Origin of the sequence: Klebsiella sp. 54 (genome assembly GCF_018223875.1) — a bacterium.
Lineage (GTDB): Bacteria > Pseudomonadota > Gammaproteobacteria > Enterobacterales > Enterobacteriaceae > Klebsiella > Klebsiella quasipneumoniae.
Window position 1 is genome coordinate 1 of record NZ_JAGRRA010000011.1, and the last position, 57,671, is coordinate 57,671.

At 55.9% G+C, this 57,671-nt stretch carries 52 protein-coding genes (1 of these 52 running past the window's edge); 33 read left to right on the forward strand and 19 right to left on the reverse strand.

Features of this window, described 5'->3' with window-relative positions; genetic code table 11:
• Positions 1-155 precede the first annotated feature (155 nt).
• Positions 156-857, forward strand: coding sequence for a FadR/GntR family transcriptional regulator (locus KHQ24_RS20600; RefSeq protein WP_004202329.1), 702 nt, complete (start codon positions 156-158; stop codon positions 855-857).
• A gap of 12 nt (positions 858-869) precedes the next feature.
• Positions 870-2,267 (forward strand): multidrug transporter subunit MdtD, encoded by a 1,398-nt coding sequence (gene mdtD, locus KHQ24_RS20605; RefSeq protein ID WP_004202328.1) that lies wholly within the window; start codon positions 870-872, stop codon positions 2,265-2,267.
• Here mdtD and rbsR read toward each other — a convergent pair.
• The 7 genes from rbsR to kup form a co-directional block, all read right to left on the reverse strand.
• Positions 2,264-3,256 carry a ribose operon transcriptional repressor RbsR gene (rbsR, locus tag KHQ24_RS20610; RefSeq protein ID WP_004202326.1) on the reverse strand — a complete coding sequence of 331 codons (993 nt, stop codon included), beginning with the start codon at positions 3,254-3,256 and terminating at the stop codon, positions 2,264-2,266. The two genes, mdtD and rbsR, sit on opposite strands and share 4 nt — an antisense overlap.
• Before the next feature lie 3 nt (positions 3,257-3,259).
• The gene (gene rbsK, locus KHQ24_RS20615) at positions 3,260-4,189 is read right to left on the reverse strand and encodes a ribokinase (protein WP_004202324.1); all 930 of its coding nucleotides are present in this window, start codon (positions 4,187-4,189) and stop codon (positions 3,260-3,262) included.
• Positions 4,190-4,291: 102 nt separating this feature from the next.
• Positions 4,292-5,182, reverse strand: coding sequence for a ribose ABC transporter substrate-binding protein RbsB (gene rbsB / locus KHQ24_RS20620; protein ID WP_004202323.1), 891 nt, complete (start codon positions 5,180-5,182; stop codon positions 4,292-4,294).
• Positions 5,183-5,209: 27 nt separating this feature from the next.
• Complete coding sequence (gene rbsC, locus KHQ24_RS20625; protein ID WP_004202322.1) at positions 5,210-6,175, reverse strand: ribose ABC transporter permease; 966 nt, start codon at positions 6,173-6,175, stop codon at positions 5,210-5,212.
• Positions 6,176-6,180: 5 nt separating this feature from the next.
• Positions 6,181-7,686, reverse strand: coding sequence for a ribose ABC transporter ATP-binding protein RbsA (gene rbsA / locus KHQ24_RS20630; protein WP_004202321.1), 1,506 nt, complete (start codon positions 7,684-7,686; stop codon positions 6,181-6,183).
• Positions 7,687-7,696: 10 nt separating this feature from the next.
• Complete coding sequence (rbsD, locus tag KHQ24_RS20635; protein ID WP_004202320.1) at positions 7,697-8,116, reverse strand: D-ribose pyranase; 420 nt, start codon at positions 8,114-8,116, stop codon at positions 7,697-7,699.
• 185 nt (positions 8,117-8,301) lie between these two features.
• On the reverse strand, positions 8,302-10,170 hold the full coding sequence (gene kup / locus KHQ24_RS20640) for a low affinity potassium transporter Kup (protein WP_004202319.1): 1,869 nt from the start codon (positions 10,168-10,170) through the stop codon (positions 8,302-8,304).
• Positions 10,171-10,387: 217 nt separating this feature from the next.
• Here kup and ravA point away from each other — a divergent pair, with 217 nt between their 5' ends.
• The gene (gene ravA / locus KHQ24_RS20645; protein ID WP_004202318.1) at positions 10,388-11,887 is read left to right on the forward strand and encodes an ATPase RavA; all 1,500 of its coding nucleotides are present in this window, start codon (positions 10,388-10,390) and stop codon (positions 11,885-11,887) included.
• Entirely contained in the window at positions 11,884-13,332 is a 1,449-nt protein-coding gene (viaA, locus tag KHQ24_RS20650; RefSeq protein WP_043522904.1) for an ATPase RavA stimulator ViaA, read from the forward strand. The genes ravA and viaA overlap by 4 nt, the downstream gene beginning before the upstream one ends.
• 3 nt (positions 13,333-13,335) lie before the next feature.
• Here viaA and asnA read toward each other — a convergent pair whose 3' ends face one another.
• Positions 13,336-14,328, reverse strand: coding sequence for an aspartate--ammonia ligase (gene asnA / locus KHQ24_RS20655; RefSeq protein WP_004202316.1), 993 nt, complete (start codon positions 14,326-14,328; stop codon positions 13,336-13,338).
• A gap of 151 nt (positions 14,329-14,479) precedes the next feature.
• Here asnA and asnC point away from each other — a divergent pair, with 151 nt between their 5' ends.
• The 22 genes from asnC (at position 14,480) to KHQ24_RS20765 (ending at position 38,329) form a co-directional block, all read left to right on the forward strand.
• Complete coding sequence (gene asnC / locus KHQ24_RS20660; protein ID WP_002882510.1) at positions 14,480-14,938, forward strand: transcriptional regulator AsnC; 459 nt, start codon at positions 14,480-14,482, stop codon at positions 14,936-14,938.
• 99 nt (positions 14,939-15,037) lie between these two features.
• Positions 15,038-15,478, forward strand: coding sequence for an FMN-binding protein MioC (gene mioC, locus KHQ24_RS20665; RefSeq protein WP_017899651.1), 441 nt, complete (start codon positions 15,038-15,040; stop codon positions 15,476-15,478).
• A gap of 381 nt (positions 15,479-15,859) precedes the next feature.
• Positions 15,860-17,749: a tRNA uridine-5-carboxymethylaminomethyl(34) synthesis enzyme MnmG gene (mnmG, locus tag KHQ24_RS20670; protein ID WP_004202313.1), complete on the forward strand. Its 1,890-nt coding sequence runs from the start codon at positions 15,860-15,862 to the stop codon at positions 17,747-17,749.
• A gap of 114 nt (positions 17,750-17,863) precedes the next feature.
• Entirely contained in the window at positions 17,864-18,487 is a 624-nt protein-coding gene (gene rsmG, locus KHQ24_RS20675) for a 16S rRNA (guanine(527)-N(7))-methyltransferase RsmG (RefSeq protein ID WP_004202311.1), read from the forward strand.
• 616 nt (positions 18,488-19,103) lie between these two features.
• Positions 19,104-19,484, forward strand: a complete 381-nt coding sequence (gene atpI, locus KHQ24_RS20680; protein ID WP_004202310.1) for a F0F1 ATP synthase subunit I — start codon at positions 19,104-19,106, stop codon at positions 19,482-19,484.
• 8 nt (positions 19,485-19,492) lie between these two features.
• Positions 19,493-20,308 (forward strand): F0F1 ATP synthase subunit A, encoded by an 816-nt coding sequence (gene atpB, locus KHQ24_RS20685; RefSeq protein ID WP_004202309.1) that lies wholly within the window; start codon positions 19,493-19,495, stop codon positions 20,306-20,308.
• A gap of 48 nt (positions 20,309-20,356) precedes the next feature.
• Positions 20,357-20,596: a F0F1 ATP synthase subunit C gene (gene atpE, locus KHQ24_RS20690; RefSeq protein ID WP_000429386.1), complete on the forward strand. Its 240-nt coding sequence runs from the start codon at positions 20,357-20,359 to the stop codon at positions 20,594-20,596.
• Positions 20,597-20,646: 50 nt separating this feature from the next.
• On the forward strand, positions 20,647-21,117 hold the full coding sequence (atpF, locus tag KHQ24_RS20695; RefSeq protein ID WP_004107293.1) for a F0F1 ATP synthase subunit B: 471 nt from the start codon (positions 20,647-20,649) through the stop codon (positions 21,115-21,117).
• Positions 21,118-21,131: 14 nt separating this feature from the next.
• Positions 21,132-21,665 carry a F0F1 ATP synthase subunit delta gene (gene atpH / locus KHQ24_RS20700; RefSeq protein ID WP_004202307.1) on the forward strand — a complete coding sequence of 178 codons (534 nt, stop codon included), beginning with the start codon at positions 21,132-21,134 and terminating at the stop codon, positions 21,663-21,665.
• A 12-nt stretch (positions 21,666-21,677) separates the two neighbouring features.
• On the forward strand, positions 21,678-23,219 hold the full coding sequence (gene atpA / locus KHQ24_RS20705; protein WP_004144995.1) for a F0F1 ATP synthase subunit alpha: 1,542 nt from the start codon (positions 21,678-21,680) through the stop codon (positions 23,217-23,219).
• A 50-nt stretch (positions 23,220-23,269) separates the two neighbouring features.
• The gene (gene atpG / locus KHQ24_RS20710; protein ID WP_004144996.1) at positions 23,270-24,133 is read left to right on the forward strand and encodes a F0F1 ATP synthase subunit gamma; all 864 of its coding nucleotides are present in this window, start codon (positions 23,270-23,272) and stop codon (positions 24,131-24,133) included.
• Between the two features lie 26 nt (positions 24,134-24,159).
• A complete protein-coding gene (atpD, locus tag KHQ24_RS20715; protein WP_004144997.1) occupies positions 24,160-25,542 on the forward strand; it encodes a F0F1 ATP synthase subunit beta in 1,383 nt (460 codons plus the stop codon).
• Positions 25,543-25,562: 20 nt separating this feature from the next.
• Positions 25,563-25,982, forward strand: a complete 420-nt coding sequence (locus KHQ24_RS20720; RefSeq protein ID WP_001251971.1) for a F0F1 ATP synthase subunit epsilon — start codon at positions 25,563-25,565, stop codon at positions 25,980-25,982.
• A gap of 695 nt (positions 25,983-26,677) precedes the next feature.
• Entirely contained in the window at positions 26,678-28,048 is a 1,371-nt protein-coding gene (gene glmU, locus KHQ24_RS20725; RefSeq protein WP_023319401.1) for a bifunctional UDP-N-acetylglucosamine diphosphorylase/glucosamine-1-phosphate N-acetyltransferase GlmU, read from the forward strand.
• 186 nt (positions 28,049-28,234) lie between these two features.
• On the forward strand, positions 28,235-30,064 hold the full coding sequence (gene glmS / locus KHQ24_RS20730; protein WP_004202303.1) for a glutamine--fructose-6-phosphate transaminase (isomerizing): 1,830 nt from the start codon (positions 28,235-28,237) through the stop codon (positions 30,062-30,064).
• A gap of 339 nt (positions 30,065-30,403) precedes the next feature.
• A complete protein-coding gene (gene pstS / locus KHQ24_RS20735; RefSeq protein WP_004150308.1) occupies positions 30,404-31,444 on the forward strand; it encodes a phosphate ABC transporter substrate-binding protein PstS in 1,041 nt (346 codons plus the stop codon).
• A gap of 128 nt (positions 31,445-31,572) precedes the next feature.
• A complete protein-coding gene (pstC, locus tag KHQ24_RS20740) occupies positions 31,573-32,532 on the forward strand; it encodes a phosphate ABC transporter permease PstC (RefSeq protein ID WP_004202302.1) in 960 nt (319 codons plus the stop codon).
• The gene (gene pstA, locus KHQ24_RS20745; RefSeq protein WP_004202301.1) at positions 32,532-33,422 is read left to right on the forward strand and encodes a phosphate ABC transporter permease PstA; all 891 of its coding nucleotides are present in this window, start codon (positions 32,532-32,534) and stop codon (positions 33,420-33,422) included. The genes pstC and pstA overlap by 1 nt, the downstream gene beginning before the upstream one ends.
• Before the next feature lie 47 nt (positions 33,423-33,469).
• Complete coding sequence (gene pstB, locus KHQ24_RS20750; RefSeq protein ID WP_004145006.1) at positions 33,470-34,243, forward strand: phosphate ABC transporter ATP-binding protein PstB; 774 nt, start codon at positions 33,470-33,472, stop codon at positions 34,241-34,243.
• Between the two features lie 50 nt (positions 34,244-34,293).
• Positions 34,294-35,019, forward strand: a complete 726-nt coding sequence (phoU, locus tag KHQ24_RS20755) for a phosphate signaling complex protein PhoU (protein ID WP_004107251.1) — start codon at positions 34,294-34,296, stop codon at positions 35,017-35,019.
• Between the two features lie 473 nt (positions 35,020-35,492).
• Positions 35,493-37,124 carry a carbohydrate porin gene (locus tag KHQ24_RS20760; RefSeq protein ID WP_017899655.1) on the forward strand — a complete coding sequence of 544 codons (1,632 nt, stop codon included), beginning with the start codon at positions 35,493-35,495 and terminating at the stop codon, positions 37,122-37,124.
• 38 nt (positions 37,125-37,162) lie between these two features.
• Positions 37,163-38,329, forward strand: coding sequence for an alpha/beta hydrolase-fold protein (locus tag KHQ24_RS20765; RefSeq protein ID WP_122543546.1), 1,167 nt, complete (start codon positions 37,163-37,165; stop codon positions 38,327-38,329).
• Between the two features lie 174 nt (positions 38,330-38,503).
• Here the strand turns inward: KHQ24_RS20765 and yieH are convergent, their stop codons facing one another.
• Positions 38,504-39,169: a 6-phosphogluconate phosphatase gene (yieH, locus tag KHQ24_RS20770; protein WP_048293941.1), complete on the reverse strand. Its 666-nt coding sequence runs from the start codon at positions 39,167-39,169 to the stop codon at positions 38,504-38,506.
• A 169-nt stretch (positions 39,170-39,338) separates the two neighbouring features.
• On the opposite strand from yieH, the gene KHQ24_RS20775 reads away from it, so the two are divergent.
• Positions 39,339-40,676: an NCS2 family permease gene (locus tag KHQ24_RS20775; RefSeq protein ID WP_211777443.1), complete on the forward strand. Its 1,338-nt coding sequence runs from the start codon at positions 39,339-39,341 to the stop codon at positions 40,674-40,676.
• 45 nt (positions 40,677-40,721) lie between these two features.
• On the opposite strand, the gene KHQ24_RS20780 is transcribed toward KHQ24_RS20775, so the two are convergent.
• The 10 genes from KHQ24_RS20780 to rpmH form a co-directional block, all read right to left on the reverse strand.
• Entirely contained in the window at positions 40,722-41,288 is a 567-nt protein-coding gene (locus KHQ24_RS20780; protein ID WP_004202293.1) for an NADPH-dependent FMN reductase, read from the reverse strand.
• Between the two features lie 36 nt (positions 41,289-41,324).
• Positions 41,325-41,900: a 4'-phosphopantetheinyl transferase family protein gene (locus KHQ24_RS20785; protein WP_072140520.1), complete on the reverse strand. Its 576-nt coding sequence runs from the start codon at positions 41,898-41,900 to the stop codon at positions 41,325-41,327.
• Between the two features lie 310 nt (positions 41,901-42,210).
• Positions 42,211-43,170: an HTH-type transcriptional regulator YidZ gene (gene yidZ, locus KHQ24_RS20790; RefSeq protein WP_004202291.1), complete on the reverse strand. Its 960-nt coding sequence runs from the start codon at positions 43,168-43,170 to the stop codon at positions 42,211-42,213.
• Entirely contained in the window at positions 43,139-44,323 is a 1,185-nt protein-coding gene (locus KHQ24_RS20795) for an MFS transporter (RefSeq protein ID WP_032456771.1), read from the reverse strand. Before KHQ24_RS20795 ends, yidZ begins: the two co-directional genes overlap by 32 nt.
• A 99-nt stretch (positions 44,324-44,422) precedes the next feature.
• Complete coding sequence (locus KHQ24_RS20800; RefSeq protein ID WP_062913771.1) at positions 44,423-44,842, reverse strand: GNAT family N-acetyltransferase; 420 nt, start codon at positions 44,840-44,842, stop codon at positions 44,423-44,425.
• Between the two features lie 118 nt (positions 44,843-44,960).
• The gene (gene mnmE / locus KHQ24_RS20805; RefSeq protein WP_004202288.1) at positions 44,961-46,325 is read right to left on the reverse strand and encodes a tRNA uridine-5-carboxymethylaminomethyl(34) synthesis GTPase MnmE; all 1,365 of its coding nucleotides are present in this window, start codon (positions 46,323-46,325) and stop codon (positions 44,961-44,963) included.
• A gap of 122 nt (positions 46,326-46,447) precedes the next feature.
• Positions 46,448-48,094, reverse strand: coding sequence for a membrane protein insertase YidC (gene yidC, locus KHQ24_RS20810; RefSeq protein ID WP_017899657.1), 1,647 nt, complete (start codon positions 48,092-48,094; stop codon positions 46,448-46,450).
• 2 nt (positions 48,095-48,096) lie between these two features.
• Complete coding sequence (gene yidD / locus KHQ24_RS20815; protein ID WP_004151536.1) at positions 48,097-48,354, reverse strand: membrane protein insertion efficiency factor YidD; 258 nt, start codon at positions 48,352-48,354, stop codon at positions 48,097-48,099.
• On the reverse strand, positions 48,318-48,677 hold the full coding sequence (rnpA, locus tag KHQ24_RS20820) for a ribonuclease P protein component (RefSeq protein WP_004151535.1): 360 nt from the start codon (positions 48,675-48,677) through the stop codon (positions 48,318-48,320). The genes yidD and rnpA overlap by 37 nt, the downstream gene beginning before the upstream one ends.
• A gap of 15 nt (positions 48,678-48,692) precedes the next feature.
• Entirely contained in the window at positions 48,693-48,833 is a 141-nt protein-coding gene (gene rpmH, locus KHQ24_RS20825) for a 50S ribosomal protein L34 (RefSeq protein ID WP_000831330.1), read from the reverse strand.
• Between the two features lie 621 nt (positions 48,834-49,454).
• Here rpmH and dnaA point away from each other — a divergent pair.
• From dnaA to KHQ24_RS20855, 6 genes are all read left to right on the forward strand, one after another.
• The gene (gene dnaA / locus KHQ24_RS20830) at positions 49,455-50,858 is read left to right on the forward strand and encodes a chromosomal replication initiator protein DnaA (RefSeq protein WP_017899658.1); all 1,404 of its coding nucleotides are present in this window, start codon (positions 49,455-49,457) and stop codon (positions 50,856-50,858) included.
• Positions 50,859-50,862: 4 nt separating this feature from the next.
• Positions 50,863-51,963, forward strand: a complete 1,101-nt coding sequence (dnaN, locus tag KHQ24_RS20835; protein WP_004145090.1) for a DNA polymerase III subunit beta — start codon at positions 50,863-50,865, stop codon at positions 51,961-51,963.
• A 148-nt stretch (positions 51,964-52,111) separates the two neighbouring features.
• The gene (gene recF, locus KHQ24_RS20840; protein WP_032454434.1) at positions 52,112-53,185 is read left to right on the forward strand and encodes a DNA replication/repair protein RecF; all 1,074 of its coding nucleotides are present in this window, start codon (positions 52,112-52,114) and stop codon (positions 53,183-53,185) included.
• A 28-nt stretch (positions 53,186-53,213) separates the two neighbouring features.
• Positions 53,214-55,628, forward strand: coding sequence for a DNA topoisomerase (ATP-hydrolyzing) subunit B (gene gyrB / locus KHQ24_RS20845; protein ID WP_004202281.1), 2,415 nt, complete (start codon positions 53,214-53,216; stop codon positions 55,626-55,628).
• 198 nt (positions 55,629-55,826) lie between these two features.
• On the forward strand, positions 55,827-56,639 hold the full coding sequence (gene yidA / locus KHQ24_RS20850) for a sugar-phosphatase (RefSeq protein ID WP_004202280.1): 813 nt from the start codon (positions 55,827-55,829) through the stop codon (positions 56,637-56,639).
• Positions 56,640-56,789: 150 nt separating this feature from the next.
• Positions 56,790-57,671: the 5' portion of a hypothetical protein gene (locus tag KHQ24_RS20855; RefSeq protein ID WP_075205507.1), read on the forward strand. The gene runs 201 nt beyond the window's last position; only the first 882 of its 1,083 coding nucleotides appear in the window; it begins with the start codon at positions 56,790-56,792; the stop codon falls past the right edge of the window.

Here is a 57,671-nt window from a genome sequence, read left to right on the forward strand (position 1 = left end):
GACAAGGGGAAATGCAAAAAAACTTTTCAACCGTCTCTTTTTTCAACAATGCGGCGAGGAATGTCGCAAAAAACCGCCGTTTTGCTGTTTTAACCGACGAAACGGGGCGCCTGGTGGCATACTGTTAGAGTAGAGAAAAGAAAGGAACGGCATTTATGTCTTTAAGCGCACAGCAACTGGCGGCACAAAAGAACATCTCCTGGGTACTAGCCGAGAAGCTCGCCCAAAAAATACTGACTGGCGAATATCAGCCGGAAAGCATTCTTCCCGGCGAAATGGAGTTAGGGGAGCAGTTCGGCGTGAGTCGTACCGCCGTCCGCGAAGCGGTGAAGACACTCACTGCAAAAGGCATGCTGCTGCCCCGCCCTCGCATTGGCACCCGGGTCATGCCGCGCAGCAGCTGGAACTTCCTTGATAAAGAGCTCCTCTCCTGGTGGCTAACAGAAGATAACTTCGAAGAGGTGGTGAGCCACTTTCTCGTCATGCGCAGCAGCCTGGAGCCACAGGCCTGTTTTCTCGCCGCCGCCCACGGCACCGCAGAGCAGAAAGCGCAGCTCAATACCCTAATGGAAGAGATGATTGCCCTGAAACGCCATTTTCAGCGCGATCGCTGGATAGCAGTCGATATGGCCTGGCATGAACATATCTATGAAATGAGCGGTAATCCTTTCCTCAGCTCATTCGCTTCTTTATTTCATTCGGTCTACCACACTTACTTCACATCAATTACGCAAAATGAAGTGGTGAAGCTCGATCTCCACCAGGCGATTGTCGATGCCATTCTCAACAGTGATGCGCCGGGTGCCTTACTTGCCTGCCAGGCGCTGCTAAACGCCCCCCACCACGTAAATCAATAACAAGGATTTGGCATGAGCGGAAAAAAAGGGCGCAGCATGGCCGGCCTGCCGTGGATTGCGGCGATGGCCTTCTTTATGCAGGCGCTGGATGCCACCATTCTTAACACTGCCCTCCCGGCTATCGCCCACAGCCTGAATCGTTCCCCGTTAGCAATGCAGTCGGCCATCATCAGCTATACGCTGACGGTGGCGATGCTGATCCCGGTCAGCGGCTGGCTGGCCGATCGCTTCGGCACGCGTCGGGTCTTTATCATCGCCGTTAGCCTGTTTACTCTCGGCTCCCTCGCCTGCGCGCTCTCCAGTTCATTAACGGAACTGGTCATTTTTCGCGTCATTCAGGGGATCGGCGGGGCGATGATGATGCCGGTGGCGAGGCTGGCCCTCCTGCGCGCCTATCCGCGCAGCGAACTGCTGCCGGTTCTGAACTTTGTCACCATGCCAGGACTGGTGGGACCGATTCTGGGTCCGGTGCTCGGCGGGGTATTTGTTACCTGGGCCAGCTGGCATTGGATTTTCCTGATAAACATACCCATCGGCGTGATCGGCATTCTGTACGCCCGTAAATACATGCCAAATTTCACAACGCCGCGCCGACGCTTCGATATAACCGGTTTTCTGTTATTTGGCTTAAGCCTGGTGTTATTTTCCAGCGGTATTGAACTGTTTGGCGAAAAAATTGTGGCGACATGGCTGGCGCTGGCGGTGATCGCAGTCAGTCTGATATTGCTCCTGGCCTATGTCCGTCACGCGCGCCGCCATCCTGCGCCGCTTATCTCGCTCTCTTTATTTAAGACCCATACGTTCTCGGTTGGCATTGCCGGCAACCTTGCCACGCGGTTGGGTACCGGTTGCGTGCCGTTTCTGATGCCGCTCATGCTACAGGTTGGCTTCGGCTATCCGGCTATTATCGCCGGCTGTATGATCGCCCCCACCGCTATCGGCTCGATTATTGCGAAATCTACCGTTACCCAGGTGCTGCGCTGGTTTGGCTATCGTAAGACCCTGGTGGGGATCACCGTGTTTATTGGCCTTATGATTGCCCAGTTCTCGCTGCAGTCGCCAGAAATGCCGCTGTGGATGCTTCTTCTGCCGCTGTTCGTGCTGGGGATGGCGATGTCCACGCAGTTTACCGCCATGAATACCATTACCCTGGCCGATCTGACGGATGACAATGCCAGCAGCGGCAACAGCCTGCTGGCCGTCACCCAGCAGCTTTCCATCAGTCTCGGGGTGGCCATCAGCGCTGCGGTGCTGCGCTTCTATGAAGGTTTTGACAGCGCCAGCACCGTAGAGCAGTTTCACTACACCTTTATTACCATGGGCGTGATAACCATCGTGTCGGCGCTGATGTTTATGCTGTTAAGAGCGAAGGATGGCCGCAACCTGATTAGCGAGCGGCACAAACGCTAAGCGGAACCGCGGACCACCAGCTCCGGGGTTAACTGTACGCGCTGCTGTTTTTGCTGCGGGTCGGCCATGCGATGGATCAGCACGTCGATGGCCAGTTCCCCCAGCTCATCTTTCGGTTGATGAATGGTGGTCAACGGCGGCGTCATATAGCGAGCCAGTTCAATATCATCGTAACCCACCAGCGCCATATCCTGCGGGATCTGCAGCCCGGCCTGGTATAACGCCTGATAAGCGCCAACCGCCATGGCATCGTTACCGACAAACACCGCCTGCGGCCGCTGCGGCAACGCCAGCAGCCGCTGCATCGCGCTAAACCCGCCGCCAAACTCAAAATCGCTGGTCACCACGTATCCCTCGGCTACGGGCAGACCGCAGCGCGCCATCGCGGCATGGTAACCTTCAAGGCGCAGACGCGCCGGGGTTTTATCCAGCGGGCCGGCAATGCAGGCGATGTGTGAATACCCTTGATCGATCAGGTACTGGGTCGCCATATCACCACCGAGCAGCGAGTTATCCTGAATCAGATCGCTATCGCCATCAAACGGCGCCCAGTCCATCATGACCGTCGGAACCGACGGATAGCGCTGCATAATTTCCGGAGAGGGTTGGTGGGTCTCAGTGCACAGCAGCAGTAATCCATCGACGCGTTTTTGCATTAACGTCTCCAGATTACGATTCATTCGCTGCTCATCACCTTCCGTATTACAGAGTACGAGACTATAACCCCGCTCAAAGCAGCTGCGCTCCACGCCCCGCACCAGCTCCGAATAAAACGGATTGGTACTGGCGGTGATCAGCATGCCGATGGTGCGGGTTTGATTAAGCTTGAGGCTACGCGCCAGCGCAGAGGGGGCGTAGTTAAGGCTTTTGATCGCGGCGTCGACTTTGGCGGTGATCGCCTCGCTGACAAAGCGGTCCTTATTGATGACGTGTGACACCGTCGATGTGGAAACGCCCGCTACGCGGGCCACATCTTTCATCGTAGCCAAGCATTACCCCTGTTGCGCTAAAAATTCATCGATCTCTGTGCGCCACGGCACGGAAGGCTGCGCGCCTTTGCGGGTTACGGCAATCGCCGCCGCGGCATGCGCAAAGCGGATCGCCTCCGGCAGGTCGGTCCCTTCCAGCAGCGCGGTTACCAGCGCGCCGTTGAAGGTGTCGCCGGCGGCGATAGTATCAATAGCCTGCACACGAAACCCTGGGATCCGGCGGCTTTCGCCTTCGGCACTGAGCCAGACGCCGCGGCTGCCGAGGGTGATCATCACGGTACCAATGCCTTTGGCATGCAGCACGTCGGCGGCTTTTGCCGCATCCTCGTCACTCTCAACGCGAATACCCGTCAGCTTTTCCGCTTCGGTTTCGTTGGGGGTAATGATATCCACCAGCGCCAGCAGTTCATCGGACAGTTCACGCGCTGGCGCGGGATTAAGCACCACGGTGGTCTGATGGTGATGGGCGATTTTCGCCGCCGCCAGCACGCTCTCCAGCGGTGACTCGAGCTGCATCAACAACGCCTGCGCGCTGGCGATCCGCGCTTTTTCCGCCTCTACCTGAGCGACGGATAATGCCGCATTGGCGCCGGCATGAATACCGATGACATTCTCACCTTCGGCGTTAACGAAGATTAACGCCACGCCGGTTGCTTCCCCGGCGACCGCGCGCACAGGCGCCACATCGATTTTATCGCTTGCCAGCTGGCGGCGGATGCGTTCACCGATGTCGTCATCGCCGGTGCAGGCGATAAACGCGATATCCGCCCCGCTGCGCCCGGCGGCCACCGCCTGGTTGGCCCCTTTCCCCCCGAACGCCAGCTGGTAGTGGTTGCCGGTGACGGTTTCACCCGGTGTCGGGAAAGCGTCAAGGTTGAGAATGTGATCGGCATTGATGCTGCCAAGGACGACAAGTTTGCCTGCAGTTTTCATCGTTTCTGTTCCCGGGAAAGCGCGCCACCGGCATCCGGTGGCGCATGCCCTGCTTTTCTTTTTTATATTGTCCCTCGGACCGTTGCCAGTCCGAATCGCATATTACTGCTTAACGACCAGCTTCAGCTCAACCGGGTAGTTAGCCTCCACTTTTTCGCCCTTCAGTACCTTATCAGCAGTCTCAACGCCTTTCGCGCCGATCTGCTCCGGCAACTGTGCGACGGTCGCCGCCAGTTTGCCACTGTTTACTGCTTTTTCGCCATCCGGAGTGCCGTCAAATCCAACCACCATCACATCGGACTTGCCTGCGGTCTGCAGCGCGCGCAGGGCGCCGAGCGCCATTTCATCATTCTGCGCGAACACCGCCTGGACGTCAGGATGGGCGGTCAGCAGGTTCTGCATCACGTTCAGCCCTTTGGTACGGTCGAAATCGGCCGGCTGGCTGGCCAGAACATTGAACTTGTGCGCCGCCACAGCCTGTTTGAAGCCTTCGCCACGCTCGCGCGCCGCGGAAGTCCCGGCAATGCCCTGCAGCTCAATAACTTTCGCACTTTCACCCAGCTTTTTCGCGATGTAATCGCCCGCCATTTTTCCGCCCTGCACGTTGTCAGAGGCGATGTGGCTCACGACATCGCCTTTTGTCGCCTGACGGTCAAGGGTGATGACCGGGATTTTCGCCTGGTTCGCCATCTTCACAGCATTGCCGACGGCATCAGAGTCGGTGGGGTTGATCAGCAACAGCTTCGCGCCGCGCACCGTTAAATCCTGAACGTTAGCCAGCTCTTTCGCCGGGTTGTTCTGGGAATCGAGCACCACCAGGTTGTAGCCCAGTTTGTCAGCTTCTTTTTGCGCGCCGTCTTTCAGAGACACGAAAAACGGGTTGTTGAGAGTAGAGATAACCAGAGCGATGGTGTCTTTGGCCATCGCGTTCGCGCTAACGGTCGCACTTAGCGCAACAGCAGAGACCAGGGTCGCCAGTTTTTTCATATTCATAGTTAAGATGTCCTGTAGAGTTCTCAGTTACTGCTTTTTGTTATCTACCAGTACCGCCAGCAAAATCACCACCGCTTTAACGATCATCTGGTAATAGGAAGAAACGCCTAAAAGGTTCAAACCATTATTCAGGAAGCCAAGGATCAGCGCGCCAATCAGCGTGCCGACAATGCGTCCTTTGCCGCCCGCCAGGCTGGTGCCACCGAGCACGACTGCCGCAATGGCGTCCAGCTCATAGCCTGTCCCGGCCGTTGGCTGTGCGGAGGAGAGGCGCGCCACTTCGATAATCCCGGCCAGCGACGCCAGCATCCCGCACAACGCGTAAACGATAATTTTGACTTTATTGACGCTAATCCCGGACAGACGCGTCGCTGCCTCATTACCGCCAAGGGCATAGATATAACGGCCCAGGCGAGTATGGTGCAGCATGTACCAGGCCGCCAGGAAGACAATCGCCATGATCCATACCGGCGTCGGGATCCCCAGCGGACGCCCGATACCAAACCAGCCGAACAGATCGGCATTATCGCTAAAGCCGGTATTGATCGGGCTGCCGTTGGTGTACACCATGGTCACGCCGCGCAGCAGCAGCATCATCACCAGGGTGGCGATGAAAGCCTGCACGCGGCCTTTCGCCACAATCACCCCGGTGACTGCGCCGATCGCCGCACCTAATGCGAGGGCAGCAGCGACCGCCACCAGCGCATTCACCTCAATGCCAACGATCGACGCCGCCACCGCGCCGGTGAGCGCCAGCAGGGAACCGACGGACAGGTCGATCCCCGAGGTCAGTATGACCAGCGTCATCCCTACCGCCATAATGGCGTTAACGGAGGTCTGCTGCAGAATATTGAACAGGTTATTGACGGTAAAAAAGTTGGGGCTCATGGTCGATACCACCGCGATCAGCACCAGCAGGGCAATCAGCGATTTTTGCTCCATCAGCCACGCTTTCGTGAAATAACGGCGACCAGAAACAGCCTGGGTTGTCATCTTTCTTACTCCTGATTCACACGGTTAAGCTTGCCCACAGCGGCAGCCATCAATACTTCCTGGGTGGCCTGCTCGCGTGTGAATTCACCGCCGAGATGCCCTTCATGCATCACTATGATGCGATCGCTCATGCCCAACACTTCCGGCATCTCGGAGGAGACCAGAATGATGCTCAGGCCATCGGCTTTGAACTGATTGATGAGCTGGTAGATCTCTTTCTTCGCCCCGACGTCGACGCCACGGGTCGGCTCATCGAGGATCAGGACCTTCGGCCGGGTCATCAGCCCGCGGGCGATGGCGACCTTTTGCTGGTTGCCGCCGGAGAGCAGGCCGATCGCCTGCTCCATGGACGGCGTTTTCACGTTAAACAGCCGGATGAAATCACTGACCGCCTGCTGTTCATCTTTATGCTTGAGGCTCCCTCCCGTCCGGCTAAAGTAGCGCAAGGCGGTCAGGGACATATTTTCTTTTACCGACATCCCGAGCACTAAGCCGTCGCGCTTACGGTCTTCGGAGATATAGACAATGCCGTTCGCCAGACCATCCTGCGGCGAACGGGTCACCACTTCGTGACCGTCGAGCGTCACAGAGCCGCTGCTGCGCGGCAGTGCGCCATACAACACTTTCATCAGCTCGGTCCGCCCGGCGCCCATCAGCCCGGCGACGCCGAGGATTTCCCCCTGGCGCAGGGTAAAGGTCACGTTTTCCACGCCCGGGCCGCAGAGATTATCGACTTTCAGACGCACCGCGCCCGGCGCCTTAGCCAGATGCGGATACTGATCTTCCAGCTTCCGGCCAACCATCATTTCGATCAGACGGTCTTCATCCAGCGAGGAGACCTCGCGTTCGGCGATAAACTGCCCGTCGCGGAACACGGTCACGTCGTCGCAAATCTCGAAGATCTCTTTCATGCGGTGGGAGATGTAGACGATGCCGCGCCCCTGCGATTTTAGTTCGCGGATCACGCGGAACAGCGATTCGGTTTCGGTATCGGTCAGCGCGTCGGTCGGTTCATCCATAATGATGACCTTCGACTCGAAGCTCAGCACTTTGGCGATCTCCACCATTTGCTGATCGCCAATCGACAAATCGCCCACCAGCTTCTGGCTGGTAAAACGGAGATTCAGCTTCGCCAGCAGCTTGTCGGCTTCGGCATACATCCGCTTCCAGTCGATTTTGCCAAAGCGGTTAACGAACTCGCGGCCAAGGAAGATGTTCTCGGCGATCGTCAACTGCGGGATCAGGTTCAGTTCCTGATGGATAATGCCGATCCCGGCTTCCTGGGAAGATTTTGGGCCGTTAAAGGTGGTCTCTTTACCGAGCCATAATAAAGCGCCGGCGTCACGGGTGTAGATCCCGGTCAGCACTTTCATCATGGTGGATTTACCGGCGCCGTTCTCACCCACCAGCGCCATCACCCGGCCAGGATAGACATTCAGCGAGGCGCCGGAGAGCGCCTTGACGCCAGGGAACGCTTTATCGATCCCTTTCAGTTGCAATAAGGCTTCCATGACGGCGACCTCAGAACGTAACGCCGGCACAGAGAATGATATTCGCGAACGGGGAACACTCCCCGCTGCGAATTACCGCCTGACTGTCTGCGGTTTGTTTTTTGAACTGCTCATGACTGGTGTAACGAATTTCAATGGTATTTCCCTGGTGCTGCTGCAGCTGCTCAAGATGGTTGAGCAACGTCGCGTGGAGCTGCGGATTATGCGTCTTAATTTCCTCCGCGATGACAGCCGCTTCAACCTGCATTTCCGTCGTCACCACTTCCAGAACCTGCATAAATGAAGGTACGCCCTGGGTTAACGCCATATCGATGCGCGCGCTGCTGCGGGGAACCGGCAATCCGGCATCGCAGACCACCAGCGTATCGGTGTGACCCAGGCGGGAGATGACCGCGGAAATATCAGCGTTAAGTACGGTGCCTTTTTTCATTTTTTCTCTTTTGCTCCACTAGCGAAACGTTTCGCTACAATAATTATTATCAATGTGTGAGCAGAAAACCATCACCAGAAGAGAGAAATGTGATCGCCATCGAAACGTTTCGCGAGACAGCGACAGGACATGACAAACGGAGTGAGAAACAAAAAGCCCTTCGCAACGGAAGGGCTTTTTTGACATCAGATTTCGACCTGAGTACCGAGCTCGATAACCCGGTTTGGCGGGATTTCAAACTGATCCGGCGCGCGCAGGGCGTTACGCTGCAACAGCAGATAAAGCTTGCCGCGCAGACGCAGATACCACGGCCGTTTGCCGATAATCAACGACTCATGGGACATAAAGAACGAGGTCTCCATCATCCGGCAGCTGAGTCCTTCCAGGCCACAGCGATGGAACACCTCTTCGACATTTGGCGTTTCCCGCCAGCCGTAGCTGGCCACCACCCGCCAGAACGAGGGCGACAGCTGCTCAATCTGCACCCGGCGAACGTTATGCACGTAAGGCGCGTCCTCGGTGCGCAGGGTCAGGAGGATCACTCGCTCATGCAGCACCTTGTTGTGCTTCAGGTTATGCAGCAGGGCAAACGGGATCACGTTCAGGGCGCGGGACATATACACCGCGGTACCCGGGACGCGTACCGGCGGCGATTTCTCCAGTGAAGAGATCATCGCTTCCAGCGAGTTGCCGTGCTCGTGCATCCGACGCAGCAGGCGGAAGCGCTCGCTCTTCCAGGTGGTCATCACCGTAAACATCACCAGACCCAGGGATAACGGCAGCCAGCCGCCGGAGACAATCTTATCGAGGTTCGCCGAGAACAGCGGAACATCAATGCACAGGAAGGCCACCAGCATCAGCCCAACGAACAGCTTATTCCAGTGCCAGTTTTTGCGCGCCACCGTTGCCGAAAGGATGGAGGTCAGCACCATGGTGCCCGTTACCGCGATACCGTACGCCGCCGCCAGGTTAGAGGAGTGCTCGAAGCTGACGATGACGATCACTACCGAGACATACAGCAGCCAGTTAATAAACGGGATATAGATCTGCCCGGACTCCATTTCCGAGGTGTGGATGATGCGCATCGGCGACAGATAGCCCAGACGCACCGCCTGACGGGTTAAGGAGAAGACCCCGGAGATCACCGCCTGCGAGGCGATAACCGTCGCCAGCGTGGCGATAATCAGCATCGGGATCAGCGCCCACTCCGGCGCCAGCAGGAAGAACGGGTTTTTAATCGCTTCCGGATGCTTAAGCAGCAATGCCCCCTGGCCAAAATAGTTCAGCACCAGCGAAGGCAGTACGACGGAGAACCAGGCGACGCGGATGGGCAGTTTGCCGAAGTGCCCCATATCGGCGTACAGCGCTTCCACCCCGGTAATCGACAGCACCACCGCGCCAAGCGCAATAAAGGAAACGGTCTTGTACTGTAGGAAGAAGTGCACCGCCCAGTAGGGGTTCAGCGCCTGCAGAACTTCCGGGTTAGCGTAAATGCTTCGCGCGCCAAGCACCGCCAGCAACAGGAACCAGATCAGCATAATCGGCGCAAACAGCTTGCCGACCATCCCGGTCCCGTGCTTCTGGATCATAAACAGCAGGGTAAGCACGATAATGGAGATCGGCACAATCCAGCTATCGAGCTGCGGGGCGATAATTTCTAACCCCTCTATCGCCGACATGACCGAAATCGCCGGGGTTATCACCACTTCGCCATAGAAGAAACTGCCGCCGATCAGGCCGAGGATCACCAGCACAGAGGTCATCCGCGCCGAGGTATTGCGTCCGGCCAGTGACATCAGCGTTAAGATCCCGCCTTCCCCGGCGTTATCCGCCCGCATCACGAAGGTGATGTATTTAATCGATACGGTAAAGATTAACAGCCAGAAAATCAGCGACAAAAAGCCAAAAACGGCATCGCGCTCAACGCCAAAGCCAAACTGACCTGACAGGCATTCACGCAGGGTATACAGTGGACTGGTACCGATATCACCGTACACCACGCCGATGGCCGCCAGCGTTAACGCCGGCAACGATTGTTTATTATCAGTGCTCATAGACTAGTCTTTTCGTTTATAAAACAAATGTGTGCCTAGTCCCTTGGCCCACAAAAAGCGCACAGTATGCACGATTATTTGTGAAATCGTACCCCTAACAGACACCATATTAACCTGGCTCAAAAAAAATAAATCGATTCTTCAGGCTATTACCGCCCCTGCTCTAACATCTATACTCGTCCCAATAACGATACATGACAAAGCACGCAACTCAATTATGGCTCAAACACATTTACTGGCTGAAAGAATTTCCCGACTCAGCGCGGCACTCGAAAAAGGACTCTTTGAACGCAGCCACGCGATACGCCTGTGCCTGCTGGCGGCGCTCAGCGGCGAGAGCGTATTTTTGCTCGGTCCGCCGGGGATCGCCAAAAGCCTGATTGCCCGCCGCCTCAAGTTCGCCTTCCAGCAGGCGCGCGCTTTTGAATACCTGATGACCCGCTTTTCCACCCCGGAAGAGGTTTTTGGCCCACTGTCCATTCAGGCGCTGAAAGATGAAGGGCGCTACGAGCGTTTAACCGCCGGCTACCTGCCGGAAGCAGAAATCGTGTTCCTCGATGAAATATGGAAAGCGGGTCCGGCTATCCTCAACACCCTGCTGACGGCGATTAACGAACGTCACTTCCGCAATGGCGCTCACGAAGAGAAAATCCCAATGCGCCTGCTGGTGGCCGCCTCGAACGAACTCCCCGAAGCCGACAGCAGCCTGGAAGCGCTGTATGACCGAATGCTGATCCGTCTGTGGCTTGATAAAGTGCAGGATAAAGGAAATTTCCGTTCGATGCTGGTCAGCCAGCAGGATGAAAACAGCAATCCGGTGCCCAGCGCGCTGCAGGTAAGCGACGAGGAGTTTACGCAATGGCAGCAGCAGATCGGCAATATCAAACTACCGGACGCGGTGTTTGAGCTGATATTCCAGCTGCGCCAGCAGTTGGATGCCCTGCCAAACGCGCCGTACGTTTCAGATCGCCGCTGGAAAAAGGCCATTCGCCTGCTGCAGGCCAGCGCCTTCTTCAGCGGCCGCGACAGCATCGCGCCGATAGATCTTATCCTGCTGAAAGATTGTCTGTGGCACAACGTCGAGAGCATGCACCTGATGTCGCAGCAGCTGGAAACGCTGATGACCTGCCACGCCTGGCAGCAGCAGGCAATGCTGACGCGGCTCGGGGCGATTGTGCAGCGACGCATTCAAATCCAACAGCAGCAAAGTGACAAAACGGCGCTAAAGGTCACCCGCCTTGGCGGCATGTTTAGCCGCAAGCCGCACTATGAGCTGCCGGCGGAGATCCAGGGATCCACCCTGACCCTGCTGCTGCAGCAGCCGCTCAAACTTCACGATATGGAAGTGATCCACATTACTTTTGAGCGCGAGGCGTTAGCCAGCTGGCTGGAAAAAGGCGGCGAGATCCGCGGCAAGCTCAACGGGATCGGCTTTGCCCAACTGCTCAATATGGATGTCGACACCAGCCAGCATCTGGTCGTTCGCGACGTCAGCCTGCAGGGCTCACGCCTCGCGCTGCCCGGCAGCGCGTCGCAGGAGAACATGCCGGCGGAAATTCGCCAGCAGCTGGAGGCGCTGGACGATGAGTGGCACCAGCAACATAACCGCTTCAGCGAGCAGCAGAAGTGCCTGTTTATCCCGGTCGAGTGGCTGGGAAGAATCGAAGCCAGCCTGCAGGACGTCGGCGCGCAGATTAAACAGGCGAAGCAGCCATGACGCTGGATATGCTGAATGTCATGCTGGCAGTCAGCGAAGAGGGAATGATCGAGGAGATGCTGCTGGCGCTGCTGGCCTCTCCGCAGCTGGCGGTTTTCTTTGAGAAATTTCCCCGCCTGAAAAACATCATCGCGGCGGATATTCCGCGCTGGCGGGAAGCCGTTCGCGCCCGCTTAAAAGAGGTTAACATCCCGCCGGATCTGGACGCCGAAGTACAAACCTATCAGCAGGCTCAACTGCTCTCTACCTCACAGTTTATCGTCCAGCTACCGCAGATCCTCGGCAAGCTGCACCAGCTCCAGTCCCCTTTTGCCGCCCAGGCGCAGAAGCTGGTGGACGACAATGCTACCTTTACCCCGGCGCTGCATACGCTGTTTTTACAGCGCTGGCGCCTGAGCCTGGTGGTGCAAGCCACCAGCCTTAACCAGCAGTTGCTGGATGAGGAGCGCGATCAGTTGCTTAGTGAGGTCCAGGAACGAATGACACTCAGCGGTCAGCTCGATCCGGTGCTGGCGGAGAATGACACCGCCGCCGGACGCCTGTGGGATATGAGTGCCGGCGAACTGAAACGTGGCGACTATCAGCTGATCGTGCGCTATGGCGAATTTCTTAACCAGCAGCCGGAGCTGCTGCAGCTGGCGGAACAGCTGGGGCGTTCACGGGAAGCGAAATCCGTGCCGAAGAAAGACGCGCCGATGGAGACCTTCCGTAGCCTGGTGCGCGAGCCAGCGACGGTGCCGGAACAGGTCGACGGCCTCCAGCAGAGCGATGACATTCTGCGCCTGCTGCCGCCGGAGCTGGCGACGCTCGGCATCACGGAGCTGGAGTTTGAATTTTATCGCAAGCTGGTGGAGAAACAGCTCCTGACTTACCGGCTGCACGGAGACGCCTGGCGCGAAAAAATCACCGAACGCCCGGTGACGCGGCAGGATTTTGATGAACAGCCTCGCGGGCCCTTTATTGTCTGCGTCGATACGTCAGGATCGATGGGCGGTTTTAACGAGCAGTGCGCCAAAGCCTTTTGTCTGGCCCTGATGCGCGTCGCGCTGGCGGATAACCGCCGCTGCTTTATTATGCTGTTCTCCAGCGAAGTGGTGCACTACGAACTGACCTGCGAGGGCGGCCTGGAGCAGGCGATCCGCTTTCTGAGCCAGCGCTTTCGCGGCGGCACCGATCTGGCCAGCTGTTTTCGCGCCATTATTGAACGTCTGCAAAACCCGCAGTGGGTGGATGCGGATGCCGTGGTGATCTCAGACTTTATTGCCCAGCGGTTGCCGGATGAGGTGATTGCGCAGGTGGGGGAGCTACAGCGAAAGCATCAGCACCGTTTTCACGCGGTGGCGATGTCGGTACACGGCAAACCCGGCATCATGCGCATCTTCGATCATATCTGGCGCTTTGATACCGGGTTGCGTAGCCGCCTGCTGCGACGCTGGCGGCGCTAATCGTTACAGCAGCGCGGGAACGCTTTCGCGAACCTGTGCCGGCCATACGCCGCACTGCACCTGGCCGATATGGTCGAGCTGCAGCAGCAGCATCGTCAGGCGAGACTGGCCAATGCCGCCGCCGATAGTCTGCGGCATCTCGCCGCGCAGCAGCGCCTGGTGCCACTCCAGTTGCAGGCGATCTTCGTCGCCAGTCAGCGCCAGCTGGCGTTTTAGCGCCGCGGCGTCAACGCGGATCCCCATTGATGAGATCTCGAACGCATCTTCCAGCACCGGGTTCCACACCAGGATATCGCCGTTCAGTCCGGCAAAGCCTTCAGAAACCTCAGTGCTCCAGTCATCATAATCCGGGGCACGTACATCATGGCGCTTGCCATCAGAGAGTTTGCCGCCGATGCCGATTAAGAAGACGGCGCCCAGCTCTTTGGCAATCGCTCGCTCGCGGCCTTTGGCATCAAGATCCGGATAGCGACTCAGCAGCGCCTGGCTGTGAACAAAGTGGATCTGTTCCGGCAGGAACGGTGTCAGGCCAAATTCCTGGCTGACCGCCAGCTCGGTGGCTTTGATCCCGGCGTAGATCGCTTCGACGGTCGCCTTCAGCGTGCCGACGTGGCGCTCTTCATCCCCCATCACCCGCTCCCAGTCCCACTGGTCGACATAGACGGAGTGGATCGGCGTAAGACGGTCTTCATCGGGGCGAAGGGCCTTCATGTGCGTGTACAGCCCTTCGCCCGCGCTGAAGTCGTGTTGTCCCAGGGTTTGACGCTTCCATTTCGCCAGCGAATGAACCACTTCGAACTGGGCGTCGGGCAGTGTTTTCACTTTCACCTGAACCGCTTTCTCGCAGCCGGACAAGTTATCCTGCGTCCCATCGCCCACGCGGCTTAAGATTGGCGCCTGGACTTCAATCAGGCCAAGCTTCTCTTCCAGCTGACGGGAAAAATGGGATTTAACGAAACTGATCTGGCGTTGTTTTGCGATATAAGCGGTTTTCATTTTTATGACTCCTGCGTCCTGTTGCCATTGATTAAGCAACAAAACAGGCCGCCAATACAATAATCAATCAATAAAAAGGCTCGTCAACTTTTAATTCAACAAAATATAGAGCTAAAATAGTAAGAACCGTCAAACTTCATAAGAAAAAGATATGGAAAATTATCAGATCGACAATCTGGACCGCGGCATTCTCGATGCGCTCATGGCCAACGCCCGTACCGCCTATGCCGAACTGGCCAAACAATTCAGCGTCAGCCCGGGTACTATTCATGTGCGCGTCGAAAAGATGAAACAGGCGGGCATCATTACTGGCGCGCGCATTGACGTCAGCCCCAAACAGCTGGGCTATGACGTCGGCTGCTTCATCGGCATTATTCTCAAGAGCGCCAAAGACTATCCCTCCGCCCTCGCCCGCCTGGAAAGCCTGGAGGAGGTGACCGAGGCTTACTACACCACCGGTCACTACAGCATCTTTATTAAGGTGATGTGTAAATCCATCGATGCCCTGCAGCAGGTACTTATCAACAAGATCCAAACAATTGATGAAATTCAGTCCACTGAAACCCTGATCGTGCTGCAGAACCCGATCATGCGCACCATTAAGCCCTGATCGTTTTTTTTAATCCCACATTTTTCCACAGGTAGATCCCAGCTCGCTCACAGCGTACAATACGCCACTCTGAACAGTTGAGCGGGCGATCGGCGATCTATGGCAGACATTACACTTATCAGCGGCAGCACCCTGGGCAGTGCGGAATACGTAGCGGAGCATCTGGCAGAAAAGCTGGAAGAAGCAGGCTACAGCACTGAAATCCAGCACGGCCCGCTGGTGGACGATCTGCAGGCGCAAGGGATCTGGTTAGTTATCTCTTCCACCCATGGCGCCGGCGACATTCCCGACAACCTGGTTCCCTTCTATGACGCACTGCTGGCGCAGCAGGCCGATCTTTCCGCCGTGCGCTTTGGCGCCATCGGGATCGGCAGCCGTGAATACGACACTTTTTGCGGCGCGATCGATAAATTAGAAGCGGCGCTGAAGGCCTGCGGGGCAAAACAGATCGGCGAGACCCTGAAGATCAACGTGCTGGAACATGAAATTCCGGAGGATCCGGCGGAAATCTGGCTGGGATCCTGGAAAAATTTGCTCTGAGAATTGTAAAGATCGTCCGTTCTTCTGTGGATAACCATGCTTAAAAGCTTGGATCAACCGGTAGTTATCCAAAGAATAACCGGAGTATGGTTTTTGAGCTGTGCATAACCCTTCATTCTGATCCCAGCTTATACGGACCAGGATCACCGATCATTCACAGATAGTGATCCTTCTTAAGCTTTTGATCTTACTTCGTGGATCCGACTTATCCACAAAGAGAGTCGATCCTAATAAGAGATCACAATAGAACAGATCTCTATATAAAGATCTTCTTTTTAATACTCAGGATCCCGGAGTCTTTCTCAAAAGACCAAAGCCGAGTAGAATCCACGGCCCGGGCTTCAATCCATTTTCAAACCGCGTTATGCGAGGCAGACCACCATGTTTTATCAGGATCCTTTTGACGTCATTATCATTGGCGGGGGTCACGCAGGCACTGAGGCCGCAATGGCCGCAGCGCGTATGGGTCAACAGACCCTGCTTTTGACACACAATATCGACACGCTGGGGCAGATGAGCTGCAACCCGGCGATTGGCGGCATTGGGAAAGGACACCTGGTAAAAGAAGTGGACGCGCTCGGCGGTCTGATGGCCAAAGCGATCGATCAGGCAGGCATTCAGTTTAGGATACTAAACGCCAGCAAAGGCCCCGCGGTGCGCGCCACTCGCGCCCAGGCTGACCGCGTGCTGTACCGTCAGGCGGTACGCACTGCGCTGGAGAACCAGCCGAACCTGATGATCTTCCAGCAGGCAGTGGAAGATCTGATTGTCGAAAACGATCGTGTCGTAGGCGCGGTCACCCAGATGGGCCTCAAATTCCGAGCCAAAGCGGTGGTACTGACCGTCGGGACCTTCCTTGACGGCAAAATCCATATTGGTCTGGATAACTACAGCGGCGGACGCGCCGGCGATCCGCCGTCGATCCCGCTGTCTCGTCGCCTGCGTGAACTGCCGCTGCGCGTCAGCCGGCTGAAAACCGGAACCCCGCCGCGCATTGACGCGCGCACCATCGATTTCAGCGTGCTGGCGCAACAGCATGGCGATAACCCAATGCCGGTCTTCTCGTTTATGGGATCTGCCGATCAGCATCCGCGTCAGGTGCCGTGCTATATCACCCACACTAACGAGAAAACCCATGACGTGATCCGCAATAACCTCGATCGCAGCCCCATGTACGCTGGGGTGATCGAAGGGATCGGTCCACGCTACTGCCCGTCGATCGAAGACAAAGTCATGCGTTTTGCCGATCGCAACCAACATCAGATCTTCCTCGAACCGGAAGGCCTGACCTCAAACGAAATTTATCCGAACGGCATCTCCACCAGCCTGCCGTTCGATGTGCAAATGCAAATCGTCCGCTCAATGCAGGGGATGGAGAATGCGCGGATCGTCCGTCCTGGCTACGCTATTGAGTACGATTTCTTCGACCCGCGCGATCTGAAGCCGACGCTCGAGAGCAAATTCATTCAGGGTCTGTTCTTCGCCGGTCAGATCAACGGCACCACCGGTTATGAAGAAGCTGCGGCTCAGGGTCTGCTGGCCGGTCTTAACGCTGCTCGTTTCTCGGCGGAAAAAGAGGGCTGGGCACCGCGTCGCGATCAGGCCTACCTCGGCGTGCTGGTGGATGACCTGTGTACTCTGGGTACCAAAGAACCGTACCGCATGTTTACCTCTCGTGCAGAATATCGTCTGATGCTGCGCGAAGACAACGCCGACCTGCGTCTGACTGAGCAGGGGCGTGAGCTGGGTCTGGTGGATGATGAACGCTGGGCGCGTTACAACGAGAAGCTGGAAAGCATTGAGCGTGAACGCCAGCGCCTGAAATCGACCTGGGTGAACCCTCAGGCTGAGAGCGCTAACGAAGTGAACGCTCACCTGACCGCGCCGCTGTCGCGCGAAGCCAGCGGTGAAGATCTGCTGCGTCGTCCGGAAATGACCTACGAGCAGCTGGTTCAGCTCTCGCCGTTCGCGCCGGGGCTGGAAGATCGGCAGGCGGCTGAGCAGGTTGAGATCCAGGTGAAGTATGAAGGCTATATCGCGCGCCAGCAGGATGAGATCGAGAAACAGCAGCGCAACGAGAATACCTTGTTACCGGCGACACTCGACTACCGTCAGGTCACCGGACTGTCTAATGAAGTGATCGCTAAACTAAATGACCATAAACCGTCGTCGATAGGGCAGGCGTCACGTATTTCCGGGATCACCCCGGCGGCGATCTCTATTTTGCTGGTTTGGTTGAAAAAGCAGGGGATGCTGCGTCGCAGCGCCTGATTGCGGCAGCCTGCCGCGCTGATTTCCCAGTTGCATAATCAGCGTTCGCCTTTATCATTCCTGGCCCGGTAAGCGTTAGCGCCTCCGGGCTCATTATTTTTGAAGGTACTTACCGTGCTCAACAAACTTTCTCGTCTGCTGGATGAAGCGGGTATTTTGCTCACCGATCACCAGAAAAATCAGCTGGTGGCTTACGTCGGGCTGCTCGATAAGTGGAACAAAGCCTATAACCTGACCTCCGTTCGCGATCCAAATGAGATGCTGGTGCGTCATATCCTGGACAGCATCGTCGTCGCGCCTTATCTGCAGGGCTCGCGCTTTATCGATGTCGGTACGGGACCGGGGCTGCCTGGGATCCCGTTGGCTATCGTGCGCCCGGAGTCGCATTTCACCCTGCTGGACAGCCTTGGCAAACGCGTGCGCTTCCTGCGTCAGGTGCAGCATGAGCTGAAGCTGGATAACGTTACCCCGGTGCAGAGCCGCGTGGAAGCTTTCCCGGCTGAGCCGCCGTTTGATGGCGTGATAAGCCGCGCCTTCGCATCGCTTAATGATATGGTGAGCTGGTGCCATCATTTGCCGGCCGCGAACGGTCACTTCTATGCGCTCAAAGGGTTAGCGCAAAAAGACGAAATGGAAAACCTGCCGGAAGGGTATGCCATAGCCGAGGTCATTGAGCTACATGTTCCTCAGCTGGAAGGGGAGCGGCACCTGGTGGTGATTACGCCAAAATCGAGTTAATTTTTATCAAAAAATGTGGAAAAAATGTGGCCCGTGAATGTTACAAAAATAAAGGACACCTCCCGTTCTTATCGGGCTGCATTTAACCATGTTTTTACTATGGTTTTTCTTGCGGTTAACTTAGCGTAACTGATTCACTGACAAAATAGTCAACTTTGAAAATATCAGGGTGCTAAAAATCGACAACGATAAACAGCATAGCGATGTTAAATTTTTATTATAAATGTCAATAAAAGGTTTTTATTGTATGTGGGGTTGTTTTAGATAATGTCCTCACTTTTTATCTTGAATATCAAAAGCATGAAAAATAGTGTTTTATGTCCTTGATTCATTAAAGGGCGCTTGAAATGTTTATTATGTGATCTAATGCACGCTTTAATTGCCGTGTTTCCACGTTATTTGCAGTTTTGTATGACCGCTCACAGAACGCTGAAATGCGCGGAAAGTTGTCCGTTGGAAAATAATTAAACATTTATTCACTATTTTGCTACTTATTGTTTGAAATCACGGGGCGTCACCGTATAATTTGTCCGCTTTTTGATGCTTGACTCTTCGTCTTAAAGGACGTTTTATACGACACGCGACATACCTCAAAGGGAGCAGGAGTAAAAACGTGATGTCAGTGTCGCTCTTGAGTCGAAACGTTGCTCGCAAGCTTCTGTTTATTCAGTTACTGGCAGTAATGGCAAGTGGACTGCTGTTCAGCCTCAAAGACCCCTTCTGGGGCATTTCCGCGGTATGCGGCGGTTTGGCAGTGGTTTTGCCAAATCTGATGTTTATGATTTTTGCCTGGCGTCATCAGGCGCATACACCAGCAAAAGGCCGTGTGGCCTGGACCTTCGCCTTCGGTGAAGCCTTCAAGGTGTTGCTGACCTTCGCCCTCCTGGCGGTGGCGCTGGCCGTTTTAAAAGTGGTATTTTTGCCACTGATCGTGACGTGGGTTTTGGTGCTGGTGGTACAAGTTCTGGCGCCAGCTGTAATCAACAACAAAGGGTAAAAGGCATCATGGCTTCAGAAAATATGACGCCGCAGGAATACATAGGTCACCATCTGAACAACCTTCAGATTGACCTGCGTACTTTCTCGCTGGTGGATCCGCACAACCCCCCGGCCACCTTCTGGACGCTCAACATTGACTCCATGTTCTTCTCGGTGGTTCTCGGTCTGCTGTTCCTGGCCATGTTCCGTAGCGTTGCTAAGAAAGCGACCAGCGGCGTACCAGGGAAATTCCAGACCTTCATCGAAATGATCATCGGCTTCGTCCATGGTAGCGTCAAAGACATGTACCATGGCAAGAGCAAGGTTATCGCGCCGCTGGCGCTGACCGTGTTCGTCTGGGTCTTCCTGATGAACCTGATGGACCTGCTGCCAATCGACCTGCTTCCTTATATCGGCGAACACATTTTCGGCCTGCCTGCACTGCGCGTGGTTCCGTCTGCTGACGTGAACATCACCCTGTCGATGGCGCTTGGCGTGTTCATCCTGATTCTTTTCTACAGCATCAAAATGAAAGGCGTGGGTGGGTTCGTTAAAGAACTGACCATGCAGCCGTTCAATCACTGGGCGTTCATTCCTGTCAACTTAATCCTTGAAGGGGTAAGCCTGCTGTCCAAACCGGTCTCTCTCGGTCTGCGACTGTTCGGCAACATGTATGCCGGTGAGCTGATTTTCATTCTGATTGCTGGTCTGTTGCCGTGGTGGTCACAGTGGGTTCTGAATGTGCCTTGGGCCATTTTCCACATCCTGATTATTACGCTGCAAGCCTTCATCTTCATGGTTCTGACGATTGTCTATCTGTCGATGGCGTCTGAAGAGCATTGATTTTTACCAACACTACTACGTTTTAACTGAAACAAACTGGAGACTGTCATGGAAAACCTGAATATGGATCTGCTGTACATGGCTGCCGCTGTGATGATGGGTCTGGCGGCAATCGGTGCTGCGATCGGTATCGGCATCCTCGGAGGTAAATTCCTGGAAGGCGCAGCGCGTCAGCCGGATCTGATCCCTCTGCTGCGTACTCAGTTCTTTATCGTTATGGGTCTGGTGGATGCTATCCCGATGATCGCTGTAGGTCTGGGTCTGTACGTGATGTTCGCCGTCGCGTAGTAAGTTGTTAGAAACCTAAGCCACAGAGTTAATTAAAGAGGTATTGTGCTGTGAACATGAACGCAACAATCCTCGGCCAGGCCATCGCGTTTGTTATCTTCGTATGGTTCTGCATGAAGTACGTATGGCCGCCTTTAATGGCTGCCATCGAAAAACGCCAGAAAGAGATTTCTGACGGTTTAGCTTCTGCAGAACGCGCTAAGAAAGATTTGGACCTTGCACAGGCCAACGCGACCGACCAGCTGAAAAAAGCGAAAGCGGAAGCCCAGGTAATCATTGAGCAGGCGAACAAGCGTCGCTCTCAGATTCTGGACGAAGCTAAAGCTGAAGCAGAACAGGAACGCACCAAAATCGTTGCACAAGCGCAGGCTGAAATTGATGCTGAGCGTAAACGTGCACGCGAGGAGCTGCGTAAGCAGGTCGCTATCCTGGCTGTTGCTGGCGCCGAGAAGATCATCGAACGTTCCGTGGATGAAGCTGCTAACAGCGACATCGTGGATAAACTTGTCGCTGAACTGTAAGGAGGGAGGGGCTGATGTCTGAATTTGTAACGGTAGCTCGCCCCTACGCCAAAGCAGCTTTTGACTTTGCCGTCGAACACAACAGTGTTGAACGCTGGCAGGATATGCTGGCGTTTGCCGCCGAAGTGACCAAAAACGATCAAATGGCAGAGCTTCTCTCCGGTGCTTTGGCGCCGGAAACGCTCTCAGAAGCGTTTATCGCTATCTGCGGCGAGCAACTTGACGAAAACGGCCAGAACCTGATTAAGGTGATGGCGGAAAATAATCGTCTGAAGGTGCTCCCGGACGTTCTTGAGCAATTCATTCACCTGCGCGCGGCCAGTGAGGCCATCGCAGAGGTAGAAGTCATATCTGCCAACCAACTGAGTGATGAACAGCTTGCCAGGATCGTCAGCGCGATGGAAAAACGTCTGTCACGCAAAGTTAAGCTGAATTGCAAAATCGATAAGTCTGTTATGGCAGGTATTATCATCCGTGCGGGTGATATGGTCATTGATGGCAGCGTACGCGGCCGTCTTGATCGCCTTGCAGACGTCTTGCAGTCTTAAGGGGACTGGAGCATGCAACTGAATTCCACCGAAATCAGCGAACTGATCAAGCAGCGCATTGCTCAGTTCAATGTTGTGAGCGAAGCTCATAACGAAGGTACTATTGTTTCTGTAAGTGACGGTGTTATCCGCATCCACGGCCTTGCCGAATGTATGCAGGGTGAGATGATCTCCCTGCCGGGTAACCGTTACGCTATCGCACTGAACCTGGAGCGCGACTCCGTCGGTGCGGTGGTGATGGGTCCGTACGCTGACCTCGCCGAAGGCATGAAGGTGAAATGTACTGGCCGTATCCTGGAAGTTCCGGTTGGTCGTGGCCTGCTGGGCCGCGTGGTTAACACCCTGGGCGCGCCAATTGATGGTAAAGGTCCGCTGGAAAACGACGGTTTCTCCGCCGTTGAAGCGATCGCGCCGGGCGTAATCGAACGTCAGTCCGTTGATCAGCCGGTACAGACCGGTTATAAATCCGTTGACGCCATGATCCCAATCGGTCGTGGTCAGCGTGAACTGATCATCGGCGACCGTCAGACCGGTAAAACTGCGCTGGCTATCGATGCCATCATCAACCAGCGTGATTCCGGCATCAAGTGCGTCTATGTTGCTATCGGCCAGAAAGCGTCCACCATCTCTAACGTGGTGCGTAAACTGGAAGAGCACGGCGCGCTGGCTAACACCATCGTGGTGGTAGCGACTGCATCCGAATCTGCTGCACTGCAATACCTGGCGCCATACGCCGGTTGCGCAATGGGCGAATACTTCCGCGACCGCGGTGAAGATGCGCTGATCGTTTACGATGACCTGTCTAAACAGGCTGTTGCTTATCGTCAGATCTCCCTGCTGCTCCGTCGTCCGCCAGGACGTGAAGCGTTCCCGGGCGACGTATTCTACCTCCACTCTCGTCTGCTGGAGCGTGCTGCGCGTGTTAACGCCGAATACGTTGAAGCCTTCACCAAAGGTGAAGTGAAAGGGAAAACCGGTTCTCTGACCGCGCTGCCGATTATCGAAACCCAGGCGGGTGACGTTTCCGCGTTCGTTCCGACCAACGTAATCTCCATTACCGATGGTCAGATCTTCCTGGAAACCAACCTGTTCAACGCCGGTATTCGTCCTGCGGTTAACCCGGGTATCTCGGTATCCCGTGTGGGTGGTGCAGCGCAGACCAAGATCATGAAGAAACTGTCCGGTGGTATCCGTACCGCGCTGGCGCAGTATCGTGAACTGGCGGCGTTCTCCCAGTTTGCATCTGACCTTGACGATGCAACCCGTAAACAGCTGGACCACGGTCAGAAAGTGACCGAACTGCTGAAACAGAAACAGTATGCGCCGATGTCCGTCGCGCAGCAGTCTCTGGTTCTGTTCGCAGCAGAACGTGGTTATCTGGCTGATGTAGAACTGGCGAAAATCGGTAGCTTCGAAGCCGCACTGCTGGCTTACGTCGACCGTGATCACGCTCCGCTGATGCAAGAGATTAACCAGTCCGGTGGCTATAACGACGAAATCGAAGGCAAGCTGAAAGGCATCCTCGATTCCTTCAAAGCAACCCAGTCCTGGTAACGTCTGGCGGTCTGTCTTAGGGCAGGCCGCAAGGCATTGAGGAGAAGCTCATGGCCGGCGCAAAAGAGATACGTAGTAAGATCGCAAGCGTCCAGAACACGCAAAAGATCACTAAAGCGATGGAGATGGTCGCCGCTTCCAAAATGCGTAAATCGCAGGAGCGCATGGCGGCCAGCCGTCCTTACGCAGATACTATGCGCAAAGTGATTGGTCACCTTGCGAACGGTAATCTGGAATATAAGCACCCTTACCTGGAAGAACGCGACGTTAAGCGCGTGGGCTACCTGGTGGTGTCGACCGACCGTGGTTTGTGCGGCGGCTTGAACATTAACCTGTTCAAGAAACTGCTGGCGGAAATGAAAGCATGGTCCGATAAAGGCGTTCAGTGCGACCTCGCAATGATCGGCTCTAAGGGCGTCTCTTTCTTTAACTCCGTTGGCGGCAACGTTGTTGCACAGGTGACCGGTATGGGGGATAACCCATCCCTGTCCGAACTGATCGGCCCGGTAAAAGTGATGTTGCAGGCCTATGATGAAGGCCGTCTGGACAAGCTGTACGTTGTCAGCAACAAATTTATTAACACCATGTCTCAGGTTCCGACGATCACTCAGCTGCTGCCGTTACCGGCATCAGAAGACGCTGATCTGAAACGTAAATCCTGGGATTACCTGTATGAGCCCGATCCGAAAGCGCTGCTGGATACCCTCCTGCGCCGCTACGTCGAGTCTCAGGTTTATCAGGGCGTGGTTGAAAACCTGGCCAGCGAGCAGGCCGCCCGTATGGTGGCGATGAAAGCCGCGACCGATAATGGCGGCAGCCTGATTAAAGAGCTGCAGTTGGTATACAACAAAGCTCGTCAGGCCAGCATTACTCAGGAACTCACCGAGATCGTCTCGGGGGCCGCCGCGGTTTAACCAGGTTATTTCGTAGAGGATTTAAGATGGCTACTGGAAAGATTGTCCAGGTAATCGGCGCCGTGGTCGACGTCGAGTTCCCTCAGGATGCCGTACCACGCGTGTACGAAGCCCTTGAGGTACAGAATGGTAATGAAGTTCTGGTGCTGGAAGTTCAGCAGCAGCTGGGCGGCGGTATCGTGCGTACCATCGCCATGGGTTCTTCCGATGGTCTGCGCCGCGGTCTGGATGTAAAAGACCTCGAGCACCCGATCGAAGTCCCGGTTGGTAAAGCTACGCTGGGTCGTATCATGAACGTACTGGGTCAACCGGTCGACATGAAAGGCGACATCGGCGAAGAAGAGCGTTGGGCTATCCACCGCGCAGCACCGTCCTATGAAGAGCTGTCCAGCTCTCAGGAACTGCTGGAAACCGGCATCAAAGTTATCGACCTGATGTGTCCGTTCGCGAAGGGCGGTAAAGTCGGTCTGTTCGGTGGTGCGGGTGTCGGTAAAACCGTAAACATGATGGAGCTGATCCGTAACATCGCGATCGAGCACTCCGGTTACTCCGTGTTTGCGGGCGTAGGTGAGCGTACTCGTGAGGGTAACGACTTCTACCACGAAATGACCGACTCCAACGTTATCGATAAAGTATCCCTGGTGTACGGCCAGATGAACGAGCCGCCGGGAAACCGTCTGCGCGTTGCGCTGACCGGCCTGACCATGGCTGAGAAATTCCGTGATGAAGGTCGTGACGTACTGCTGTTCGTCGATAACATCTATCGTTACACCCTGGCCGGTACGGAAGTATCCGCACTGCTGGGTCGTATGCCTTCAGCGGTAGGTTATCAGCCGACCCTGGCGGAAGAGATGGGCGTTCTGCAGGAACGTATCACCTCCACCAAAACCGGTTCTATCACCTCCGTACAGGCGGTATACGTACCGGCGGATGACTTAACTGACCCATCCCCAGCCACTACCTTTGCTCACTTAGATGCAACCGTAGTACTGAGCCGTCAGATCGCTTCCCTGGGTATCTACCCGGCTGTTGACCCGCTGGACTCCACCAGCCGTCAGCTGGATCCGCTGGTTGTTGGTCAGGAACACTACGACACCGCGCGTGGCGTTCAGTCCATCCTGCAGCGTTATCAGGAACTGAAAGACATCATCGCCATCCTCGGTATGGACGAACTGTCTGAAGAAGACAAACTGGTGGTAGCTCGCGCACGTAAGATCCAGCGCTTCCTGTCCCAGCCGTTCTTCGTGGCTGAAGTCTTTACCGGTTCTCCGGGCAAATACGTGGCGCTGAAAGACACCATCCGTGGCTTTAAAGGCATCATGGAAGGCGAATACGATCACCTGCCAGAGCAGGCGTTCTACATGGTCGGTTCCATCGACGAAGCCGTGGAAAAAGCCAAAAAACTTTAACGCCTTAATCGGAGGGTGATATGGCAATGACTTACCACCTGGACGTCGTCAGCGCAGAGCAACAAATGTTCTCTGGTCTGGTCGAAAAAATCCAAGTAACGGGTAGCGAAGGTGAACTGGGTATTTACCCGGGACACGCACCGCTGCTCACCGCCATTAAGCCTGGTATGATTCGCATCGTTAAACAGCACGGTCATGAAGAGTTTATCTATCTGTCCGGCGGCATTCTTGAAGTGCAGCCTGGCAGCGTGACCGTCCTGGCGGATACCGCAATTCGTGGTCAGGACCTCGACGAAGCGCGAGCGCTGGAAGCGAAACGCAAAGCGGAAGAGCACATTAAGAGCTCTCACGGCGATGTGGATTACGCTCAGGCGTCTGCGGAACTGGCCAAAGCGATCGCTAAACTGCGCGTTATCGAGTTGACCAAAAAAGCGATGTAACACCGGCTTGAACGTAAAAAGCCAGTCTGGTTTCCAGGCTGGCTTTTTTTATGCCCAACTGCTGACGAGCGGATGAAGTGAAAACAGAATTCACCCTTAATTGTTATTGATTAGTTAAATGATGAAGCGTAGACTCCGTTTTATGTGATGTATATCACATAAAATAGCGTTATCAAACTGCACCTGCGTCAGGAAATCATCATGAAACTGTTCCATAAAATCATCGCTAAATTTAGCGTCCTGAGCTTCTAAGCTCCGCGCTATCTTCCCCGCTGACACGACGTATCGCCCATCAAAACGACAACACTGGCGATGTGAAACCGGGCAAAGAAGGTCACCTGACGGTGGCCTTTCGTTTTTTATCGCTACATCAATCACTTTGCCGCCCTCCCCCGCCAGCGACTGGCGACGATTATCCTGGTTCTTCCCGCTGTGGGTACTGAAAATCGCTTTCCGCAGCGGCTTTATTCAGGTGGCGAAAAAACAGCAAAAGCAGTGACATAGTCAATGATTATCCTCCCCGCCCTCCTTTTTCAGCGTTAAACTGATTTGCAGTGGTTAAAAATAGCGTCATAAAATGGTGTATAGCAGTGAGCCTGGACGTTTTCTCCACGTCTCGTTTTATGATGAAAAATATGTAGAAATTTCAACGTGAAAGGCTTTTACTTTTCGTTCAAACTACCGTCAGGATGAGTATGTCAAATAGTGCGATGAGCGTGGTTATCCTTGCCGCAGGCAAAGGGACCCGCATGTATTCCGATCTTCCTAAGGTGCTGCATACCCTGGCCGGGAAGCCAATGGTGCAGCATGTCATTGATGCCGCTAACGATTTAGGCGCATGTGCGGTACACCTGGTGTATGGCCACGGTGGCGATCTGCTGCGTCAGACGCTGCATGAAGACAACCTGAACTGGGTGCTGCAGGCCGAACAGCTCGGAACCGGACACGCCATGCAGCAGGCGGCGCCGTTCTTCAATGATGATGAAGACATCCTGATGCTCTACGGCGATGTGCCGCTGATCTCCGTCGAGACGCTACAGCGCCTGCGCGCCGCGAAGCCGCAGGGCGGGATTGGTCTGCTGACCGTGAAGCTGGATGATCCAACCGGCTACGGCCGCATTACCCGTGAAAATGGCCAGGTGACGGGCATCGTTGAGCACAAAGATGCCAGCGAGGCGCAGCGCCAGATTCAGGAAATTAACACTGGGATCCTGATAGCCGGCGGAGCGGACCTCAAGCGCTGGCTGGCGAATCTCACCAATAACAACGCCCAGGGCGAATACTACATCACCGATATCATCGCCATGGCGCATCAGGAAGGTCGCGAGATCGTTGCCGTGCATCCCCAGCGCCTGAGCGAAGTCGAAGGCGTCAACAACCGCCTGCAGCTTGCGCGCCTGGAGCGCGTCTACCAGGCTGAGCAAGCGGAAAAGCTGCTGCTAGCGGGAGTGATGCTGCGCGATCCGGCGCGTTTCGATCTGCGCGGTACGCTGCAGCACGGGCGCGATGTGGAGATCGATACTAACGTTATTCTGGAAGGCAACGTGGTGTTGGGCGATCGTGTGAAAATCGGCGCCGGCTGCGTGATCAAAAACAGCACCATCGGCGATGATTGCGAAATCAGCCCCTACAGCGTGGTGGAAGATGCCCAGCTGCAGGCGGCCTGCACCATCGGCCCATTTGCCCGTCTGCGCCCGGGCGCCGAACTGCTGGAAGGCGCCCACGTTGGCAACTTCGTGGAAATGAAAAAAGCGCGTCTCGGCAAAGGCTCCAAGGCGGGTCATCTGACCTATCTGGGCGATGCGGAGATCGGTGATAACGTCAATATCGGCGCGGGCACCATCACCTGCAACTACGATGGCGCGAATAAACATAAAACGATTATTGGCGACGATGTCTTTGTCGGCTCGGATACCCAGCTGGTGGCCCCGGTTACGGTAGGCAACGGCGTCACTATCGCCGCCGGCACCACCGTCACACGCAATATCGCCGATAACGAACTGGTGTTGAGCCGCGTGCCGCAGGTCCATAAGCAGGGCTGGCAGCGTCCGGTGAAGAAAAAATGAACAGAATTGTCGCCGGGGGTGTACAACGCCCGGCGAACCAGGATGAGAGGGTCAACATAGATCCCCGTCCGCAGGCAGTACCATAACAATAACCCCACTCTCTACAAGGCTCGGGGCGCCCGGGAAACGGGCAAATACAGGTCAGCGACAACGCATGGCATATCGCCATTATCAGGAAATTTAACTATGTGTGGAATTGTTGGCGCAGTCGCGCAGCGTGATATTGCTGAAATCCTTCTCGAAGGTTTACGTCGTCTGGAATACCGTGGCTATGACTCTGCCGGTCTGGCGGTAGTCGACAGCGAAGGTCATATGACTCGCGTGCGTCGCCTGGGTAAGGTACAGATGCTGGCTCAGGCGGTCGAAGAGCAACCGTTACACGGTGGTACCGGGATCGCCCATACTCGCTGGGCGACGCACGGCGAACCGTCTGAGAGCAATGCGCATCCGCATGTTTCTGAACACATTGTGGTGGTCCATAACGGGATCATCGAAAACCACGAGCCGCTGCGCGCATTGCTGCAGTCTCGCGGCTATGTCTTCGTCACTGAGACCGATACCGAAGTTATCGCCCATCTGGTGCACTGGGAGCTGGAACAAGGTGGAACCTTGCGTGAAGCCGTGCTGCGCGCCATCCCGCAGCTGCGCGGCGCTTACGGCACCGTAATCATGGATACCCGCGACCCGGGAACCCTGCTGGCGGCCCGCTCCGGTAGCCCGCTGGTTATCGGTCTGGGCATGGGGGAAAACTTTATCGCCTCCGACCAGCTGGCGCTGCTGCCGGTTACCCGCCGCTTCATCTTCCTTGAAGAAGGCGACATTGCGGAAGTGACTCGTCGCTCGGTGGTGATTTTCGATAAATCCGCTGCGCAAGTGAAGCGTCAGGAGATCGAATCCAATCTGCAGTATGACGCCGGCGATAAAGGTATCTATCGCCACTATATGCAGAAAGAGATTTTCGAACAGCCAAATGCGATTAAGAACACCCTGACCGGGCGTATCAGCCACGGCGAAATCGATCTCAGCGAGCTGGGACCGAACGCCAATGAAATGCTGGCTCAGGTTGAACATATTCAGATTGTTGCCTGCGGGACCTCCTATAACTCCGGGATGGTCTCCCGCTATTGGTTCGAGGCGTTAGCCGGCGTGCCGTGCGATGTGGAAATCGCCTCCGAATTCCGCTATCGGAAGTCTGCGGTGCGTCGTAACAGCCTGATGATCACCCTTTCCCAGTCTGGTGAAACCGCCGATACCCTGGCGGCGCTGCGTTTGTCGAAAGAGCTGGGCTATCTCGGCTCGCTGGCCATCTGCAACGTGCCGGGCTCGTCGCTGGTGCGTGAATCCGATCTGGCGCTGATGACCAAAGCCGGAACGGAAATTGGCGTGGCCTCGACCAAGGCCTTTACCACTCAGCTGACGGTGCTGCTGATGCTGGTGGCGAAACTGGCGCGATTGAAAGGCCAGGATGCGTCCATTGAGCATGATATCGTCCACGGCCTGCAGGCGCTGCCGAACCGTATCGAGCAGATGCTCTCCCAGGACAAGCGTATTGAGCAGCTGGCAGAGCGTTTCTCTGATAAGCATCATGCGCTGTTCCTTGGCCGCGGCGATCAGTACCCGATCGCTATGGAAGGGGCGCTGAAGCTGAAAGAGATCTCCTATATTCACGCGGAAGCCTACGCGGCAGGCGAGCTTAAGCACGGCCCGCTGGCGCTGATTGATGCGGAAATGCCGGTGATCGTAGTGGCGCCGAACAATGAGCTGCTGGAAAAACTGAAATCCAACATCGAAGAGGTTCGCGCCCGCGGCGGTGAGCTGTACGTTTTCGCCGACGGTGACGCCGGCTTCAACGGCAGCGACAACATGCACATCATTGAGATGCCGCATGTCGAAGAGAGCATCGCGCCTATCTTCTACACCGTACCGCTGCAGCTGCTGGCTTATCACGTTGCGCTGATCAAAGGCACTGACGTTGATCAGCCGCGTAACCTGGCGAAATCGGTCACGGTTGAGTAACGTATTATCTCTTTTGCAAAGGGCTGCCGGCGGCGGCCCTTTTTTATTTTTACCTGCTGTTTTTCGCCGATCTTGTGCGCAATATCTGGGCAGGCGATAGATGACAAACGATCGTTTTGCTCTGCGATTTCGCTGTCATAAAAAGAAAATTATTCTGTCATTGTGTGGTCATGCTAGTAGATAACCATTTGAGTTATAAGCGTATTATTTGACGTAAAATCCCTCCTCCTGGCGTGTCATAAAACTGTCATAATTCGTACATTTTACTGTCACCTCTTTGACCTATTTTGCTCACCATAGCCTCGAAACAATGATTTACGAATCCCAGCAGGAGACATTATGAACGTTATGCGTACCACCGTCGCAACAGTTGTCGCCGCGACCTTATCGATGAGCGCTTTCTCTGCTTTCGCAGCAGCAAGCCTGACTGGCGCAGGTGCAACTTTTCCTGCGCCGGTGTATGCCAAATGGGCTGACACCTATCAGAAAGAAACTGGCAATAAAGTGAACTACCAGGGTATTGGTTCCTCTGGTGGCGTTAAACAGATTATTGCCAACACCGTGGATTTCGGTGCTTCTGATGCTCCGCTGGCTGATGACAAATTGACCCAGGAAGGCCTGTTCCAGTTCCCGACCGTGATTGGCGGCGTGGTGCTGGCGGTTAACCTGCCTGGCGTGAAATCCGGCGAGCTGGTGCTGGATGGCAAAACCCTCGGCGATATCTACCTGGGTAAAATTAAAAAATGGGATGACGAAGCGATCGCTAAGCTCAACCCGGGTCTGAAGCTGCCGTCGCAGAATATCGCCGTGGTTCGCCGCGCCGATGGTTCCGGTACCTCCTTCGTCTTCACCAGCTACCTGTCCAAAGTGAATGAAGAGTGGAAATCGAAAATCGGCGCAGGCTCTACCGTTAACTGGCCAACCGGTCTGGGCGGTAAAGGCAACGACGGTATCGCCGCTTTTGTTCAGCGTCTGCCGGGCTCGATTGGTTACGTCGAATACGCTTACGCCAAGCAAAACAACCTGGCGTACACCAAACTGGTCTCTGCCGACGGCAAGCCGGTTAGCCCGACTGAAGACAACTTCGCTAACGCCGCAAAAGGCGTTGACTGGAGCAAGTCTTTCGCTCAGGACCTGACTAACCAGAAAGGTGAAAACGCATGGCCGATCACCTCAACCACCTTCATCCTGGTGCATAAGGCGACGAACAAGCCTGAGCAGACCGCCGAAGTGCTGAAGTTCTTTGACTGGGCGTATAAAAACGGCGGGAAAGAAGCCAATGCGCTGGATTACGCGACGCTGCCGGAAAGCGTGGTAGAGCAGGTTCGTGCGGCATGGAAAACCAACGTCAAAGACAGCAGCGGTAAAGCGCTGTACTAACAGTAGATTTTTGACGAAGATGGCGGGGGCGTTCAGGCGCTGCCCGCCCTACGGTTCAGACTGTAGGCCCGGGAGCCAACGCCACCGGGCATTTATTCGAACAAGTTTTAATACGTAAAGAGTAATCTATGGCTGCAACCAAGCCTGCATTTACCCCTCCGGGGAAAAAGGGTGACATAATTTTCAGTGCGCTGGTAAAACTGGCTGCGCTGATTGTGCTATTGATGCTGGGCGGCATCATCGTTTCCCTGATCATCTCTTCCTGGCCGAGCATTCAAAAGTTTGGCTTTGCCTTTTTGTGGACCAAAGAGTGGGATGCGCCCAACGAAATCTTCGGCGCGCTGGTGCCGATCTACGGAACTCTGGTGACCTCCTTTATCGCGCTGCTGATCGCCGTCCCGGTGAGCTTCGGCATCGCGCTGTTTCTGACTGAACTGTCCCCCGCCTGGCTCAAGCGCCCGCTGGGCATTGCGATTGAGCTGCTGGCGGCAATCCCGAGTATCGTGTACGGCATGTGGGGCCTGTTTATTTTCGCCCCGCTATTTGCGACTTACTTTCAGGAGCCGGTGGGGAACGTCCTGTCGACCATCCCGTTCGTCGGCGCGCTGTTTGCCGGTCCGGCGTTTGGGATTGGCATTCTCGCCGCTGGCGTCATTCTGGCCATCATGATCATCCCTTATATCGCCGCGGTCATGCGCGATGTTTTCGAACAGACGCCGGTGATGATGAAAGAGTCGGCCTATGGCATCGGCTGCACCACCTGGGAAGTGATCTGGCGCATCGTTTTACCGTTCACCAAAAACGGGGTGATCGGCGGCGTGATGCTCGGTCTGGGCCGCGCGCTGGGTGAAACCATGGCGGTCACCTTTATCATCGGTAACACCTACCAGCTCGACAGCATATCGCTGTATATGCCGGGGAACAGCATTACCTCCGCGCTGGCCAACGAATTCGCCGAAGCGGAAACCGGCCTGCACGTGGCGGCGCTAATGGAGCTGGGCCTGATCCTGTTCGTTATCACCTTTATCGTTCTGGCGGCGTCGAAGTTTATGATTATGCGCCTCGCGAAGAATGAGGGGGCACGCTAATGGCGACCATTGAAATGCAAAGCACCGCCGAGCTGGCGGAGTCCCGCCGCAAGATGCAGGCCAAACGCCGCATGAAGAACCGTATCGCTCTGGCGCTGTCGATGGCCACCATGGCGTTTGGTTTGTTCTGGCTTATCTGGATCCTGATGGCGACCATAACCCGCGGCTTCGACGGCATGAGTCTGGCGCTGTTTACCGAAATGACGCCGCCGCCGAATACCGCGGGCGGTGGTCTGGCCAACGCCCTCGCCGGCAGCGGCCTGCTGATCCTGTGGGCAACCGTCTTTGGTACGCCGCTGGGTATCCTCGCCGGAATTTATTTGGCGGAGTATGGCCGCAAGTCGGTGCTGGCTGAAATTATCCGCTTTATCAACGATATTCTGCTTTCCGCACCGTCTATCGTGGTCGGCCTGTTCGTCTACACCATCGTGGTGGCGCAGATGCAGCACTTCTCGGGCTGGGCGGGCGTTATCGCCCTGGCGCTGCTGCAGGTGCCTATCGTTATTCGTACCACCGAAAACATGCTGAAACTGGTGCCGGATAGCCTGCGTGAAGCGGCCTATGCGCTGGGGACGCCGAAGTGGAAGATGATCTCGGCGATCACCCTGAAAGCCTCCGTCTCAGGGATTATGACCGGGATCCTGCTGGCTATCGCCCGTATCGCTGGGGAAACGGCGCCCTTGCTGTTCACCGCGTTGTCTAACCAGTTCTGGAGCACCGACATGATGCAGCCGATTGCCAACCTGCCGGTGACCATTTTCAAATTTGCCATGAGTCCGTTTGCGGAGTGGCAGCAACTGGCATGGGCCGGGGTATTGATTATCACCCTGTGCGTCTTGCTGCTGAACATCCTGGCGCGCGTTATCTTCGCCAAGAAGAAACACGGTTAATTTTTTGCGGCGCAGCCACGGCTGCGCTGAATGAGGAAGAGATTGAGATGAGTATGGTGAATACAGCTCCGGGTAAGATTTCAGTTCGTAACCTGAACTTCTACTACGGCAAATTCCATGCCCTGAAGAACATCAACCTGGATATCACCAAAAACCAGGTAACGGCGTTTATCGGTCCGTCAGGCTGTGGTAAATCCACCCTGCTGCGCACGTTCAACAAAATGTTTGAACTGTATCCAGAGCAGCGTGCGGAAGGTGAGATCCTACTGGATGGCGACAATATTCTGACTAACACCCAGGATATCGCCCTGCTGCGCGCTAAGGTTGGCATGGTGTTCCAGAAGCCAACGCCGTTCCCGATGTCCATTTACGACAACATCGCTTTCGGGGTGCGCCTGTTTGAAAAACTGTCCCGTGCCGATATGGACGAGCGCGTGCAGTGGGCGCTGACCAAAGCCGCATTATGGAACGAAACCAAAGATAAACTGCACCAGAGCGGGTATTCTCTCTCCGGTGGTCAGCAGCAGCGTCTGTGTATTGCCCGCGGTATCGCGATCCGCCCGGAAGTGCTGCTGCTTGATGAGCCGTGCTCCGCGCTGGACCCGATCTCCACCGGGCGTATCGAAGAACTGATCACCGAGCTGAAACAGGACTACACCGTCGTTATCGTGACTCACAACATGCAGCAGGCTGCGCGTTGCTCCGACCATACGGCATTTATGTATCTTGGCGAGCTGATTGAGTTCAGCAATACGGATGATCTGTTCACCAAGCCCGCGAAGAAACAAACTGAAGATTATATTACTGGCCGCTACGGTTGATTTGCCCTTGTGCTTTCAGGCTCTCACCAGTTGGGCAATCAGGAGACACCATGGACAACCTAAATCTTAACAAACATATTTCCGGCCAGTTCAACGCTGAACTGGAGTATATCCGCACCCAGGTGATGACCATGGGGGGGCTGGTGGAGCAACAGCTTTCTGATGCGATCACCGCAATGCATAACCAGGACAGCGAACTGGCGAAACGCGTGATTGACGGCGACAAACAGGTCAACATGATGGAAGTGGCGATCGATGAAGCCTGCGTGCGCATCATCGCCAAGCGCCAGCCGACCGCCAGCGACCTGCGCCTGGTGATGGCGATCATCAAGACTATCGCTGAGCTGGAACGCATTGGCGATGTGGCGGATAAAATCTGCCGTACCGCGCTGGAGAAGTTTTCCCAGCAGCATCAGCCGCTGCTGGTGAGCCTTGAATCGCTGGGCCGCCATACGGTGCAGATGCTGCATGACGTGCTGGATGCCTTCGCGCGTATGGATCTCGACGAGGCGGTACGTATCTATCGCGAAGACAAGAAAGTCGACCAGGAGTATGAAGGTATCGTACGTCAGCTGATGACCTACATGATGGAAGACTCGCGCACTATCCCCAGCGTCCTGACGGCGCTGTTCTGCGCGCGCTCCATCGAGCGTATCGGCGACCGCTGCCAGAATATCTGCGAATATATTTTCTACTTCGTCAAAGGCCAGGATTTCCGTCATGTGGGCGGTGATGAACTGGATAAATTGCTCGCTGGTAAAGATCCGAAAGAGTAATAATCATTTTGTCTAATTCTGATGAATGGATTTATCAGAATTAGATATGACTCCTCCACCGGCAGCGATATTGCTGAGATTATCGTCACAATTAACAGGCTGCCCGTTTGAGTTCTTCATTTTATCGCGTAACAATCAGCATCCACTGACTGAGCGCGCAAGCTCAGAATGTTTTAAACGGATTGTTACTGCGACAGCAGGCAAAACCTGATATTGCCACCACGGCGGCGATATCAGGTTTTTTTATGCGTGCGAAGAATGACTTAATAAGGGTTGCTACCGCGATGCGCGGGCAAAACCTGAAGAGGATTATCTGTTAAGGCAGATCGTCTTCTTCGGGTTTTTTTGCTTTTTTCCAGGCGCAAAAATAACAGTCCCCGCGCCCTTAAGCGGTATGGATAAAGCTATTTGAACCCGCGCGATGCTTGTCGCTGTCGTTTTTATTAATGCCAATACTTATATAAGGGAATATTATGATGAGAAAAACCAGGATCGCTTCGGCGATAGCCTTGCTGGCGCCGCTTTGTTATTCAACCTCCCTGATCGCGAGCCAGCTGACGGTAGAGCAACGGCTTGAGTTGCTGGAAAAAGCGCTCAGCGATACGCAAAAAGAGCTCAAAAAATATCAAGACCAGGAGAGAAAAAGAGACCAGATTTGGGCCTCATGGTCTCCGCCTGCAGAGAGCCAGAAGCGCAACGTCGCGGCGGCAGCCGGACCGAAAGCAGCGGTGAAACCGGATGCGGTACTGGTCAAAAATCAACAACCTGCTACAGACAGTGCACCAGCCTACAGCGCGATGACGCTGAAAGATTTTAGCAGGTTCGTCAAAGATGAAATTGGCTTTAGCTATAACGGCTACTTCCGCTCGGGCTGGGGAACCGCCTCGCATGGCTCGCCAAAATCGTGGGCCATCGGCTCGCTTGGCCGTCTGGGCAATGAATATTCCGGCTGGTTCGATCTGCAGCTGAAGCAGCGGGTGTTTCAGGAAGGCGATAAACGCGTCGACGCCATCGTGATGCTCGACGGGAACGTTGGCCAGCAGTATTCCACTGGCTGGTTTGGCGACAATGCCGGCGGCGAAAACTACATCCAATTCTCGGATATGTACGTTAACACCAAAGGATTCCTGCCGTTTGCCCCGGAGGCCGATTTCTGGGTCGGCAAACACGGTGCGCCAAAAATCGAGATCCAGATGCTGGACTGGAAAACGCAGAGAACCGATGCGGCGGCTGGCGTGGGGCTGGAAAACTGGCAGGTTGGCGTCGGGAAATTCGATATCGCGCTGGTGCGGGAAGATGTTGATGACTACGATCGTTCCTTGAGCAATAAGCAGCAAATAAACACCAATACCCTTGATATCCGTTACAAAGAGATCCCGCTGTGGGATAAAGCCAGCCTGATGGTCAGCGGACGCTATGTCGCTGCCAACCAAAGTTCTTCTGAGAAATATAAAGAGGGCAATGAAGGCTATTATCCATGGAAAGATACCTGGATGGCCGGCACCTCGTTAACGCAAAAATTTGCTAACGGCGGCTTTAACGAATTCTCTTTCTTACTGGCGAATAACTCCATTGCCAGCAGCTTCTCGCGCTATGCCGGATCCAGCCCCTATACAACCTTTAACGGCCGCTATTATGGCGACCATACCAATGGCACCGCCGTGCGCTTAACCTCGCAAGGGGAAACCTATTTACGTGATGACATTATTATGGCGAATGCCATCGTTTACTCTTTTGGTAACGACGTTTACAGCTACGAGACCGGGGCCCACTCCGATTTTGAATCCATCCGTACGGTCCTGCGACCGGCTTATATCTGGAATAAATATAACCAGACCGGCGTCGAACTGGGGTACTTCAAGCAGCAAAACAAAGATGTTACCGGCAAAAAATATAACGAGTCCGGCTATAAGACCACGCTGTTCCATACCTTCAAAGTTAATACCAGTATGCTGACCTCGCGCCCGGAAATTCGCTTCTATGCCACCTATATTAAAGCGAAGGATATCGACCTGGATAAGGCCGCGAATAACACCACCAGCATTTTTGAAGACGGTAAAAACGATCAGTTTGCCGTAGGGGCGCAGGCGGAAATCTGGTGGTGAGACGATAACAGAACGGACACAACATAAGAGGAATAACGATGAAACGACATGCAATTTATTTCGCCCTGGCGCTGGCGGGCGCGGCGTTCACCATTCAGGCGGCACCGTTGCCCGCGGTGCCGGACCCCTCCCTGCCGGTGAGCCACTTTATCACCCAAGTTAACGCGGATAAAAGTATCACTTACCGCCTGTTTGCCCCTGATGCCCGGCGGGTTTCGGTAGTCACCGGCGCCACGCCGGACACCTTTGTCTCGCACGACATGACCAAGGCAGCGGACGGAGTCTGGACATGGAAAAGCGAGCCGATGAAGCCCAATCTCTATGAATACTATTTCGATGTGGATGGCTTCCGCTCGGTAGATACCGGCGGCCGCTATCAGAAGCCGCAGCGCCAGGTGAACACCAGTTTGATTCTGGTGCCGGGCAGTATTCTTGACGATCGGGCGGTCGCGCACGGCGATCTGCGCACCCTTACCTATCACTCAAAGGCACTGAACGCTGAACGTCGTCTCTATGTCTGGACGCCGCCGGGTTATAGCGGAACCGGCGATCCGCTGCCGGTGCTCTATTTCTATCATGGCTTTGGCGACAGCGGCCTGTCGGCCATCGATCAGGGGCGGATCCCGCAAATCATGGATAACCTGCTAGCGGAGGGCAAGATCAAGCCAATGCTGGTGGTGGTCCCGGATACCGAAACCGATATCCCGGAAGCCATCGCGGAAAACTTCCCGCCGCAGGAGCGACGCAAAACCTTCTATCCGCTAAATGCGAAAGCGGCTGATAACGAGCTGATGAACGATATCATTCCGCTGATTGATGCGCGTTTTAATGTGCGTAAAGACGCGGATGGCCGGGCGCTCGCCGGGCTGTCGCAGGGCGGCTATCAGGCGCTGGTCTCCGGAATGAATCATCTGGAGAGCTTTGGCTGGCTCGCCACGTTTAGCGGCGTCACAACCACCACGGTGCCGAATGCTGGTGTGGAAGCACAGCTGAAGCATCCTGAGGCGATCAATAAACAGCTGCGTAACTTTACCGTGGTCGTCGGGGAAAAAGATTCCGTGACCGGCAAAGACATCGCGGGTCTGAAAAGCGAGCTGGAAAAACAGAAGATCAACTTTGACTATCACGCCTATCCCGGCCTGAACCATGAAATGGACGTCTGGCGCCCTGCCTACGCGGAGTTTGTGCAAAAACTGTTTAAATAGCCGGAGGGGGCGTTTAGCCCCCGTTTTCCGCGAGTGAAGAAAGACAAGATGAAAGTGCTTGTGTCCGAAGATAATGAGTTAAGCCGGTCGCCAGCCATCCTGTTCTGGGCGAGATCACAGCGCTACCGGGCTACCCTTGCTGCCAACCGTCGCCCGGCCAGGCGACGCCGGGGGCTAGCGAGTGATATCCCAACCGCGCGCTTTCCACAATGCCGGCAGCGCAGCCAGATCGGTAAAGGTTGTCACTTTGGGATGATCGATTGGCGGGTTGTGCGGATCGGCGCAGAAGTAGAACACCTCCATGCCGGCGGCTATTCCCGATTGTGCACCTGCACTGGAATCATCAACCAGAATGCAGTTCTCAACGTTAACGTTCATCGCCTTTGCGGCATGGAACATCAGCGCCGGATCGGGTTTCCAGCGCTGAATATCGTAGCCGCTGTACAACCGGTCAGCGAAATGGTGCAGCAGGCCGGTGCGGCCAAGAGAGTGTTGCATCTTACTGACCGGGCCATTGGAGACCACGCACATCGGGACGCTTACCGCATCCAGCAGCGCCTGGGCTCCAGCAATCACCTCCAGTTCACTATCGAACAGGCGGGAGACTTCCGCACGGTAAATCGGCTCCAGGGTGGCCTTTTGCAGGTTAACGCCATGCTCGGCGTTGATGGTGTCGATTATTTCGTACAGCTTTACGCCTTTGAAGCGCTTAAAAATCTCTGCAAGCTCCAGCGTAATGCCAAATTCCTGGAACATGTGCACGTAGGCGCGGGAGCAAATTACCTCGCTGTCGACCAGCGTGCCGTCACAGTCAAAAAATACTGCTTCTGGTTGAGTCATAGCCATTCCATATTAACAAGTTTAACGTTTTCGTCATGTTCAATGCCGCGACGCAATCGTTGCCGTATAAGCAAAATAAATGAAAAAAATTACCATACAACCGCGCCTGGCGCTGTAATTTGGTATAGGATAGCGTCGAATTTTCCCTCCTTACGTTCGGAAACCGATAATGAGTCAACAACAAACCAGCCAGTCTTCTGGCCAGGGTCTGCTGGAGCGCGTATTTAAACTGCGCGAGCACGGCACCACGGTGCGCACGGAAGCCATCGCCGGTTTCACCACGTTCCTGACGATGGTGTATATCGTTTTTGTTAACCCACAAATTCTTGGCGTAGCGGGCATGGATACCAGCGCCGTGTTTGTGACCACCTGTCTGATTGCCGCTTTCGGCAGTATCATGATGGGGCTGTTCGCGAACCTGCCGGTTGCTCTGGCGCCGGCGATGGGCCTGAACGCCTTTTTCGCCTTTGTGGTGGTGCAGGTGATGGGCCTGCCATGGCAGGTCGGCATGGGCGCGATTTTCTGGGGCGCCGTCGGCCTGCTGCTGCTGACGATCTTCCGCGTACGCTACTGGATGATCGCCAATATTCCGCTGAGCCTGCGCGTGGGCATCACCAGCGGGATCGGCCTGTTTATCGGTATGATGGGCCTGAAGAACGCCGGGGTTATCGTCGCTAACCCGGAAACGCTGGTCAGCATTGGTCATCTGACTTCCCACAGCGTGCTGCTGGGCGTGCTGGGCTTCTTTATCATCGCGATTCTGGCGTCGCGCAACATTCACGCCGCGGTACTGGTCTCTATCGTTGTGACCACCCTGCTGGGCTGGATGCTGGGGGATGTGCACTACACCGGTATCGTCTCAGCGCCGCCGAGCGTGACTTCGGTGATCGGTCATGTCGATCTGGCGGGCTCCCTGAATCTGGGCCTGGCCGGGGTAATCTTCTCCTTTATGCTGGTCAACCTGTTTGACTCCTCCGGGACGCTGATCGGCGTGACGGATAAAGCGGGTCTGGCGGACGCCAACGGTAAATTCCCGCGCATGAAGCAGGCGCTGTTTGTCGATAGCGTCTCGTCGGTGGCAGGTTCCTTCATCGGCACCTCGTCGGTAACAGCGTATATCGAATCCTCCTCCGGCGTTTCCGTAGGCGGGCGCACCGGCCTGACCGCCGTTGTCGTCGGTATCCTGTTCCTGCTGGTTATCTTCCTCTCTCCGCTGGCGGGGATGGTTCCGGCCTATGCGGCCGCCGGCGCGCTGATTTACGTCGGCGTGCTGATGACCTCCAGCCTGGCGCGCGTGAAGTGGGATGACCTGACGGAAGCGGTACCGGCGTTTATCACCGCGGTGATGATGCCGTTTAGCTTCTCGATCACTGAAGGTATCGCCCTGGGCTTTATCTCCTACTGCGTGATGAAGATCGGCACCGGCCGTCTGCGCGACCTCAGCCCTTGCGTAATTATCGTCTCGCTGCTGTTCGTGCTGAAGATTGTCTTTATTGATGCACATTAATCCGCACGCATGATGAAAAAGCCCGGCATCGCTGCCGGGCTTTTTTTATGCTTTTACCCGCTTAATATAATCGCCAAAGGCGGTCAGCTGGCCGCGCAGATGGTCGAGGGTGCTCTGATCGACCACTTCACCTGACTGCGGATCCACTTTGTTCTGGATCACGCCGCCCATAAATTCCGGTTTATTCATTACCATCGCATCGAGGAACACCAGAATCTGCCGCAGATGATACTGGCAGCGCGCGCCGCCGATGGCGCCCATTGAGCTGGTTTGAATCAGCACCGGCTTGCCGGACAGCGGCTGCTCTGGCAGGCGTGAAAGCCAGTCGATGGCGTTTTTCAGGCCGCCAGGCACGGAATAGTTATACTCGGGGGTGACGATCACCACGCCATCCGCCTCGCGGATCTGTTGCGCAATCTCCTGCACGCGCTGCGGGAATCCCTCTTCTTCCTGAATATCAGCATCGTACAGCGGAATATCGCCGATTGACGGCAGCGCGGAGATGTCCATGCCCGCCGGCGCGATGCCGGGCAGGGTACGCGCGACCATTCCATTAAACGACCCTTTACGCAGGCTGCCGAGTAACGTAACCACTTTCAAGGTATCTGACATGATTGCTCCTTTGGATCATGATGCCGGCAAGACCGGTCAATTGAGGGATAAGGTTTTTTCCGTGGGTAGGCTGGTAAAGCGCATCAGGCGGGCTGACGGCTCGCGCGCGCGCCGCTGAGCGTCCGCCAGGCTGTGCCAGTCGCCTCCCTTTGCGTCATACTCCCAGACCTTCAGCGGGCCGATATTCGGGGTAGCGGCAATCGACCACACCAGCAGCGATTCGGCGTCACAGACGGCTTCGATCGGCAGGCTGCCGGCGGTACGCAGGCGGCCGGAGCCAGGCAGCAGCTGCAGCTGCGTTGATGTTTCACCGGTCAGCTTCAGCACGCTGCGCCGCAGCGCCACCAGTTGGCTGCGCGCTTCGTCCGGGTCATGCTGAATGTTAACCCACAGATTCTCATTGTTACTGAAATTTTGCCGGTCGGCGTCGTGGCTGCGGACAGTGCGCTGCAGCTCCATATCGAGGCCACAATCCCCTTCGGTGGTCAGCGCTACGCCAACGATATTGCCAGTATAAGAGATAGAGAAGCGGGGAAGGTGACGATCGCTAAAAACCGGTCGGCCATTGGCTTCGTTAACGATTTCAGGCAGCTCGCCGATGCCGTAAAGCATAAACAGCAGTTCGGCGAGCAGCGACCGCGAAGCGCGAAAGCGGGCTTGCCGGTATTCAGGGAGCCGACGTGCGGATTGATGACAGGCCGCTGACAAACGTGTCGATAGCGGCTCCCCGGTACTGAGTATCCCTCGTGCAAAATGCGTTGCCATACGTCGCTCCGTGAGTAATGGTCTGAATGAAAACTGCGGGCGCTATTATCGCCTGGTATTAACAGGTTTTAATGCCGAAATCCCCCCTTGAAAAGGGAATTTGTTTGGATTTTACAAATTATTGCGCAAATAAGGTGCTACGGACACGAAACAAAGCTTACAGCGTACCGGAATAGAGCGCTTTCAACGTATCTCTAAGCCAGACAAGCTTCGGGTTGTAGCTGTTGCGTTTATGCCATAGCAAGGTGAAGGGGACGCGAAGCTTTTCCAGATGCTGCGGCTCTAGCGGCAGCGGCCGGGAGACCAGCGGTAGCTGATGCTGCTGATTATAGTGCTGGCAGTAGCGTGGCGCGGTGGCCAGCATGGTGTGCTGCGGTTGAGCCGCCATAAAGAGGGATTGCTCAAACCCCGGCACGGTCAGCGCCACATTACGCTTATGCCCCAGCTCCTGCAGCACGTCGTCCAGCGCCCAGGTATCGCGTTGTTCCCAGCAGATGGTGATATGCGGATAGCGTAAGAATGCCGCCAGATCCCACTCCTCCCTGAGCGCCGGATGATCGGCGCGCAGCCAGACCTGCGGCAGGTCGGTGAACAGCACATCAAAATCGATATACCACGGCAGCAGGCTCAGCAGCTCCCGCGACTGCGGATGGCTTTCGCGTCCGCAGAAGCCGATATCCACCTCGCCGCGGATGATGGCGTCCAGGGAGTCGTAGTCCCAGTTGCGCAAACGAATCAATGCCTGCGGGTAGCGCTGATAGATGCGCTGGGAGAGGGTGTTAAACAGGATCATCAGCAACGGCGTTTCCGCCGCCAGCTCGAACTTGAGGCCGCTCGGCATGGTGTGGTGCGGTTTATCGAGGATCTGGTTGCCCATCTGCATCCAGTCCGCCAGATCCTGCTCCATGCTGCTGACCAGCGGTGTAGGCGCCAGGCCCAGCGGCGTTTTGACAAACAGCGGATCGTCAAACCAGGCGCGCAGCTTGGCCAGCGACTTGCTCACCGCCGAGGGCGAAACGTTCATCCGCTTCGCCGTACGGGTGACGCTGAGCTCCTGGGTCAGGAGCTGCAGGCAGAGCAGTAAATTAAGATCGAGACTCGAAAGCGGCTTCTTCATTGTGTTGCGCAACCCGCGGCGGAGTGGCGACCAGTAGCAGAACAAGACTCACTATGCTACAGGCAATGAGTATCCCGATCAGCATATTCATTGCGCTGAGTCCGATGATGGCGGCGAGCCAAATCCACAGCGACGAACCGCACACCTGCGCGATGCCGAGGACCGAGCTGGCGACACCGGCGCGCAGCGTGAATGGCCCCAGGGCCTGGCTCATTGCGACGCCGAAGCCGACGGAGAAGCCGGCGCAAATCATGCCCAGCCCGACCAGGGTGACGACCTGCTGGGTGGCGAGGCTCAGCGCCACGCCTGCCGCCAGGAACAGCAGCTGCGAGGTTATCATCAGGGTGCGTGGTTTAAACAGCGACAGGGCGAACGGCGTCGAGAAGGAGACCGCCATGCTGACCATCGCCATCAGCGCCATCGTCATGGAATAGGTGCCGCGATCGAACCCCATCTCCTCCATCATCAGTACCGGCGAGACGTTCACGTAGGTGAGGATCGCCGTCACGCTGAGGGTGGTGATGAGAATGCGGCTGAGGAAAAAGCGGTTCAACAGCGATTCGCCCGCGCCATGCTGCGGCATAGCCGTCTGCGCAGGCGCCGTCGGACGCGTCTCGCGCAGGATAAATACCGCCAGCAAACCCACTGTTACCCCCATGCCGATCATGGTGTAGAACAGACTCTGCCACGGGTATTTCAGCATGATCAGGTGGCCGAGCACCGGCGCCAGCACGGGGATGATGCAGGTAATGCCGTTGAGCAACGACAGCACTTTGGCCCGTCGACGGTCGTTCAGCGTATCGCGCAGAATAGCGAAAGCCACCACGTAGCAGCAGCCGGCGCCGATCCCCTGGATAAAGCGTCCGGTAAGGAAGTGGCTGCTGGTGTGCGCCTGCGCGCAGAGCAGGGAGGCGATAACAAAGATCGCCGCCCCCACCATGGCGACAGGCTTACGCCCCGAGCGGTCGGCGATACGGCCAGCAAACAGCATCGCGGAGGCCATTCCGGCCAGATAGACCGAGAAGGCGATATGTAATTGCGCCTCGCTGGCTCCCAGATCCTGAGCAATACGCGGCAGGCCGACGAGATACATATCGATGCCGGAGGGATAGAGCAGAACCAGGGCAAAGCTGCAGAGAAGAAAGCGTGTCATGAGATCCTCGCGATGTGAATGGTGTTCAGCATAGTGAGGAACGTCCCGCAAGACGAGTTGCCATTTGGACAACGCTATTTTCCTGGCAGGAAACGCGAACTAGCGGCCCCGGCATTGCCACACGCGGGCCATCCCTTCGCTTTCCGGCCGAACGCTTTCGAAGCCAAACTTCGCGTACAGCTCCGGAACATCCGCCACCAGCGTAACGTAGGCGCCGTCAAAGGCGTTAGCGTCCAGCCAGGCAACCAGCTTCTCCATCACCAGCCGGCCAAGGCCCTTTCCCTGGTGAGCCGGATCGACGGCGACGTCGACAATGTCGAAATTAATTGCGCCGTCGCCGACGATGCGCCCCATGGCGATAGGCGTCTCCTGCCAGAGGATATGTACGCCATAACAGCTGCGCGGCAGCCCGGCTCTGGCGCCTTCCAGGGGGCGCGGCGACATACCCGCTACCTCTCGCAGGTGGCAAAACGCTTCGGCGGAGGGCACCTTCTCGATCACGGTATATTCAACGGTCATGCTTTAGTCTCGTGGTTAAGGGGAGATAAAAGTAGAGAACGTTGCGCCGCAAAGGGCAAGAAAAAACCCGCATTAACGCGGCGTTAATGCGGGTGAGTGAACATTTACGGACTAAACGTTATTTGCCGATACAGAAGCTGGAGAAGATGCGGCCCAGCAGGTCATCGGAGGTGAACTCCCCGGTGATCTCGCTCAGCGCCTGCTGCGCGAGACGCAGCTCTTCCGCCAGCAGCTCGCCGGCCCAGGCGCCCAGCAGCTGGGCTTTGCCCTGCTGCAGATGGTCCGCCGCCTCTTCCAGCGCCTGCAGATGGCGACGGCGGGCGAGGAAGCCGCCTTCCATATTGGTATCGAAGCCCATGCTCTGCTTGAGGTGGTTACGCAGCACCTCGACGCCTTCGCCAGTGCGTGCCGACAGGCGGATCAGTGAGTGGCCATTTACTTCGCTGATACCCAGCGCTTCGCCGGTGACATCGGCTTTATTACGCACCACGGTAATCGGCAGTTTAGCGGGCAGGCGCTCGATAAAATCTGGCCAGATCTCCGCCGGATCAACGGCGCTGGTGGTGGTGCCATCGACCATAAACAGCACCCGATCGGCCTGGGCAATCTCCTGCCAGGCGCGCTCGATGCCGATACGTTCCACTTCGTCATTGGCGTCGCGCAGGCCTGCGGTATCAATGATATGCAGCGGCATGCCGTCGATATGGATATGCTCGCGCAGCACGTCGCGGGTGGTGCCGGCGATGTCGGTGACGATCGCTGCTTCGCGGCCCGCCAGGGCGTTTAGCAGGCTCGATTTACCGGCATTTGGCCGCCCGGCGATCACCACCTTCATCCCTTCGCGCAGCAGACTGCCCTGACGGGCTTCGGCGCGGACGGCGTCGAGGTCGGCCATCACCTCGTTCAGCTGGGCTTCAATTTTGCCGTCGGAGAGGAAATCAATTTCTTCATCCGGAAAATCAATCGCCGCTTCCACATAGATGCGCAGGTGAGTGAGTGCTTCCACAAGGTGGTTAACCCGCGCGGAGAAGGCCCCCTGCAGTGAGTTCAGCGCCGAGCGCGCCGCCTGTTCTGAGCTGGCGTCGATAAGGTCGGCGATGGCCTCTGCCTGCGCCAGGTCGAGCTTGTCGTTAAGGAACGCGCGCTCAGAGAATTCGCCGGGCCTGGCGATGCGCAGGCCCGGCAGGGTCAGAATACGTTTAAGCAGCAGGTCGAGAATGACCGGGCCGCCGTGGCCCTGCAGCTCAAGCACATCTTCCCCGGTAAAGGAGTTCGGCCCGGGGAACCAAAGCGCAATCCCCTGATCCAGCGGCGTACCGTCAACGTCGTTGAACGGCAGGTAGTCGGCATAGCGCGGTTTCGGCAGCTTGCCGAGTACCGCCTGCGCGACGTCGCGCGCTTTGAGGCCGGAGATGCGCAGGATGCCCACCCCCCCGCGTCCCGGTGGGGTTGCCTGGGCGACGATAGTGTCGTTATGGCTCATGGTGACTCTCTATGTAGATGTAAAAAAGGCGGTCCATTGACCGCCTTCTCTGGCATTAACGTTACCGTAACTACTCTAAATCATTCAAGTCGCAGATGCGTTGCCTTGAAGAATGAAGAGTATCAGGATTTCTTCTTCTCGCGGCTATGCAGGCCACGCTTCTCCAGACCACGGTAAATCAGCTGCTGCTGAATAATGGTCACCAGGTTGCTGACGATGTAGTACACCACCAGGCCAGACGGGAACCACAGGAAGAACACCGTGAAGATGACCGGCATAAAGGTCATGATCTTCTGCTGCATCGGGTCAGTCACGGTGGTCGGCGACATCTTCTGGATGAAGAACATCGTCGCGCCCATGATGATCGGCAGGATGTAGTACGGGTCCTGAGCAGACAGGTCGTGGATCCACAGGATAAACGGCGCATGACGCAGTTCAACCGAGGCGCTCAGCATGTAGTACAGCGCAAGGAAGATCGGCATCTGAATAATCAGCGGGAAGCAGCCGCCCAGCGGGTTCACTTTCTCCGCTTTATACAGCGCCATCATCTCCTGGCTTTGACGTTGTTTATCGTCGCCCAGACGCTCGCGCATGGCCTGAATCTTCGGCTGCAGCATACGCATCTTCGCCATGGAGGTGTACTGCGCTTTGGTCAGCGGGTACATGATGCCACGAACGATAAAGGTGATGACGATGATCGAGAAGCCCCAGTTGCCGAGGAAGCTGTGGATGAACTTCAGCAGCTTGAACAGCGGTTGGGAGATGAACCACAGCCAGCCGTAGTCGACGGTCAGATCCAGGTGCGGCGCGACGGCAGCCATTTTGTCCTGAATCGCCGGGCCGACCCACAGCGTGCTCTGCAGTTTGTCGGTTTGGCCAGGCTGTACCAGTACCGGCTGGGATTTATAGCCGATAGCAACAATGCCGTTGCCGAGGTTGGCGGTATAGAAGTTATTCGTCCCGTTATTCTGCGGCACCCACGCGGTGGTGAAGTACTGCTGCAGCATGGCAACCCAACCGTTTTTGGTGCTAACGTTCAGGTTTTCGTTATCCAGAATGGTATCGAATTTGTATTTTTCGTATTTCGAATCCGCGGTGGAGAACGCTGCGCCACGGAAAGTATGCATCGTGGACAGGCCGCCGGTCTGCGTATCGCGACTGGACGGCAGCGCAGCGGTCTGCTTCAGCTGACCGAAGGTCGAGACTTCCAGCGGTTTCTCGCTGGCATTCTGCACGCTATAACCGACGTTCACCGCATAGCCACCGCGTTTCAGGGTGAAGGTTTTGGTGAAGACGTTGCCGGCTTTGTCGGTGTAGGTCAGCGGGATGACGAGCTCATCCTGGCCATCGGCCAGCACAAACGCCTCTTTATCGACGCTGTACAGCGGACGCGGGCCGTTTGCCGGGTTATCCGGACCGTCACGGCCGGTTAAGCCGCTCTGCGCCTGGTAGACAAACTGCGGGGTGGTTTCCAGTAACTGGAACGGTTCGGTCGATTTCAGCGTTTTTGGATACGCCAGAAGCAGCGCCTGCTCAATATCGCCACCGTTGGTGTTGATAGTCAGCTCAAGCACGTCGGTTTTAACCGTAATCAGTTTCCCCTGGCCACTGGCCGGTACGCCCTGGTCGGCGGCGCTACCCGCTGCTGTGGTCGTAGTCTGCGTGGTCTGCTGCTGGGGTTGCGGATTTTTGTCCTGCTCCCAGGCTTGCCAGATCATGAAAGACACGAACAACAAAGCGATGATAAGAAGATTGCGTTGCGAATCCATCGTTAGTGTTCTCTGGTATCAAATGGTCCAGGCGGGACGGGATCGTCACCACCAGGGTGTAAAGGGTGGCATTTTAATACGCGTTTCATTGTCAACCAACTGCCTTTTATCACTCCAAACCTGCGTAAGGCCTCAATTCCGTATTGAGAACAGGTTGGGGTGAAACGACAATGCGGCCCGAGTAGCGGACTAATCAGGCGCTGATAAACTCGAATCAGGCCGATCAGGACCCGCGAGCCAGGCGACAATGGCGGCGCCATAATTTTTCCAACGCTTCCGAGAGAGCACGGTTATCGAGGTCGGCAACCCCTCTTTTCGCCACCACCACGAAATCCATAGGTGGGAGTTCATGTTGACGCAAACGAAAACTTTCACGCGTCAGACGTTTAATCCGATTGCGTTCATGTGCGCGTTTCACGTTTTTCTTGGCGACGGTGAGACCGATGCGGGGATGCCCCAGCGAATTCAGGCGGCCGAGGATGGTGATTTGCGGCGTGCCAGCCCGTTGTGGCTGCTGGAAGACGAAAGTGAAATGACTGGGAGTTAACAAGCGTAACTCCCTGGGAAATGCGAGCTTAACCACGCAGGGTTAGCTTTATTACTTGGAAACGGTCAGACGAGCGCGGCCTTTAGCACGACGACGTGCCAGAACCTGACGACCATTTTTAGTAGCCATACGAGCACGGAAGCCGTGAGAACGGTTGCGCTTCAGTACAGACGGTTGAAAAGTGCGTTTCATGGCGATTTCTACCTAAACTTGAATAAATTCACTGACTTTTGCGTAGACCCGAACGAACTTCGAACGACTTACGCCTCAGCGTGGGTGATTAAAGAGGCCGGATTGTAATAATTGTACACTCCGGAGTCAATTCTCTTTCCTTATTTCTCGCACCTCGTCGCACAAAAAATAAGCTGAGACGTGTGACGAAAACGGGCATTACGCGCCGGGTGGGGGATTATACGGCCTGGCCAGTAAAGCGCAAGGATCCTGAAGGATCTTTGTTAGATCGTTTGCGCCCAAAAGCGGCATAGCTCATTAATTTTTCCAATATGCGGCGGAAATCGTGCTTCACTCCTTCCAGGATCGATTACACTTACCCGGTTTCGATCCTTCCTGTGGATAAATCGGGAAGAATCTGTTGAGAAACACAAGATCTCTTTCTCAGTTTAGGCTATGATCCCCGGTCCCGATCGCGATCCCCGGATCCGCAGCGGGAAATAACCGCAGATAGCGGTTCGCACGTCACCCCTTTTGTGCAGGGGCTTTTCGGCTAATGCAGGGTCTTGTCGACGTGTGCCAACAATCACGATTGTTTCAGTTTTTCTTTGATATCGATTTTATGTTCGAGTGGAGTCCGCCGTGTCACTTTCGCTTTGGCAGCAGTGTCTTGCCCGATTGCAGGATGAGTTACCAGCCACAGAATTCAGCATGTGGATCCGCCCATTGCAGGCGGAACTGAGCGATAACACGCTGGCACTGTATGCGCCAAACCGTTTTGTGCTCGACTGGGTAAGGGACAAATACCTCAATAATATCAATGGACTCCTCAATGATTTTTGCGGTGCGGACGCCCCGCAGCTGCGTTTTGAGGTGGGCGCTAAGCCCGCCAGCTCGCTGCAGAAAGGGGCGGTAAGCCCGGCCGCAGCGACTATCCCGGCGGCGCAGGTGCAGACCGCGCGCGTGGCGCCGACGATCGTGCGCCCTGGCTGGGATAATGTCCCGGCGCCAGCGGAGCCGACCTACCGTTCTAACGTTAACGTGAAACACACGTTTGATAACTTCGTCGAAGGTAAATCTAACCAGCTGGCCCGCGCGGCGGCGCGTCAGGTGGCGGATAACCCGGGCGGCGCCTACAACCCCCTGTTCCTTTATGGCGGGACGGGTCTAGGCAAAACCCACCTGCTGCACGCGGTGGGGAACGGTATCGTGGCCCGTAAACCGAACGCCAAAGTGGTCTATATGCACTCGGAGCGTTTCGTTCAGGACATGGTTAAAGCGCTGCAGAACAACGCCATCGAAGAATTTAAGCGCTACTACCGATCCGTTGACGCTCTGCTGATCGATGACATTCAGTTCTTCGCCAATAAAGAGCGATCCCAGGAAGAGTTTTTCCATACCTTCAATGCTCTGCTGGAAGGTAATCAGCAGATCATTTTGACCTCGGATCGTTATCCCAAAGAGATCAACGGCGTTGAAGATCGTCTGAAATCCCGCTTCGGCTGGGGGCTGACGGTGGCGATCGAGCCGCCGGAGCTGGAAACCCGCGTCGCGATCCTGATGAAAAAAGCCGATGAGAACGACATCCGCCTGCCGGGTGAAGTAGCGTTCTTTATTGCCAAGCGTCTGCGCTCAAACGTGCGTGAGCTGGAGGGGGCGCTGAACCGCGTTATCGCCAACGCCAACTTCACCGGCCGGGCGATCACCATCGATTTCGTGCGCGAAGCGCTGCGCGATTTGCTGGCGCTGCAGGAAAAACTGGTCACCATCGACAATATTCAAAAGACGGTGGCGGAGTACTACAAGATTAAGGTAGCGGATCTGCTGTCCAAACGCCGCTCCCGTTCGGTGGCGCGTCCTCGCCAGATGGCGATGGCGCTGGCCAAAGAGCTGACCAACCACAGCCTGCCGGAAATCGGCGATGCGTTTGGCGGCCGCGACCATACCACCGTGCTGCACGCCTGCCGCAAGATTGAGCAGCTGCGTGAAGAAAGCCACGACATTAAAGAAGATTTTTCCAATTTAATCAGAACATTATCCTCGTGACGCTATGAAATTTACCGTAGAACGTGAACATTTATTAAAACCGCTGCAACAGGTGAGCGGTCCGTTAGGTGGTCGTCCGACGCTGCCCATTCTCGGTAACCTGCTGCTTCAGGTCGCGGACGGCGCGCTGTCGCTGACCGGTACCGATCTTGAAATGGAGATGGTGGCGCGCGTGGCGCTGGTTCAGCCGCACGAAGCGGGCGCCACCACCGTTCCGGCGCGTAAATTCTTTGATATCTGCCGCGGCCTGCCGGAAGGCGCGGAGATCGCGGTGCAGCTGGAAGGCGATCGCATGCTGGTGCGTTCCGGCCGCAGCCGCTTCTCGCTGTCGACCCTGCCCGCTGCCGATTTCCCGAATCTTGACGACTGGCAGAGCGAGGTGGAATTTACCCTGCCGCAGGCGACCATGAAGCGTCTGATCGAAGCGACCCAGTTCTCGATGGCGCACCAGGATGTTCGTTACTACTTAAACGGTATGCTGTTCGAAACCGAAGGCAGCGAACTGCGCACCGTTGCTACCGACGGCCACCGTCTGGCGGTCTGTTCGATGCCGCTGGAAGCGTCGCTGCCGAACCATTCGGTGATCGTGCCGCGTAAAGGGGTGATTGAGCTGATGCGGATGCTCGACGGCGGTGATACGCCGCTGCGCGTGCAGATTGGCAGCAATAACATCCGCGCCCACGTCGGCGATTTTATCTTCACTTCGAAGCTGGTTGATGGCCGTTTCCCTGATTATCGCCGCGTATTGCCGAAAAATCCGGATAAACACCTCGAAGCGGGCTGCGATATTCTGAAGCAGGCTTTTGCCCGCGCGGCGATTCTCTCCAATGAGAAATTCCGCGGCGTGCGGCTGTACGTGAGCGAAAATCAGCTGAAAATCACCGCCAATAACCCGGAGCAGGAAGAAGCGGAAGAGATTCTGGACGTGACCTACGCCGGAACGGAGATGGAGATTGGCTTCAACGTTAGCTACGTGCTGGATGTGCTGAACGCGCTGAAGTGCGAGAATGTACGGATTCTGCTGACGGATTCGGTGTCGAGCGTGCAGATTGAGGATGCGGCTTCGCAATCCGCCGCCTACGTTGTCATGCCAATGCGATTGTAGAATCTGCAAAGGGGCTGGTTTACTTGCCATTTCGCCTTCCGGCAGTGCTCGAAATGCTCACGTACTTCGTGTACGCTCCGCTTTCTGCGCGCTGGCGGTAGACGAACTGGCTGCGACACCCACGCCCCTTGAATGATGACGAGCTGATATGTCGCTATCCCGACTCCTGATCAAAGACTTCCGCAATATTGAACATGCGGATCTCGCTTTATCTCCCGGCTTTAACTTCCTGGTTGGCGCCAACGGCAGCGGCAAAACCAGCGTGCTGGAAGCCATCTACACGCTTGGCCACGGCCGGGCGTTTCGCAGTTTGCAAATTGGCCGGGTGATCCGCCACGAGCAGGAGGCCTTTGTTCTTCATGGCCGTCTGCAGGGCGAAGAGCGGGAAACCGCCATCGGCCTGACCAAAGACAAACAGGGCGACAGCAAGGTGCGTATCGACGGCACCGACGGCCACAAAGTGGCGGAGCTGGCGCACCTGATGCCGATGCAGCTTATTACGCCGGAGGGGTTTACTTTACTCAACGGCGGCCCCAAATACAGAAGAGCATTCCTTGACTGGGGATGCTTTCATAACGAAGCCGGATTCTTCACCGCCTGGAGCAACCTGAAGCGCCTGGTCAAGCAGCGCAACGCCGCGCTGCGTCAGGTCAGCCGCTATGCCCAGCTGCGGCCATGGGATCTGGAATTAATCCCGCTGGCGGAGCAGATCAGCCGCTGGCGTGCCGAATACAGCGCCGCTATCGTCGAAGACATGGCGGATACCTGTCAGCAATTTTTACCGGAATTCTCGCTCTCTTTCTCCTTCCAGCGCGGCTGGGAAAAAGAGACCGACTACGCTGAAGTGCTGGAGCGGAATTTCGAGCGCGACAGAATGTTAACCTATACCGCCCACGGCCCGCATAAAGCGGATTTCCGTATTCGTGCCGACGGGGCGCCGGTGGAAGATACCTTGTCGCGCGGGCAGCTTAAGCTGCTGATGTGCGCCCTGCGTCTGGCGCAGGGCGAGTTCCTCACCCGCGTCAGCGGGCGGCGCTGCCTGTACCTGATAGATGATTTTGCCTCGGAACTCGATGATGCCCGCCGCGGTCTGTTATCCAGTCGCCTGAAAGCGACGCAGTCGCAGGTTTTCGTCAGCGCGATCAGCGCTGAGCACGTTATGGACATGTCGGACAAAAATTCGAAGATGTTCCGCGTGGAAAAAGGTAAAATAACGGATTAACCCAAGATTAAATGAGCGAGAAACGTTGATGTCGAATTCTTATGACTCCTCCAGTATCAAAGTCCTGAAAGGGCTGGATGCGGTGCGTAAGCGCCCGGGTATGTATATCGGCGACACGGATGACGGCACCGGTCTGCACCACATGGTATTCGAGGTTGTGGATAACGCTATCGACGAAGCGCTCGCGGGTTACTGCAAAGATATCGTGGTGACCATCCACAGCGATAACTCCGTCTCCGTCCAGGATGACGGCCGCGGCATCCCGACCGGCATTCACCCGGAAGAGGGCGTCTCCGCAGCGGAAGTTATCATGACCGTCCTGCACGCTGGCGGTAAATTTGACGATAACTCCTATAAAGTCTCCGGCGGCCTGCACGGCGTGGGCGTCTCGGTGGTTAACGCCCTGTCGCAGAAGCTGGAGCTGGTTATCCAGCGCGATAACAAAGTGCACAAACAAATGTATGAGCACGGTGTGCCGCAGGCGCCGCTGGCCGTGACCGGCGAGACCGATAAAACCGGCACCATGGTGCGTTTCTGGCCGAGCCTGGAAACCTTCACCAACGTCACCGAGTTTGAATACGATATCCTGGCGAAACGCCTGCGCGAACTGTCGTTCCTGAACTCCGGGGTCTCTATCCGCCTGCGCGATAAGCGTGACGGCAAAGAAGATCATTTCCACTACGAAGGCGGCATCAAGGCGTTCGTTGAGTATCTCAACAAGAACAAAACGCCGATCCATCCGAATATCTTCTATTTCTCTACGGAAAAAGACGGTATCGGTGTGGAAGTGGCCCTGCAGTGGAACGATGGCTTCCAGGAAAACATTTACTGCTTTACCAATAACATTCCGCAGCGTGACGGTGGTACTCACCTTGCCGGCTTTCGTGCGGCGATGACCCGTACCCTCAACGCCTACATGGACAAAGAGGGCTACAGTAAAAAAGCGAAAGTCAGCGCCACCGGCGACGACGCCCGTGAAGGCCTGATTGCCGTGGTATCGGTGAAAGTGCCGGATCCGAAATTCTCCTCGCAGACCAAAGACAAGCTGGTCTCCTCCGAGGTGAAATCGGCGGTTGAGCAGCAGATGAACGAACTGCTGAGCGAATACCTGCTGGAAAACCCGTCCGATGCGAAAATCGTGGTCGGCAAAATTATTGACGCCGCGCGCGCGCGCGAAGCCGCGCGTCGTGCCCGTGAGATGACCCGCCGTAAAGGCGCGCTGGATCTGGCTGGCCTGCCGGGCAAACTGGCGGACTGCCAGGAACGCGACCCGGCGCTCTCCGAACTGTACCTCGTGGAAGGGGACTCCGCGGGCGGCTCTGCGAAGCAGGGCCGTAACCGTAAGAATCAGGCGATCCTGCCGCTGAAGGGTAAAATCCTTAACGTCGAGAAAGCCCGCTTCGATAAAATGCTCTCTTCTCAGGAAGTGGCCACGCTGATCACCGCTCTGGGCTGCGGCATCGGCCGCGATGAGTACAACCCGGACAAACTGCGCTATCACAGCATCATCATCATGACCGATGCGGACGTCGACGGCTCGCACATTCGTACCCTGCTGTTGACCTTCTTCTATCGTCAGATGCCGGAGATCGTCGAGCGCGGCCACGTCTATATTGCCCAGCCGCCGCTGTACAAAGTGAAGAAAGGCAAACAGGAACAGTACATTAAAGACGACGAAGCGATGGATCAGTATCAGATCGCTATCGCTCTTGACGGTGCGACCCTGCATACTAACGCCAATGCGCCGGCGCTGGCGGGCGAACCGCTGGAAAAACTGGTTGCCGAGTTTAACGCCACCCAGAAAATGATTGGCCGCATGGAGCGCCGCTTCCCGAAAGCGCTGCTGAAAGAGCTTATCTATCAGCCGACCCTGACCGAGGCCGATCTGGCTGACGAACAGAAGGTGACCCGCTGGGTGAACACGCTGGTATCCGAGCTGAATGAGAAAGAGCAGCACGGCAGCCAGTGGAAATTTGATCTCCACGAGAACAAAGAGCTGCAGCATTTTGAACCGGTTATCCGCGTTCGTACCCACGGCGTGGACACCGACTATCCGCTGGATAATGAGTTCATTATGGGGCCGGAATATCGCCGTATCTGTACCCTGGGCGAGAAACTGCGCGGCCTGATGGAAGAAGATGCTTACATCGAGCGCGGCGAACGTCGTCAGCCGGTGGCCAGCTTCGAGCAGGCTCTGGACTGGCTGGTGAAAGAGTCCCGTCGCGGCCTCTCTATCCAGCGCTATAAAGGTCTGGGCGAGATGAACCCGGATCAGCTGTGGGAGACCACCATGGATCCGGACAGCCGCCGCATGCTGCGCGTCACCGTCAAGGATGCCATTGCTGCCGATCAGCTGTTCACCACCCTGATGGGTGATGCGGTTGAACCACGTCGCGCCTTTATCGAAGAAAATGCCCTGAAAGCGGCGAATATCGATATCTAAGCCGTGTTCCCCCGGAGCGAGTTTGCCCGGGGTAACGGAATGTCTGAGCCCGGTCGCATGGCGCGACCGGGCTTTTCTTTGCCAGTAAAAGAGGAATCTTCTGCTGCGGTTCCATCCCCCTTTCTGGCCGACACTTTTACTGTTTTTTGAGCGGAATCGCGTTAGCATGAGGGAAGACTCATCTTACCCGGGGATCCTATGGCTATTAAACTGATTGCAATCGATATGGACGGCACGCTGCTGCTGCCAGACCATACCATCTCTCCTGCGGTGAAAGCCGCCATTGCCGCGGCGCGTGAGCGCGGCGTCAACGTGGTGCTGACCACCGGCCGCCCTTACGCCGGCGTTCACAGCTATCTGAAAGAGCTGCATATGGAGCAGCCGGGTGATTACTGCATTACCTACAATGGCGCGCTGGTGCAAAAAGCCGGGGACGGCAGCACCGTTGCGCAAACCGCGCTGAGCTATGACGACTATCGCTTCCTCGAACAGCTCTCCCGCGAAGTCGGCTCCCACTTCCACGCGCTCGATCGCAATACGCTGTATACCGCAAACCGCGATATCAGTTACTACACCGTGCATGAATCCTATGTGGCAACCATCCCGCTGGTGTTCTGCGAAGCGGAAAAGATGGACCCTGAAATCCAGTTGCTGAAAGTCATGATGATCGATGAGCCGGCGATCCTCGACCAGGCCATCGCCCGTATCCCGGCGGAAGTGAAAGAGAAGTACACCGTGCTGAAAAGCGCGCCTTACTTCCTCGAAATACTGGATAAACGCGTCAATAAAGGCACCGGCGTGAAGTCGCTGGCCGATGCGCTGGGTATCAAACCAGAAGAGATTATGGCGATTGGCGATCAGGAAAATGATATCGCGATGATTGAATTTGCCGGCGTCGGCGTGGCGATGGATAACGCCATTCCGGCGGTCAAAGAGGCGGCGAACTTCATTACCAAATCGAACCTCGATGATGGCGTCGCCTTCGCTATTGAAAAATACGTTTTAGCGTAAGCTTCCTTCAGGCCCGGCGTTCTTCGGGCCTGCCTTCTCTTTTTTCATGAACAGATGTTAATCCGCATTTAAATCCCTTATTCCGCACAGGGGATTCTATAAGCTACCCGCCCTCTTTTTTTGCAATTCAGAACTAACATCAGATTTTTCATGAATAAACGCCATTATTTGATGTTGGTTACGCTGCCATTCGCCTCTGTTCAGATTTGCGCGGCCGCGGAACCAACGACGCCGCTTGAGCCGGCGTACGCCTATCACGGCGCCGAGCCTGCGGATCTGCCGGCGCCGGTCGACACCGAGACTGAGACAGCGGAATCGGCGCCGATATTGCCATTTCTAGGCGATGAGGCCAGAAAACGTGGCTACGTCCTGCCGCTGCCGTTTGGCGTCAGCATTAACTATATGGATATGCGGCAGAATATTAATGTCGACAGCATTAGCTTCACCGGCCTGTCGCTGGACGGCCGCAATATCGATTGCGGTAAGGATCCTGTTTGCAAACACGCCGTGAAGAACATTTTCGCTAATGGGCCGGTCTCGCTGGACAACGCCTTCCAGATTGGCGTCGGTCATACGCGGGAAAGCAGCAAAACCGAGACGCTCAAGCTGGATGCCTGGCTGCTGCCGTTTATGAATGTTTATGGTCTCGTCGGACACACCGAGGGACACTCCATTTCGCAGATTGCCGTCGCCCTGAAGGGACCGAACGGCAAAGTGGTGCCCATGCCCGGAATGCAGGACCTCGACTTTCGCCTCGATTTTAAAGGTACCACCTATGGGATGGGCACCACGCTGGTGGGCGGCGTCGGCAACTGGTTTACGGTGCTGGACGCTAACTACACCCAGACCCGCTTTGATATCCTCGACGGCAGCATTGATGCGTTTACCTTTTCGCCGCGCGTAGGCTATCGTTTCATTACGCCTTCGGTCGATGCGCTACATCTCCCCGCCGGTAAGCTGAACCTGTGGGTCGGCAGCATGTATCAGGACGTGCAGCAGGAGTTTAAGGGCAGCCTTAACGATCTCTCGATG

Bases quoted from the DNA above. Each gene is read 5' to 3' on its own strand.
- rbsD (WP_004202320.1), bottom strand. From the start codon at position 8,116: ATGAAAAAAGGCACCGTACTTAACGCTGATATTTCCGCGGTCATCTCC.
- asnA (WP_004202316.1), bottom strand. From the start codon at position 14,328: ATGAAAACCGCTTATATCGCAAAACAACGCCAGATCAGTTTCGTTAAA.
- mioC (WP_017899651.1), top strand. From the start codon at position 15,038: ATGGCAGACATTACACTTATCAGCGGCAGCACCCTGGGCAGTGCGGAA.
- pstS (WP_004150308.1), top strand. From the start codon at position 30,404: ATGAACGTTATGCGTACCACCGTCGCAACAGTTGTCGCCGCGACCTTA.
- yieH (WP_048293941.1), bottom strand. From the start codon at position 39,169: ATGACTCAACCAGAAGCAGTATTTTTTGACTGTGACGGCACGCTGGTC.
- KHQ24_RS20775 (WP_211777443.1), top strand. From the start codon at position 39,339: ATGAGTCAACAACAAACCAGCCAGTCTTCTGGCCAGGGTCTGCTGGAG.
- KHQ24_RS20795 (WP_032456771.1), bottom strand. From the start codon at position 44,323: ATGACACGCTTTCTTCTCTGCAGCTTTGCCCTGGTTCTGCTCTATCCC.
- glmU (WP_023319401.1), top strand. From the start codon at position 26,678: ATGTCAAATAGTGCGATGAGCGTGGTTATCCTTGCCGCAGGCAAAGGG.
- pstC (WP_004202302.1), top strand. From the start codon at position 31,573: ATGGCTGCAACCAAGCCTGCATTTACCCCTCCGGGGAAAAAGGGTGAC.
- kup (WP_004202319.1), bottom strand. From the start codon at position 10,170: ATGAGCACTGATAATAAACAATCGTTGCCGGCGTTAACGCTGGCGGCC.
- atpD (WP_004144997.1), top strand. From the start codon at position 24,160: ATGGCTACTGGAAAGATTGTCCAGGTAATCGGCGCCGTGGTCGACGTC.
- KHQ24_RS20800 (WP_062913771.1), bottom strand. From the start codon at position 44,842: ATGACCGTTGAATATACCGTGATCGAGAAGGTGCCCTCCGCCGAAGCG.
- viaA (WP_043522904.1), top strand. From the start codon at position 11,884: ATGACGCTGGATATGCTGAATGTCATGCTGGCAGTCAGCGAAGAGGGA.
- rbsC (WP_004202322.1), bottom strand. From the start codon at position 6,175: ATGACAACCCAGGCTGTTTCTGGTCGCCGTTATTTCACGAAAGCGTGG.
- rpmH (WP_000831330.1), bottom strand. From the start codon at position 48,833: ATGAAACGCACTTTTCAACCGTCTGTACTGAAGCGCAACCGTTCTCAC.
- phoU (WP_004107251.1), top strand. From the start codon at position 34,294: ATGGACAACCTAAATCTTAACAAACATATTTCCGGCCAGTTCAACGCT.
- atpG (WP_004144996.1), top strand. From the start codon at position 23,270: ATGGCCGGCGCAAAAGAGATACGTAGTAAGATCGCAAGCGTCCAGAAC.
- dnaN (WP_004145090.1), top strand. From the start codon at position 50,863: ATGAAATTTACCGTAGAACGTGAACATTTATTAAAACCGCTGCAACAG.
- atpI (WP_004202310.1), top strand. From the start codon at position 19,104: ATGTCAGTGTCGCTCTTGAGTCGAAACGTTGCTCGCAAGCTTCTGTTT.
- atpE (WP_000429386.1), top strand. From the start codon at position 20,357: ATGGAAAACCTGAATATGGATCTGCTGTACATGGCTGCCGCTGTGATG.
- yidZ (WP_004202291.1), bottom strand. From the start codon at position 43,170: ATGAAGAAGCCGCTTTCGAGTCTCGATCTTAATTTACTGCTCTGCCTG.
- mnmG (WP_004202313.1), top strand. From the start codon at position 15,860: ATGTTTTATCAGGATCCTTTTGACGTCATTATCATTGGCGGGGGTCAC.
- rbsK (WP_004202324.1), bottom strand. From the start codon at position 4,189: ATGAAAACTGCAGGCAAACTTGTCGTCCTTGGCAGCATCAATGCCGAT.
- yidD (WP_004151536.1), bottom strand. From the start codon at position 48,354: ATGGCGCCGCCATTGTCGCCTGGCTCGCGGGTCCTGATCGGCCTGATT.
- rbsB (WP_004202323.1), bottom strand. From the start codon at position 5,182: ATGAATATGAAAAAACTGGCGACCCTGGTCTCTGCTGTTGCGCTAAGT.
- KHQ24_RS20760 (WP_017899655.1), top strand. From the start codon at position 35,493: ATGATGAGAAAAACCAGGATCGCTTCGGCGATAGCCTTGCTGGCGCCG.
- rbsA (WP_004202321.1), bottom strand. From the start codon at position 7,686: ATGGAAGCCTTATTGCAACTGAAAGGGATCGATAAAGCGTTCCCTGGC.
- gyrB (WP_004202281.1), top strand. From the start codon at position 53,214: ATGTCGAATTCTTATGACTCCTCCAGTATCAAAGTCCTGAAAGGGCTG.
- mnmE (WP_004202288.1), bottom strand. From the start codon at position 46,325: ATGAGCCATAACGACACTATCGTCGCCCAGGCAACCCCACCGGGACGC.
- pstA (WP_004202301.1), top strand. From the start codon at position 32,532: ATGGCGACCATTGAAATGCAAAGCACCGCCGAGCTGGCGGAGTCCCGC.
- KHQ24_RS20600 (WP_004202329.1), top strand. From the start codon at position 156: ATGTCTTTAAGCGCACAGCAACTGGCGGCACAAAAGAACATCTCCTGG.
- mdtD (WP_004202328.1), top strand. From the start codon at position 870: ATGAGCGGAAAAAAAGGGCGCAGCATGGCCGGCCTGCCGTGGATTGCG.
- KHQ24_RS20780 (WP_004202293.1), bottom strand. From the start codon at position 41,288: ATGTCAGATACCTTGAAAGTGGTTACGTTACTCGGCAGCCTGCGTAAA.
- pstB (WP_004145006.1), top strand. From the start codon at position 33,470: ATGAGTATGGTGAATACAGCTCCGGGTAAGATTTCAGTTCGTAACCTG.
- KHQ24_RS20765 (WP_122543546.1), top strand. From the start codon at position 37,163: ATGAAACGACATGCAATTTATTTCGCCCTGGCGCTGGCGGGCGCGGCG.
- glmS (WP_004202303.1), top strand. From the start codon at position 28,235: ATGTGTGGAATTGTTGGCGCAGTCGCGCAGCGTGATATTGCTGAAATC.
- yidC (WP_017899657.1), bottom strand. From the start codon at position 48,094: ATGGATTCGCAACGCAATCTTCTTATCATCGCTTTGTTGTTCGTGTCT.
- recF (WP_032454434.1), top strand. From the start codon at position 52,112: ATGTCGCTATCCCGACTCCTGATCAAAGACTTCCGCAATATTGAACAT.
- atpB (WP_004202309.1), top strand. From the start codon at position 19,493: ATGGCTTCAGAAAATATGACGCCGCAGGAATACATAGGTCACCATCTG.
- atpA (WP_004144995.1), top strand. From the start codon at position 21,678: ATGCAACTGAATTCCACCGAAATCAGCGAACTGATCAAGCAGCGCATT.
- atpH (WP_004202307.1), top strand. From the start codon at position 21,132: ATGTCTGAATTTGTAACGGTAGCTCGCCCCTACGCCAAAGCAGCTTTT.
- yidA (WP_004202280.1), top strand. From the start codon at position 55,827: ATGGCTATTAAACTGATTGCAATCGATATGGACGGCACGCTGCTGCTG.
- KHQ24_RS20720 (WP_001251971.1), top strand. From the start codon at position 25,563: ATGGCAATGACTTACCACCTGGACGTCGTCAGCGCAGAGCAACAAATG.
- asnC (WP_002882510.1), top strand. From the start codon at position 14,480: ATGGAAAATTATCAGATCGACAATCTGGACCGCGGCATTCTCGATGCG.
- ravA (WP_004202318.1), top strand. From the start codon at position 10,388: ATGGCTCAAACACATTTACTGGCTGAAAGAATTTCCCGACTCAGCGCG.
- KHQ24_RS20785 (WP_072140520.1), bottom strand. From the start codon at position 41,900: ATGCTTTACGGCATCGGCGAGCTGCCTGAAATCGTTAACGAAGCCAAT.